Source organism: Amycolatopsis camponoti, from assembly GCF_902497555.1.
In the GTDB taxonomy this organism is placed as follows: domain Bacteria; phylum Actinomycetota; class Actinomycetes; order Mycobacteriales; family Pseudonocardiaceae; genus Amycolatopsis; species Amycolatopsis camponoti.
In genome coordinates, this window is sequence record NZ_CABVGP010000002.1 from 697,507 (window position 1) to 755,177 (window position 57,671).

General features: G+C 71.3%; 46 protein-coding genes, 2 tRNA genes and 1 pseudogene (2 of these 49 only partly in view). 28 read left to right on the forward strand and 21 right to left on the reverse strand.

Translation table 11 applies throughout. The features are described 5' to 3' along the window. Positions 1-618: the 3' portion of a Gfo/Idh/MocA family protein gene (locus tag AA23TX_RS23810; protein WP_155545087.1), read on the forward strand. The gene continues 525 nt to the left of window position 1, outside the view; the window shows 618 of its 1,143 coding nt (coding positions 526-1,143); the start codon falls outside the window, past its left edge; the stop codon is at positions 616-618. Between the two features lie 40 nt (positions 619-658). Here AA23TX_RS23810 and AA23TX_RS23815 read toward each other — a convergent pair whose 3' ends face one another. After that, positions 659-1,867: a PQQ-dependent sugar dehydrogenase gene (locus AA23TX_RS23815; protein WP_155545088.1), complete on the reverse strand. Its 1,209-nt coding sequence runs from the start codon at positions 1,865-1,867 to the stop codon at positions 659-661. 65 nt (positions 1,868-1,932) lie between these two features. Between AA23TX_RS23815 and AA23TX_RS23820 the strand changes: the two genes are divergently transcribed. Together AA23TX_RS23820 and AA23TX_RS23825 are read left to right on the forward strand one after the other, a co-directional pair. Then, positions 1,933-2,841: a 2-hydroxyacid dehydrogenase gene (locus AA23TX_RS23820; protein ID WP_196425499.1), complete on the forward strand. Its 909-nt coding sequence runs from the start codon at positions 1,933-1,935 to the stop codon at positions 2,839-2,841. A 37-nt stretch (positions 2,842-2,878) separates the two neighbouring features. Continuing rightward, positions 2,879-3,454: a DoxX family membrane protein gene (locus tag AA23TX_RS23825; RefSeq protein WP_155545090.1), complete on the forward strand. Its 576-nt coding sequence runs from the start codon at positions 2,879-2,881 to the stop codon at positions 3,452-3,454. Between the two features lie 277 nt (positions 3,455-3,731). On the opposite strand, the gene ilvD is transcribed toward AA23TX_RS23825, so the two are convergent. Next, positions 3,732-5,576 (reverse strand): dihydroxy-acid dehydratase, encoded by a 1,845-nt coding sequence (gene ilvD, locus AA23TX_RS23830; protein WP_155545091.1) that lies wholly within the window; start codon positions 5,574-5,576, stop codon positions 3,732-3,734. 92 nt (positions 5,577-5,668) lie between these two features. Beyond that, positions 5,669-6,118, reverse strand: a complete 450-nt coding sequence (locus AA23TX_RS23835) for a PH domain-containing protein (protein ID WP_196425500.1) — start codon at positions 6,116-6,118, stop codon at positions 5,669-5,671. A 335-nt stretch (positions 6,119-6,453) separates the two neighbouring features. Between AA23TX_RS23835 and AA23TX_RS23840 the strand changes: the two genes are divergently transcribed. From AA23TX_RS23840 to AA23TX_RS23855, 4 genes are all read left to right on the forward strand, one after another. Continuing rightward, the gene (locus AA23TX_RS23840; protein WP_196425501.1) at positions 6,454-8,337 is read left to right on the forward strand and encodes an acetolactate synthase large subunit; all 1,884 of its coding nucleotides are present in this window, start codon (positions 6,454-6,456) and stop codon (positions 8,335-8,337) included. 1 nt (position 8,338) lies between these two features. Next, positions 8,339-8,845 carry an acetolactate synthase small subunit gene (gene ilvN / locus AA23TX_RS23845; protein ID WP_086842284.1) on the forward strand — a complete coding sequence of 169 codons (507 nt, stop codon included), beginning with the start codon at positions 8,339-8,341 and terminating at the stop codon, positions 8,843-8,845. A gap of 32 nt (positions 8,846-8,877) precedes the next feature. Further along, positions 8,878-9,891: a ketol-acid reductoisomerase gene (gene ilvC / locus AA23TX_RS23850; RefSeq protein WP_013223583.1), complete on the forward strand. Its 1,014-nt coding sequence runs from the start codon at positions 8,878-8,880 to the stop codon at positions 9,889-9,891. Positions 9,892-9,993: 102 nt separating this feature from the next. Then, positions 9,994-10,272: a DUF397 domain-containing protein gene (locus AA23TX_RS23855; protein ID WP_155545093.1), complete on the forward strand. Its 279-nt coding sequence runs from the start codon at positions 9,994-9,996 to the stop codon at positions 10,270-10,272. On the opposite strand, the gene AA23TX_RS23860 is transcribed toward AA23TX_RS23855, so the two are convergent. From AA23TX_RS23860 to AA23TX_RS23875, 4 genes are all read right to left on the reverse strand, one after another. After that, positions 10,269-11,132: a nuclear transport factor 2 family protein gene (locus AA23TX_RS23860; protein ID WP_155545094.1), complete on the reverse strand. Its 864-nt coding sequence runs from the start codon at positions 11,130-11,132 to the stop codon at positions 10,269-10,271. The two genes, AA23TX_RS23855 and AA23TX_RS23860, sit on opposite strands and share 4 nt — an antisense overlap. Positions 11,133-11,202: 70 nt before the next feature. Next, positions 11,203-12,531 (reverse strand): ankyrin repeat domain-containing protein, encoded by a 1,329-nt coding sequence (locus tag AA23TX_RS23865; protein WP_155545095.1) that lies wholly within the window; start codon positions 12,529-12,531, stop codon positions 11,203-11,205. A 147-nt stretch (positions 12,532-12,678) separates the two neighbouring features. Further along, on the reverse strand, positions 12,679-13,491 hold the full coding sequence (locus AA23TX_RS23870; RefSeq protein ID WP_155545096.1) for a TIGR03620 family F420-dependent LLM class oxidoreductase: 813 nt from the start codon (positions 13,489-13,491) through the stop codon (positions 12,679-12,681). Further along, the gene (locus AA23TX_RS23875; RefSeq protein WP_155545097.1) at positions 13,488-14,387 is read right to left on the reverse strand and encodes a TIGR03620 family F420-dependent LLM class oxidoreductase; all 900 of its coding nucleotides are present in this window, start codon (positions 14,385-14,387) and stop codon (positions 13,488-13,490) included. The genes AA23TX_RS23870 and AA23TX_RS23875 overlap by 4 nt, the downstream gene beginning before the upstream one ends. Positions 14,388-14,474: 87 nt before the next feature. On the opposite strand from AA23TX_RS23875, the gene AA23TX_RS23880 reads away from it, so the two are divergent. The 6 genes and pseudogenes from AA23TX_RS23880 (at position 14,475) to AA23TX_RS23905 (ending at position 24,624) form a co-directional block, all read left to right on the forward strand. Next, the gene (locus AA23TX_RS23880) at positions 14,475-15,038 is read left to right on the forward strand and encodes a TetR/AcrR family transcriptional regulator (RefSeq protein ID WP_155545098.1); all 564 of its coding nucleotides are present in this window, start codon (positions 14,475-14,477) and stop codon (positions 15,036-15,038) included. Between the two features lie 124 nt (positions 15,039-15,162). Further along, positions 15,163-16,760, forward strand: a pseudogene (gene serA, locus AA23TX_RS23885) (phosphoglycerate dehydrogenase). Between the two features lie 236 nt (positions 16,761-16,996). Next, the gene (locus tag AA23TX_RS23890) at positions 16,997-20,356 is read left to right on the forward strand and encodes a S8 family serine peptidase (protein WP_196425502.1); all 3,360 of its coding nucleotides are present in this window, start codon (positions 16,997-16,999) and stop codon (positions 20,354-20,356) included. Between the two features lie 228 nt (positions 20,357-20,584). After that, positions 20,585-21,622, forward strand: coding sequence for a 3-isopropylmalate dehydrogenase (locus AA23TX_RS23895; RefSeq protein WP_155545099.1), 1,038 nt, complete (start codon positions 20,585-20,587; stop codon positions 21,620-21,622). 595 nt (positions 21,623-22,217) lie between these two features. Then, a complete protein-coding gene (cimA, locus tag AA23TX_RS23900) occupies positions 22,218-23,849 on the forward strand; it encodes a citramalate synthase (protein WP_155545100.1) in 1,632 nt (543 codons plus the stop codon). Positions 23,850-23,853: 4 nt separating this feature from the next. After that, positions 23,854-24,624: a fumarylacetoacetate hydrolase family protein gene (locus AA23TX_RS23905; protein ID WP_155545101.1), complete on the forward strand. Its 771-nt coding sequence runs from the start codon at positions 23,854-23,856 to the stop codon at positions 24,622-24,624. Here AA23TX_RS23905 and AA23TX_RS23910 read toward each other — a convergent pair. Further along, entirely contained in the window at positions 24,621-25,871 is a 1,251-nt protein-coding gene (locus AA23TX_RS23910) for an FAD-dependent oxidoreductase (protein ID WP_155545102.1), read from the reverse strand. The genes AA23TX_RS23905 and AA23TX_RS23910 overlap by 4 nt on opposite strands. Before the next feature lie 95 nt (positions 25,872-25,966). Here AA23TX_RS23910 and gltX point away from each other — a divergent pair, with 95 nt between their 5' ends. The 4 genes from gltX to AA23TX_RS23930 all read left to right on the forward strand — a co-directional run bounded on the left by gltX (position 25,967) and on the right by AA23TX_RS23930 (position 28,691). Further along, positions 25,967-27,445 (forward strand): glutamate--tRNA ligase, encoded by a 1,479-nt coding sequence (gene gltX / locus AA23TX_RS23915; RefSeq protein WP_155545103.1) that lies wholly within the window; start codon positions 25,967-25,969, stop codon positions 27,443-27,445. 202 nt (positions 27,446-27,647) lie between these two features. Next, entirely contained in the window at positions 27,648-28,382 is a 735-nt protein-coding gene (locus AA23TX_RS23920) for an HAD family hydrolase (protein ID WP_196425690.1), read from the forward strand. Between the two features lie 59 nt (positions 28,383-28,441). Then, positions 28,442-28,513: transfer RNA gene (locus tag AA23TX_RS23925), tRNA-Gln, on the forward strand. 102 nt (positions 28,514-28,615) lie between these two features. Then, a tRNA-Glu gene (locus AA23TX_RS23930) sits at positions 28,616-28,691 on the forward strand. A 251-nt stretch (positions 28,692-28,942) separates the two neighbouring features. On the opposite strand, the gene AA23TX_RS23935 is transcribed toward AA23TX_RS23930, so the two are convergent. Beyond that, positions 28,943-29,356, reverse strand: a complete 414-nt coding sequence (locus AA23TX_RS23935; RefSeq protein ID WP_155545105.1) for a histone-like nucleoid-structuring protein Lsr2 — start codon at positions 29,354-29,356, stop codon at positions 28,943-28,945. A gap of 964 nt (positions 29,357-30,320) precedes the next feature. Here AA23TX_RS23935 and AA23TX_RS23940 point away from each other — a divergent pair. Next, a complete protein-coding gene (locus AA23TX_RS23940; protein WP_155545106.1) occupies positions 30,321-31,004 on the forward strand; it encodes an HU family DNA-binding protein in 684 nt (227 codons plus the stop codon). 466 nt (positions 31,005-31,470) lie between these two features. Here AA23TX_RS23940 and AA23TX_RS23945 read toward each other — a convergent pair whose 3' ends face one another. From AA23TX_RS23945 to AA23TX_RS23965, 6 genes are all read right to left on the reverse strand, one after another. Beyond that, positions 31,471-31,884, reverse strand: a complete 414-nt coding sequence (locus tag AA23TX_RS23945; protein WP_155545107.1) for a histone-like nucleoid-structuring protein Lsr2 — start codon at positions 31,882-31,884, stop codon at positions 31,471-31,473. A gap of 197 nt (positions 31,885-32,081) precedes the next feature. Further along, entirely contained in the window at positions 32,082-32,243 is a 162-nt protein-coding gene (locus AA23TX_RS49665; protein ID WP_196425503.1) for a hypothetical protein, read from the reverse strand. Positions 32,244-32,545: 302 nt separating this feature from the next. Then, positions 32,546-33,223: an HU family DNA-binding protein gene (locus tag AA23TX_RS23950; protein WP_155545108.1), complete on the reverse strand. Its 678-nt coding sequence runs from the start codon at positions 33,221-33,223 to the stop codon at positions 32,546-32,548. Positions 33,224-33,621: 398 nt separating this feature from the next. After that, on the reverse strand, positions 33,622-34,248 hold the full coding sequence (locus tag AA23TX_RS23955; RefSeq protein ID WP_155545109.1) for a nucleotidyl cyclase domain-containing protein: 627 nt from the start codon (positions 34,246-34,248) through the stop codon (positions 33,622-33,624). Beyond that, positions 34,249-34,839: a sigma-70 family RNA polymerase sigma factor gene (locus tag AA23TX_RS23960; protein ID WP_155547255.1), complete on the reverse strand. Its 591-nt coding sequence runs from the start codon at positions 34,837-34,839 to the stop codon at positions 34,249-34,251. Positions 34,840-34,994: 155 nt separating this feature from the next. Then, positions 34,995-35,495, reverse strand: a complete 501-nt coding sequence (locus AA23TX_RS23965; protein ID WP_230862685.1) for an RNA polymerase sigma factor — start codon at positions 35,493-35,495, stop codon at positions 34,995-34,997. 332 nt (positions 35,496-35,827) lie between these two features. Between AA23TX_RS23965 and AA23TX_RS23970 the strand changes: the two genes are divergently transcribed. The 4 genes from AA23TX_RS23970 to AA23TX_RS23985 are packed head-to-tail and all read left to right on the forward strand — an operon-like array spanning position 35,828 to position 43,146. Beyond that, complete coding sequence (locus tag AA23TX_RS23970; protein WP_155545111.1) at positions 35,828-37,570, forward strand: ATP-binding protein; 1,743 nt, start codon at positions 35,828-35,830, stop codon at positions 37,568-37,570. Between the two features lie 35 nt (positions 37,571-37,605). Then, positions 37,606-38,766, forward strand: a complete 1,161-nt coding sequence (locus tag AA23TX_RS23975) for an exonuclease SbcCD subunit D (RefSeq protein ID WP_155545112.1) — start codon at positions 37,606-37,608, stop codon at positions 38,764-38,766. A gap of 1 nt (position 38,767) precedes the next feature. Beyond that, on the forward strand, positions 38,768-42,172 hold the full coding sequence (locus AA23TX_RS23980; protein WP_155545113.1) for an AAA family ATPase: 3,405 nt from the start codon (positions 38,768-38,770) through the stop codon (positions 42,170-42,172). Further along, entirely contained in the window at positions 42,169-43,146 is a 978-nt protein-coding gene (locus AA23TX_RS23985) for a hypothetical protein (protein WP_155545114.1), read from the forward strand. Before AA23TX_RS23980 ends, AA23TX_RS23985 begins: the two co-directional genes overlap by 4 nt. 261 nt (positions 43,147-43,407) lie before the next feature. On the opposite strand, the gene AA23TX_RS23990 is transcribed toward AA23TX_RS23985, so the two are convergent. After that, entirely contained in the window at positions 43,408-43,899 is a 492-nt protein-coding gene (locus tag AA23TX_RS23990) for a hypothetical protein (protein ID WP_155545115.1), read from the reverse strand. A 163-nt stretch (positions 43,900-44,062) separates the two neighbouring features. Here AA23TX_RS23990 and AA23TX_RS23995 point away from each other — a divergent pair, with 163 nt between their 5' ends. Then, positions 44,063-46,117, forward strand: coding sequence for a glycoside hydrolase family 3 C-terminal domain-containing protein (locus tag AA23TX_RS23995; protein ID WP_155545116.1), 2,055 nt, complete (start codon positions 44,063-44,065; stop codon positions 46,115-46,117). A 225-nt stretch (positions 46,118-46,342) separates the two neighbouring features. Here AA23TX_RS23995 and AA23TX_RS24000 read toward each other — a convergent pair whose 3' ends face one another. Both AA23TX_RS24000 and AA23TX_RS24005 read right to left on the reverse strand, forming a co-directional pair. Beyond that, positions 46,343-46,921, reverse strand: a complete 579-nt coding sequence (locus AA23TX_RS24000; protein WP_155545117.1) for a hypothetical protein — start codon at positions 46,919-46,921, stop codon at positions 46,343-46,345. Positions 46,922-46,973: 52 nt separating this feature from the next. Further along, positions 46,974-47,225 (reverse strand): hypothetical protein, encoded by a 252-nt coding sequence (locus AA23TX_RS24005; protein ID WP_155545118.1) that lies wholly within the window; start codon positions 47,223-47,225, stop codon positions 46,974-46,976. 99 nt (positions 47,226-47,324) lie between these two features. On the opposite strand from AA23TX_RS24005, the gene AA23TX_RS24010 reads away from it, so the two are divergent. Next, positions 47,325-47,639, forward strand: coding sequence for a nuclear transport factor 2-like protein (locus AA23TX_RS24010; protein ID WP_155545119.1), 315 nt, complete (start codon positions 47,325-47,327; stop codon positions 47,637-47,639). Between the two features lie 21 nt (positions 47,640-47,660). Here the strand turns inward: AA23TX_RS24010 and AA23TX_RS24015 are convergent, their stop codons facing one another. Beyond that, on the reverse strand, positions 47,661-48,362 hold the full coding sequence (locus AA23TX_RS24015; RefSeq protein WP_051183801.1) for an IclR family transcriptional regulator: 702 nt from the start codon (positions 48,360-48,362) through the stop codon (positions 47,661-47,663). Positions 48,363-48,505: 143 nt separating this feature from the next. On the opposite strand from AA23TX_RS24015, the gene leuC reads away from it, so the two are divergent. From leuC to AA23TX_RS24035, 4 genes are all read left to right on the forward strand, one after another. Next, positions 48,506-49,939 (forward strand): 3-isopropylmalate dehydratase large subunit, encoded by a 1,434-nt coding sequence (leuC, locus tag AA23TX_RS24020; protein WP_155545120.1) that lies wholly within the window; start codon positions 48,506-48,508, stop codon positions 49,937-49,939. Between the two features lie 33 nt (positions 49,940-49,972). Continuing rightward, the gene (leuD, locus tag AA23TX_RS24025) at positions 49,973-50,575 is read left to right on the forward strand and encodes a 3-isopropylmalate dehydratase small subunit (RefSeq protein ID WP_155545121.1); all 603 of its coding nucleotides are present in this window, start codon (positions 49,973-49,975) and stop codon (positions 50,573-50,575) included. Positions 50,576-50,815: 240 nt separating this feature from the next. Next, complete coding sequence (locus tag AA23TX_RS24030; protein WP_155545122.1) at positions 50,816-51,547, forward strand: HU family DNA-binding protein; 732 nt, start codon at positions 50,816-50,818, stop codon at positions 51,545-51,547. A gap of 625 nt (positions 51,548-52,172) precedes the next feature. Next, the gene (locus tag AA23TX_RS24035) at positions 52,173-55,028 is read left to right on the forward strand and encodes an AfsR/SARP family transcriptional regulator (protein WP_230862686.1); all 2,856 of its coding nucleotides are present in this window, start codon (positions 52,173-52,175) and stop codon (positions 55,026-55,028) included. A gap of 391 nt (positions 55,029-55,419) precedes the next feature. Here the strand turns inward: AA23TX_RS24035 and AA23TX_RS24040 are convergent, their stop codons facing one another. Further along, a complete protein-coding gene (locus AA23TX_RS24040) occupies positions 55,420-56,373 on the reverse strand; it encodes an NUDIX hydrolase (protein ID WP_155545123.1) in 954 nt (317 codons plus the stop codon). Then, positions 56,370-57,671, reverse strand: partial view of an RNA degradosome polyphosphate kinase gene (locus tag AA23TX_RS24045; protein WP_196425504.1) — the 3' portion only. 1,074 nt of this gene lie beyond the right edge of the window; 1,302 of the gene's 2,376 nt are visible here — the last part of the coding sequence; the start codon falls outside the window, past its right edge; the stop codon is at positions 56,370-56,372. Before AA23TX_RS24045 ends, AA23TX_RS24040 begins: the two co-directional genes overlap by 4 nt.

Consider the following 57,671-nt stretch of genomic DNA (forward strand, 5'->3'; position numbering starts at 1 on the left):
GACTGGCAGGAGGCGCAGCGGCCGAGCTGGAACTACCGCGCCGAGGACGGCGGCGGGATCGTGCTCGACATGTTCTGCCACTGGAACTACGTGCTGGAGAACCTCTTCGGCGCGGTCCGTGCCGTGACCGCGAAAGCGACCACGCACATCCCGCGCCGCTGGGACGAGCAGGGCGAGCCGTACGCGGCGACGGCCGACGACGCCGCGTACGGCATCTTCGAACTCGAGTCGGGGGCCATCGCGCAGATCAACTCGTCGTGGTCCACGCGGGTCTTCCGGGACGAGCTGGTCGAGTTCCAGGTCGACGGCACCGAGGGCAGCGCCGTCGCCGGCCTGCGGCGCTGTCGCGTCCAGCACCGCTCGGCGACGCCGAAGCCCGTGTGGAACCCCGACCTGCCGGCCACCGAGCCCTTCCGCGAGCAGTGGCAGGAGGTGCCGGACAACGCCGAGTTCGACAACGGCTTCAAGGCGCAGTGGGAGGAGTTCGTCCGGGACGTCGTCGCCGGGCGGCAGCACCGCTACGACTTCTTCTCCGCCGCGCGCGGGCTGCAGCTCGCGGAGGCCGGGTTGACGTCGTCGGCGGAGGGACGACGGATCGAGCTGAAGCCGCTGACGTGAACCGGTCCCGGCGCGGCGACCCGGAAGCGCCGCCGCCGGGTCAGTCCTTGCTGTTGCCGCCGCCGGCCATCGTCGGCGTGATCAGCACGACGCGGTCGTCGCTCGAGACCGGCGTGCCGCCGTCCTTGTTGACCGTGCCCGCCAACGCGAGCTGCGGGTTGATCATGCTCATCCCGGCGAGCCGCCCGAATGTCTCCGGCGGCTTGCCGGTCTTCCCGTCCAGGACGACCAAGGGTTTCCCGGTGACCGCGCCGTCTTTCGACACGGGAACGTCCTGCAGGTTGCCCGCCAGCGACGCGCCGACCGCGACGTAGCCGCTCGCGTCGACGAAGTCCGCGCAGCCCGCGACGCCCGGCTTGTCCGGCCACGTCCACGCCGGCGTCGCCAGCGGCTGCCCGGCCTGCACCCGGTAGAGGGTGTCCTTGTCGGCGAGCCGGTCGGTGACCCAGACGCGGCCACCGTCGGCGGACGCGCACAGCCCGCCCGGGGCGTGCAGCCCGGCCGCCACGGTCAAGGAGCCGTTCGGGTTGCCCGCCGCGGCCTTGCCGGACGTGTCGATCCGCAGCACCTTCCCGGCGAGGGAGTTCGGGTCGGCCGCGGCGTTGGGGTCGCCCGCGTCGCCGGTGGCGACCAGCAGCGCGCCGCGGTTGTCGGCGCTGATCGCGCCGCGGTTGCCGGTCGCGCCCTTCGGGATCCCGGTGAGCACCGGCTTGGCGGCCTGGCCCTTGGCGAAGCGCACGACGCGGTTGTCCGTCGCCGTGGTCACATACGCGAACACGAGCTGGTCCTCGACGTACGACGGCGACAGCGCGAGGCCCGTCAGGCCGCCGTCGCCGGCCGCCTGGACGTCGAGCTTCGCGAAGTCCGTGGCGTCCTTGCCCGCCGTCGCCAGCATGACGCGGCCGCTCTTGCGCTCGCCGGCCAGCGCGCTCGGCGTCGAGCCGTCACCCGGCAGGCCGGCCACCGCGGCGACGGTGTCCAGGCAGGTCGCGATCACCGCCGGGTCGAAGTCCTTGCAGCCCTGCGGCGGCGGCACGGGAGTGGGCGACTGGCCGGGCCGCGCCTGCTTGCCGTCGCCGCCGGAATCCGAGCCGGGCCCCTGGACCTCGGGCGGCGATTCGGGGCTGGGCACGGGCGCGGGGCTGAAGGTCTGGCCCGCCGCGGTGTCGTCGAACCGCGCGCACCCGGCGGGCAGCAGGACGCCGCAGGCGAGGATCGCCAGCAGGGCCGAGCGGTACCGGGTGCGCATGATCGCCCAGCCTAGGGCCCGGTGCGTGAACCATGGGTGAGTACTCCTGGATTACGTTGGGGATCATGACGCTGACCGTGCTGGTGCCCGACGACGAGGGCCTGACCGTGCTCGCCGAGGTGCCGCGGGTGCTGCCCGTGCGCCATCAGTGGGGCGAGCAGGTGCCGCCCGAGGCCGCGAAAGCCGAGGTGCTCATCCCCGGCAAGCACCCGCCGGGTGACGAGCTGTGGCGCACGCTGCCGAACCTGAAGCTGATCCAGCTGCTCTCCGCGGGCGCCGAGGACTGGGTCGGCAAGGTGCCCGACGGCGTCCTGCTCTCGACCTGCCGGGGCGCGCACGGCGGGAGCACCGCCGAGTGGGTCGTCGCGGCGCTGCTGTCGATGTACCGGAAGCTGGACGTCTTCGGCACGGCCCAGCGCGAAGGCCGGTGGGAGCGGCAAAGCACCGACACGCTGCAGGGCAAGCGCGTGCTCGTCATCGGCGCCGGTGACCTGGGGCAGCACCTGCGGCGGCGGCTCGAGCCGTTCGACGCGCGCTGCACGATGGTCGGGATGACCGCGCGCGACGGCGTGCACGGCGTGCGGGAGCTGCCCGCGCTGCTCGGCCTGCACGACGTCGTCGTGCTGATGGTGCCGCTGACCTCGCGCACCCGCGGGATGGTCGACGCGGAGTTCCTCGCCGAGATGCGGGACGGCGCGGTGCTGGTCAACGTCGCCCGCGGCGCCGTCGTGGACACCGACGCCCTGGTCGCCGAACTGACCACGGGCCGGCTGCGCGCCGCGCTCGACGTCACCGATCCCGAGCCGCCGCCGCCCGGGCACCCGCTGTGGACGGTGCCGGGGCTGCTGCTGACCCCGCACGTCGGCGGGGCCGTGCGCGGCGTGCGGGGCCGGTCCTACGCCGTCGCCGCGGCCGAGATCGCGCGGTACGCCGGCGGGGAGCTGCCGGACAACCTCGTGCACGGGGAGTACTGAGCTCGCCAGGCCCGCGCCGATCCCCTACCCTTCGCGCGTGAGCAGTGGAGACGACTTTTCGCAGCAGCCCACCAGCCTCCTCTCGGACGTCGAGGACGACGGACCCGACGACACCCCGCGCCAGGGAGGGCTGGGCCTCGGCCTGCTGATCCTGCGGCTGGCGCTCGGCGTGACCATGGGTGCGCACGGCCTGCAGCACCTGTTCGGGCTGTTCGGCGGGCCCGGCATCGGCGGGTTCGCGCGGATGCTGGAGACGTTCGGCTACCACAAGCAGACGACGTTGCTGTCCTGGATCACGGGGATCGCCGAGGTCGGCGGCGGGGTGCTGGTGATCGTCGGGCTGTTCACGCCGCTCGCGGCGGCGGCCCTGCTCGGGGTGGCGGCGAACGCCGTGTACGCGAAGTTCCACGGTGGGTTCTTCGAGGGGCAGGGGCAGGGTTTCGAGTTCGAGCTGCTTCTGGGGGCTTCGGCGTTGAGCCTGCTGTTCACCGGCTCGGGGCCGATTTCGCTGGAGCGGAACACGCCTTGGCGGAAGCGGCCGTTGCCACTGGGGCTGGTGACGCTGCTGCTGGCCGCCGCGGCGGCTGTGGTGGTCATCGTTTTGACGCGGTAGTTGCGGAAATCGGCCAGGCCGCTCCGAGTGCTGGAGCAGTTGGCCGCGGCTCCGACGAAGTCGTCCCGGTTTCCGGGGGAGCCGCCGGGGGATCCAGGCGCGGCCTGTGGACAGCTTCGCGGCGCGGGGCGGGCCTGTGGACAACCCGCCCTTGCCGACCGGGAATTGTCGGTGGCTGCCGGTAGCGTTGAAACCGGGGGTCCCCCTCACGGCGGGGCCCCTGGACGCCGAAAAGGCCGCCCGACAAACGGGACGGCCTTCGCGGCTTGAGCCAGGCTTACTTGTTCACGTCGCGGACCGCGCCGGTGTCCGCCGACGTCGCCATTCGCGCATACGCGCGCAATGCCGCCGTCACCGGGCGCTGGCGGTCCTTCGGCTGCCACGGCCGCTCCGATGCCTCCATCTTCGACCGCCGCTCGGCCAGGATCTCCGGGTCCACCAGCAGCTCCAGCCGGCGCTCGTGGATGTCCAGCAGGATCCGGTCGCCGTTCTCCACCAGGGCGATCAGGCCGCCTGCCGCCGCCTCCGGGGAGATGTGGCCCACCGAAATGCCCGATGATCCGCCCGAAAACCGGCCGTCCGTGATCAGGGCGCACTTCTTGCCGAGGCCGGATCCCTTGAGGAACGCCGTCGGGTGCAGCATCTCCTGCATGCCCGGGCCGCCCGCCGGACCTTCGTAGCGGATCACCAGCACCTCGCCCGGCTGGATCTCCTTCTTGAGGATCGCCGACACGGCCTCCTCCTGGCTCTCCAGCACCCGCGCCGGGCCCTCGAAGTGCCACAGGTCCTCGTCGATGCCCGCCGCCTTGATCACCGCGCCGTTCTCGGCGAGGTTGCCGCGCAGGATCGCCAGGCCGCCGTCCTTCGTGTACGCGTGCTCGACGTCGCGGATGCACCCTCCCGCCGCGTCCGTGTCCAGCGAAGACCACCGGTTCGAGGTCGAGAACGCCTGCGTCGTGCGGACTCCGCCCGGTGCCGCGTGGAACAGCTCGACGGCCACATCAGAGGGCGAAGCGGCGCGGATGTCCCACTCGCCGAGCCAGGAGTCCAAGTCCTTCGAGTGCACCGATCGGACGTCGGTGTTCAGCAGTCCGCCGCGGTACAGCTCGCCGAGGATCGCCGGGATTCCACCGGCCCGGTGGACGTCTTCCATGTGGTAGTCGGAGTTCGGCGCCACCTTCGACAGGCACGGCACGCGGCGGCCGATCGCGTCGATGTCGGCGATCGTGAAGTCGACCTCGCCCTCCTGGGCGGCGGCAAGGATGTGCAGCACCGTGTTGGTCGAGCCGCCCATCGCCATGTCGAGGGCCATCGCGTTCTCGAACGCCTCGCGAGTGGCGATCGAGCGCGGCAGGGCCGACTCGTCGTCGTTTTCGTACCAGCGCTTGCACAGCTCGACGACCGTGCGCCCGGCCTCCTCGAACAGCGCGCGGCGCGCGGCGTGCGTCGCCAGCGTGGAACCGTTGCCCGGCAGGGAGAGGCCCAGCGCCTCGGTGAGGCAGTTCATCGAGTTCGCGGTGAACATGCCGGAGCACGAGCCGCAGGTCGGGCAGGCCGAGCGCTCGACGATGTCGAGCCCGTCCTCGTCGACCTCGGGGCTGGCCGACGCGGCGATCGCCGTGATCAGGTCGGTCGGCGCCTGCGCGACACCGCCCACGACGACGGCCTTGCCGGCCTCCATCGGCCCGCCGGAGACGAACACCACCGGGATGTTCAGCCGCATCGCGGCGTTCAGCATGCCCGGGGTGATCTTGTCGCAGTTGGAGATGCAGACGAGGGCGTCGGCCTGGTGCGCGTTGACCATGTACTCGACCGAGTCGGCGATGATCTCGCGCGAGGGCAGCGAGTAGAGCATGCCGGAGTGGCCCATCGCGATGCCGTCGTCGACGGCGATCGTGTGGAACTCGCGCGCGACGCCGCCGGCTTCCTTGACCGCGCCGGCGACGATCTCGCCGAGGTCCTTGAGGTGCACGTGGCCGGGCACGAACTGGGTGTAGGAGTTGGCGATCGCCACGATCGGCTTGCCGAAGTCGCTGTCGGTCATGCCGGTGGCGCGCCAGAGCGAGCGGGCGCCGGCGGCGTTGCGGCCGTGGGTGGTGGTCCGGGAACGGAGAGGCGGCACGGCGAACTCCCAGGTCGGATGAGGGCCAGGCGGAGGTCCGGGACGCTCCGGCGAAACTGGTCCTACCAATTTAGCCCACGGGTGCCCGGGGGTTACTCGCTGGGCGACGTCTCGGGCTTGGCCGGCTTGACGTCGTCGGCGCTCAGCAGGCCGCTCGGGTCGGCGACGAGACCCTCGCTGACCAGCGAAAGCACCGGCAGGTGCCGGGTCCGCACGGTCGGCAGTGGCACCTTCGTGTCGTCCTCGAGCACGGCCTGGACGCGCGACTTCTTGGTGATCGCCAAGCCCTTCAGCGCCGACCACGGCACGTCGCGGTGGCCGAACATCGTGCGGACCGCCAGCCCCGAGCGCGTCGCGACCGTGCGGGTCCGGATCACGAACACCGCGAGCGCGATCGGGAAGATGTAGAGCCATTGCAGGTACGGGATCTCGCCGAGCGCGATCGGCGTCACGCAGATCGTCAGGAGGGCGATCGCCATGAACGACGTGCGGGGGATCCGGAAGACGGCCTTCCGGCCTTCGTCCTGCTCTTTTTCGGCCACCTCGAAATGGTGCACCGCCCCGCGGACCGGCCCGGACCCGGGTCGGACGCCAGTGATGTGCGCCGCCCACGTGTCCACGATGCGGACACGCCATCCCGCAGAGTTGACACCTGAGAGACCTTCGGACTAGCGTCAGCGTCGTGACACCGCTGACCGGCCTCGTACTTCCCAAGCGCGTCGACGCTTAGGGAAGACTTTCCGCTGCGTCGACGCGCGAACCCTCGTGCGACCTTACGGTCGGCGAGGGTTTTTTGTTGCCCACGGGAAGAGATTCCCCGCCCCACCGCACAAAACCGACCCGAACGAGTGACACCGAGACCCACGAGGCAGAACCGATGACCAGTGCCACGTCGCGCAGCGACGCGAAACCCGGGCCGACGCCCGGAACGCCCGGAGCACGTCCGAAGCCGGCGCCCCCGGCGGGAACCCCGGTGCGCGTCACCGGCGCGCAGTCCCTCGTGCGCTCGCTCGAGGCGGTCGGCGCCGAGGTGGTCTTCGGCATTCCGGGCGGCACCATCCTGCCCGCCTACGACCCGCTGCTGGACTCGACGAAGGTCCGCCACATCCTGGTCCGCCACGAGCAGGGCGCGGGCCACGCCGCCACCGGCTACGCGCAGGCCACCGGCAAGGTCGGCGTCTGCATGGCGACCTCGGGCCCGGGCGCGACCAACCTCGTCACCCCGCTGGCCGACGCGAACATGGACTCCGTCCCGGTCGTCGCCATCACCGGGCAGCAGTCCCGGGCGCTGATCGGCACCGACGCGTTCCAGGAAGCCGACATCTGCGGCATCACCATGCCGATCACCAAGCACAACTTCCTCGTCACGGACCCCGCGGAGATCCCGCGGACCATCGCCGAGGCGTTCCACCTGGCTTCGACGGGACGGCCCGGCCCGGTCCTGGTGGACATCCCCAAGGACGTGCTGCAGGAGATGACCTCGTTCTCCTGGCCGACCGAGCTGCGGCTCCCGGGTTACCGCCCGACGCTGCGCCCGCACGGCAAGCAGGTCCGCGAAGCCGCGAAGCTCATCGCGAAGTCGCGCCGCCCGGTGCTCTACGTCGGCGGCGGCGTCATCAAGGCGGACGCGCACGAGCAGCTGAAGCAGCTCGCCGAGCAGACCGGCATCCCGGTCGTCACGACGCTGATGGCGCGTGGCGCGTTCCCGGACTCGCACCCGCAGCACCTCGGCATGCCGGGCATGCACGGCTCGGTCGCCGCGGTCGCCTCGATGCAGCGCTCCGACCTCCTGATCGCGCTCGGCGCCCGGTTCGACGACCGGGTCACCGGCCAGCTGGAGTCGTTCGCGCCGGACGCCGCGATCGTGCACGCCGACATCGACCCGGCCGAGATCTCCAAGAACCGCAAGGCCGACGTGCCGATCGTGGGAGACTGCAAGGAGATCATCGGCGAGCTGATCACCGCGGTGACCACGGAGTTCGAGCACGGCGGCAAGCCCGACCTGACCGACTGGTGGACGCTGCTCGACGACTGGCGCAAGACCTACCCGGCCGGCTACGAGTGGCCCGACGACGGTTCGCTGTCGCCGCAGTACGTCATCGAGCGGATCGGCGAGCTCGTCGGCCCGGACGCGGTGTATGCCGCCGGTGTCGGCCAGCACCAGATGTGGGCCGCGCAGTTCGTCAAGTACGAGAACCCGCGCACCTGGATCAACTCCGGCGGTCTCGGCACCATGGGCTACGCGGTGCCCGCCGCGATGGGCGCGCAGTTCGGCGTCCCCGGCACGCCGGTGTGGGCGATCGACGGCGACGGCTGCTTCCAGATGACCAACCAGGAGCTGGCCACCTGCGCCATCGAGGGTGCGCCGATCAAGGTCGCCGTCATCAACAACGGCAACCTGGGCATGGTCCGGCAGTGGCAGAACCTCTTCTACTCGGAGCGGTACTCCAACACCGACCTCGGCACGCACAAGCACCGGATCCCGGACTTCGTGCTGCTGGCCGAGGCCCTGGGTTGTGCTGGCCTGCGCTGCGAGACGAAGGAAGACGTCGACGCCACCATCCGCCGGGCCATGGAGATCAACGACCGTCCCGTCGTGATCGACTTCGTGGTGGGGAAGGATGCCCAGGTGTGGCCGATGGTCGCCGCGGGCACCGGCAACGACGAGATCATGGCGGTCCGGGGCATCCGGCCGCTGTTCGACGACGACGAGGTTTCGGTGGAGACCACGGAAGCCGCCGCGGAAGGTGGCGAGCACTGAGATGACCGTCCACACGCTGAGTGTCCTGGTCGAGAACAAGCCCGGTGTGCTCGCGCGCGTTTCCGGCCTGTTCTCCCGCCGCGGTTTCAACATCGAGTCCCTCGCCGTCGGGCCCACGGAGAACCCCGAGGTGTCCCGCATGACGATCGTGGTCGCTGTCGAAGAGCTACCGCTCGAGCAGGTGACCAAACAGCTCAACAAGCTGGTCAACGTGATCAAGATCGTCGAGCTGGAGCAGTCGACCGCCGTGCAGCGCGAACTGCTGCTCGTGAAGGTTCGCGCCGACAACACCGTGCGCAGCCAGGTCCTCGAAACCGTCCAGCTCTTCCGCGCCAAGGTGGTGGACGTCTCCCCGGAGGCACTCACCGTCGAGGCCACCGGGACGTCCGACAAGATCGGTGCGCTGCTGCGGATGCTGGAGCCGTATGGCATCCGCGAGCTGGTGCAGTCAGGCATGGTCGCGGTGGGGCGGGGCGCCCGTTCCATCACCGCCACATCACCGCGTTAACGAAGTAAGTCAGGAAAGGAAGCAGTACCCCCATGGCAGTGGAAATCTTCTACGACGACGACGCCGACCTCTCGATCATCCAGGGGCGCAAGGTCGCTGTCATCGGCTACGGCAGCCAGGGCCACGCCCACTCGCTGAGCCTGCGCGACTCCGGCGTCGACGTCCGCATCGGCCTGCCCGAGGGGTCCAAGTCGCGGGCGAAGGCCGAGGAGCAGGGCCTGCGCGTGCTCACCCCGGCCGAGGCGTCGGCCGAGGCCGACCTGATCATGATCCTCGCTCCGGACACGAAGCAGCGCTTCATCTACGAGCAGGACATCGCGCCGAACCTCAAGGACGGCGACGCGATCTTCTTCGGGCACGGCTTCAACATCCGCTACGACCTGATCAAGCCGCCGGCCAACGTCGACGTCGCGATGGTCGCCCCCAAGGGCCCGGGCCACCTGGTCCGCCGTCAGTTCGTCGACGGCAAGGGCGTCCCCGCGCTCATCGCGGTCGAGCAAGACGCCTCCGGCAACGCCCAGGCGCTCGCCCTCTCCTACGCGGCCGCCATCGGTGGTGCCCGCGCCGGCGTCATCAAGACGACGTTCACCGAGGAGACCGAGACTGACCTCTTCGGCGAGCAGGCCGTGCTCTGCGGTGGCGCGTCCGCGCTGGTGCAGACCGGTTTCGAGGTGCTCACCGAGGCCGGCTACGCCCCGGAGATCGCCTACTTCGAGGTGCTGCACGAGCTGAAGCTGATCGTCGACCTCATGTACGAGGGCGGCATCGCGCGCCAGCGCTACTCGATCTCCGACACCGCCGAGTACGGCGACCTGACCCGCGGCCCGCGCGTCATCTCGCCGGCGGTCAAGGAAGAGATGAAGAAGATCCTCGGCGAGATCCAGGACGGCACGTTCGCCCGTGAATGGGTCGCCGAGGACGAGGCCGGCCGGCCGAACTTCACCAAGCTCGAGGAGCAGGGCAACCAGCACCCGATCGAGGCGACCGGCAAGAAGCTGCGCGACCTCATGTCGTGGGTGGACCGGCCGATCACCGAGACCGCCTGACGCTTTTCGCAACACAGTCTCATCTCGCAAGACGCTGAAGGGGACGCCCGCTCGGGGCGTCCCCTTCAGTGCGTTCGGTGGTCGTTTCGCTACGCTTGCGACATGAGTGAGCAGCCGGTCGACGACAAGGCGCACATCCGGCACCACCTCGACTTCACGAAGGCCGAGTGGATCCGGGCCGAGCCGGAGGGCGTCACCCTCGACGACTGCGTCGAGTACGCCTTCATCGAGCACACCGACGGCGTCACCTACACCGCGATGCGGCAGTCGTCGAAGCCCGACGGCGTGATCCTCGTCTTCACGCCGGGGGAGTGGGACGCGTTCGTCAAGGGCGTCCGCGACGGCGAGTTCGACCTGCCCGAGGATCTCGCCGAGGCCTAGAGCTTCGCCGCCAGCGCGGGGATCGTGCCGAGGTCGCCGGCGATGCCGAGGTGGTCACCGTAGTCGCGGGACTCGACGACCAGGCCGTCGCGCACGCGCATCGAGAAGATGTTGGCGATCCGCACCGGCTTCCCGGCGTATTCGCCCTGGTAGGCGAACTCGCCGATCAGCACCTCCGGATCGGTGCCCCGGTAGGTGACGAGGTCGGCGACCGCGAAGCCCGGGTTCATCGCCTTGCCCGCCTGGAAGTGCTCGCGGATCTCGTCGCGCGTCCGGATCACCGCGGAGCCCGGCAGGAACGGGTGCGTGACGTGGGTTTCTTCCGCGTACAGCTCGGGCAGCTCGTCCCAGCGCCCGCCCGCGACTCCGAAGACGAGCCGTTCGAGCACTGTGTCCGCGCTTTCCGGCGTGACGGCGGACAGCTCGCGCGGCGGCGCCTGCTCGTAAGCCCCGGCCAGCTGGCCGACGCCGTCGCGGATTGCGGCGAGCCGCAGGTAGTCGTGGTAGTCGCGGGAATGGACGATCAGGCCGTCCCGGATGCGCAGCACCTGGATGTTGGCCGTCGTAGTCGTCCGGCCGGTTTCGACGGACTCGGCGTCGTAGTCGTATTCGGCGACGATCACCTCGGGGTCCGTGGTCTCGTGGACGACCACGTTCTTGCGCTTGAGCCGGACCGCCCCGGCGAGGACACCGGTGAACCGCTCGTGGACGGCGGCGCGGCCGTCCAGGCGCGTCGGGCGTGGCACGGCCTGGGGATGCTCGACGACGGTGTCTTCGGCGTAGAGCGCGGACAGCTCGCCGAACCGTCCTTCGCTGATGCCGTCGGACAGGGCGGCGAAGACGTCGCGGGGGTTGGTCATGGATTCTCCCAGTAGGCAAAACGGAGTCTGTAGTCCGTCTTTGACGATACGGACTCCAGACTCCGGTTGTCTACAGGGAACGCAGGAGGTCGCGGGCGGCCGGCTGCTCGCACACCTCGGCCCACTTCTCCGGGGTGCTGCCGAAGAGCGCGTCGCGGGCCTCGAGGTCGGCGCCGTTCTCGACGAGGACGCGGACCGCCTCCAGGTGCCCGGACTGCGCGGCGAGGTGCAGGGCCGTGACGCCTTCGCCGTGGTTCGGGCCGCCGAAGGTACCGAGGTGGTTCACGTCGGCGCCGAGGTCGAGGAGCGTGCGGATCGCGGCGCCGCGCCCGGTCGCCGCCGCCCAGGTCAGGGCCGTGCCGCGGTAGACGTCGGCGTCCACGGCGGCGCCCCGCTCGACGAGCGTGCGCAGCGCCCGCGTGCGGTCGTTGCGCGCCGCCCACGACAGGGCTTCGTTCTTGGCCTCGACGGGGTCGTCGGCCGGGTGCCAGGCCGGGAAACCGCTGTGCGGGCGGTAGAAGCCCCGGTGTGCGCCGGCCGCGGGGTGACCCGGGCGCAGGAGCTCGTCGAGCAGGTCCGCGTCGCCGAGCCCGGCCGCGACGCGCAGGTTGCCGGGTGCCCGGCTGTGGAGCGCGAGCTTCTCCGCGGCCTCGCGGTGACCCCAGAACAGCGCGACGACCAGGGGGGTGCCGCCGTCGCCGCGGGCGGAGACGTCGACCGGTGCGCCCGCGTCGAGCAGCAGGTCGAGCAGGAGCGGGAGGTTGCTGTACGCGGCCTGGTGCAGCGGCGTCCAGCCGTGGACGTTGCCGCGGGCCGGATCGGCGCCGTGGTCGAGGAGGATCTTGCTGAGCCGCTCGTCGCAGGTGGCGCCGGCCATGCCGAGCAGGTCGTTGCCGTTGGTGCCGCGGGCGGTGACGAGCCCGGGGAACTCGCCGAGGAGCCTTTTCAGGGCTTCGGGGTCTCGTGCTTCGACCGCGCGGTACGCCCGCGCGAACGGCTCTCCACTGTCCACAAGGGACTTGACGTGGTCGCGGAGTGTGCGCCAGGAAACGAAACCGTGCTCGCGGGCGACGACCACGAGTGCGCCGTCCCGGTTCAGTGGCTGTCCCCAGCGCTCGAACGGCTCTTGCGCACCGGGGGTGTCGTCCTCGGCGGACGCGAGCAGGCCGAGCGCGCGTTCGGCGTAGTAGTGGACGTCCTGGTGGTACGGGTGCTGCAGCGTTTCGCCGTGTTCCGTGACGCGCCGGACGTACGCCTGGAGCTTCGGCCAGCTCGGGAAACCGTGGTCGCGGGCGATCCGGAACTGCGCTTCGGAGAGCTTGACGCCTTCGGCGCGGGCGAGGTCCTTCGCGCGTTTGCGGAGCTGGTCCAGGCTGGGTTCGGCGGGCAGCGTGCCCATGGTGCCTCCTTTCCTCGAGCGCCCGTGGTCCGCCGGCACCGGGCAGGAAAGAAGGTGCGGAGCTGGTGGTGCGGTGCTGCGGGGGTGGGCTCGGCCCTTTCCGCGGACGGGACGCGGCCCTCACCGCGTCCCGCCAGCGTACCTCGATCACGGCAGGAGATCGGCCAGCCTGCGGTAGGAATCCGGGGTGCGGGCCAGTACCTGGACGCAGACGTGGTCGGCGCCCGCGTCGAGGTGGGCCCGGATCCGGTCGGCCACCGCCGGTTCGCCGGTCGCGACGACGGCGTCGACCAGGCGGTCGCTGCCGCCGTCGGCCAGGTCCTCCTCCGTGAAGCCGAGCCGGCGCAGGTTCACCTGGTGGTGCGGCGCCTGCCGGACGTAGAGATCCACGTGCTCCCGGGCCACCGAAGGGGAATCGTCCAGGACCACGGCCTGTTCGACCGCCAGGTACTTGTCCGGCCCGAGCCGTTCCCGGGCCGACGCCGTGTGCTCCGGCGGGACGAAGTACGGGTGGGCACCGTCGGTGCGCTCGGCCGCCAGGTCCAGCAGCTTCGGGCCCAGCGCCGCGAGGACCCGGCGGGGTCGCGGGGACGGCTGCGGCAACCCCGGCAGCTCGGCCGCGTCCATCCCGTCGAGGTACTCGCGCAGGGCCGTCAGCGGTCGCGCGCCCGGCCGGTGCCCGCCGAGGCCCGCGATGAACCGGCCCGGGTAGGCCTCGCCCAACGCGCGGATGGCGCCTTCCGCCGCGAGTGGAGAGCGCTGGTCGAACCGCGCGACCCCGGTGGCGACGGTCAGCTTCGACGTCGCCGCGAGCAGCAACCCCGCCTGCGTGAACGCCTCCCGGCCGGCGTACTCGCCGAACCAAATCGCGTCGAAGCCGAGTTCCTCCACTTCGGCGGCTGTTTCGCGCAGCTCGGTGATCGGGGCGCCGTCGAAGAACCGCCAGATCCCCACGCTCATCGGAGCACCTCCGGGGCCAGGTCGAGCAGGACGTCCACAGTGGACTCGGAGGTGACCGCCGACGGGGTCAGCAGCACGTGGTCCGCGCCCGCGTCGAGCAGCTCGTCCAGGCGCTTCGCGATGGTGCCGGCGTCACCCCACAGGACGAGGTCGTCGACGAAGCGGTCGCTCGGCCCGGCGATGTCGGAATCGGTGTAGCCGAGCCGTTTCCAGCCCGCGAGGTAGACCGTGACGGAGTACTCGCGCGACTGCGCGACGCGGCGCCGCACGCTCTCGCGGGCGTCCTCGCGGCTGCCGAGCAGCACGGTCTGCTGCGGGATCAGCAGCTTGTCCGGCCCGAGGATTTCCCGCGCGTACGGCGTGTGCGAGACCGGCTGGGCGAACGGGTGCGCGCCGTCGGCGTGGTCGCGCGACAGCTCCAGCATCCGCGGCCCGACGGCGGCCAGCACGCGCGGAAACGCCACCGGCGAGGGGCTTTCGGCCGCTGCGGTGTCCATTTCGGACAGATAGTCCCGCATCCGGTCGATCGGCCGGTAGTCCTCGCCGAGCTTCGCGGCCTGGAACGCGTGCCCGACGCCGATGCCGAGCACGAACCGGCCCGGGTGGGCCCGGGCGAGCGTCGCCCCGCCCTTGTGCGCGGTCGTCCCGCGCCGCAGCCAGGTGTTCGCGATGCCGGTGCCGAGCACGACGTCCGGCACCGAAGCGAGCAGGTCGCCGAAGTGGGCGAACACCTCGCGGGAGCCGGGTCCTTCGCCGCTCCACACCGAGCGGTAGCCGGCGCCGGCGAGACGGCGGGTGGCCGCGCGCTCGACGTCCGGGGGTGGTTGCAGGGGCGCGCTCGGCAGCCAGGCGCCGATCGCGCCGAGCCGGGCCCGCGTGTCTTCGACCAGGGTCATCCTCGTTCCCTCCAGTAATATGAGGCTGCCTCCGGTTAATATACGGAGGCAGCCTCCGATTGGCTACCCGGTAGGGTCGGAAGGGCGATGACCGAAGTGAAGCCGATGCGCGCGGACGCCCGCCGCAACTACGAGCGCCTCCTGGAAGAGGCGCAGCACGCCTTCGCCGAGCACGGCGTCGAGGCGTCGCTGGAAGACATCGCGCGCCGCGCCGGGGTCGGCATCGGCACGCTCTACCGGCACTTCCCGACGCGGGAGGCCCTGCTCGAGACGCTGCTGCGGGCCCGGTTCGACGCCCAGGCCGAGCGCGCGCGTGAACTGCTCACCGATCCCGGGCCCCTGGCCGCGCTGCAGACCTGGCTGGCCGGGCTCGGCGACGCCACCGGCACGTTCCGCGGCCTGGTGGAACTGACCGCCGACGCGCTCAGCGACGAATCATCCCGTTTGTACGCGTCGTGCCACGCCATGCGTGAGGCCGGTTCCCATCTGGTGGAACGCGCGAAACGCGAAGGCGAGCTTCGCGCCGACGTCACGACGAACGAGCTCCTTCTCTTGCTGCACGCGGCATCCTGGGCGGGTGGGCACCTGCCGGGCCCGGGAGGCATGCAGCGCCTCCTGGCTCTTGTTTTCGAGGGATTACGAGCGAGTTAACACCGTGAGAAGCCAGCAGGTGGCCCAGCGGGTTAAACTCCGCCTCGACCGGGGCACAACGGCGTGCTGAGACCCTTATGTCGACCCAAAGCGTCCTGGAAGACCAGATAGTGGGAGCCGCATCGTGAGCAAGCCCAACAAGCCCGTCGTTCTCATCGCGGAGAAGCTCGCCCCCTCCGTGCTGAGTGTCTTCGGTGACGAGGTGGAGGTCCGGCACGTCGACGGCACGGACCGGTCCGCGCTGCTCGAGGCGGTGAAGAGCGCCGACGCGCTGCTCGTGCGCTCCGCGACGAAGGTCGACGCCGAGGTCTTCGGCGCCACGACGCAGCTCAAGGTCGTCGCCCGCGCCGGCGTCGGCCTCGACAACGTCGAGGTCCCCGCCGCCACCGAGCGCGGCGTCCTGGTCGTCAACGCGCCGACGTCGAACATCGTGTCCGCCGCCGAACACGCCGTGGCGCTGCTGCTGGCCGTCGCGCGCCGGGTCCCGGCCGCCAGCCAGAGCCTGCGCGCCGGCGAGTGGAAGCGCAGCTCGTTCTCCGGTGTGGAGCTGCAGGGCAAGACCATCGGCGTGGTCGGCCTCGGCAAGATCGGCCAGCTGTTCGCCCAGCGCCTCGCCGCCTTCGACACGCACATCATCGCCTACGACCCCTACGTTTCGGCCGCGCGCGCGGGCCAGCTCGGCATCGAGCTCGTCACCCTCGACGAGCTGCTGTCGCGCGCCGACGCCATCTCCATCCACCTGCCGAAGACCCCGGAGACCAAGGGGCTCATCGACGCCGAGGCGCTGAAGAAGACCAAGCCGGGCGTCATCATCGTGAACGCCGCCCGCGGCGGGCTGATCGTCGAGCAGGACCTGGCCGACGCGCTGCGCTCGGGCCACGTCGGCGGCGCCGGCATCGACGTCTTCGTCACCGAGCCGACCACGTCCAGCCCGCTGTTCGAGCTGGACAACGTCGTCGTGACGCCGCACCTGGGCGCGTCGACGGCCGAGGCGCAGGACCGCGCGGGCACCGACGTCGCGAAGTCCACGCTGCTGGCGCTGCGCGGCGACTTCGTGCCGGACGCGGTGAACGTCTCCGGCGGCGGCGCGGTGGGCGAGCACGTCCGCCCGTACCTGTCGCTGACGCAGAAGCTCGGCCAGCTGCTCACCGCCCTGAACCCGACGGCGCCGGCATCGGTGACCGTGCAGGTCAAGGGCGAGATCTCAGTGAGGACACCGGGGTGCTGCAGCTGGCGGCGCTGCGCGGGGTGTTCACCGGCGTGGTCGAGGACCAGGTCACGTTCGTCAACGCGCCGCAGCTGGCGGAGAAGCTGGGCGTGCAGGTCGAGCTGGAGATCGAGACGGAGAGCCCGAAGTTCCGCAGCCTGGTCACGGTGCGCGCGGTGCACGCCGACGGCGCGGTGCTGACCGTGTCCGGTTCGGTCACCGGCAAGGACGAGGTCGAGAAGCTGGTCGAGGTCAACGGCCGCGGCTTCGACCTGCGGGCCGAGGGCACGGTCCTGCTGGTGGAGTACGGCGACCGCCCGGGTGTCATGGGCCGCGTCGGGACGCTGCTCGGCGAGGCCGGCATCAACATCGAGGCCGCGCAGATCAGCCAGACGACCGACGGCTCCGACGCGGTGATGCTGCTGCGCGTCGACCGCCACATCGACGCCCACCTGCTGGAGCCGATCGGCGCTTCGGTCGGGGCGCACACGATCCGCGCCGTCGACTTCAACTGACGCGAAGCACCACAAAGGCCCCCTCGCCGTTCGCGGTGAGGGGGCCTTTGCGCGCAATCACATCTGGATAACGGAGTCCTTTGCCTACGTAAGTAGGTGTTTTGGGGCATTAGGTTCTCTCCGCGAGGTCGAACCACGCGCCGTCGAGGGCACGGCGCGGTCGCCGTGCTTCACCGTCGGGGGTGCTAGGAGCGGCTGGCAGGTTCGGGTCCAGACCTCGAGTAAGGGGCCGACTCATGAGCAGATCCCGCTTACCCGCTCGCGTCACGACGGCGTTGTTCGCCGTCGTGCTGGCGGCCGCGCTCGGGGCGCCGGTCGCGAGCGCCGCTGACGCACCTCTGGCCGACGGAGTGGCGCCCGCGAAGATCGGCACGAACCTGCAGGGCAAGGTCGCGCCGCGGCTGGGTGCCGCGCAGGGCCGCGTCACCGCGTTCGTCGAGCTGGCCAAGAAGCCCGCCGTCGACGCGTTCACCGCCGCGCAGCCGCAGGGCAAGGACCAGGCCAAGCGCGCCGCCAAGGCCGCCAAGGCCGACACCGCCGCCGCCGTGGACTCGGTCCTCGGGCAGCTGCGGTCCGCCGACGCCAAGCCGCAGGTCGTCACCCGGACCGCCAACGCCGTCCCCGGCGTGGTCGTCACGGCCGACGCCGCCAAGCTGCGCGAGGTCGCCAAGCGCGCGGACGTCGTTTCGGTGCGCGCGGTCGTGCCGAAGACCCGCACCAACGCCAGCGCCGAGCAGCTGACCAACACGCTCGCCGCGTGGCAGCAGACCGGCAAGTTCGGCGACGGCGTCCGCGTCGGCGTGATCGACGACGGCATCGACTACACCCACGCCGACTTCGGCGGCCCCGGCACGCCGGCCGCGTACAAGAGCGTCGACAGCACCAAGCCGACCCCGCTCTTCCCGAGCGCCAAGGTCGTCGGCGGCACCGACCTCGTCGGCAACGACTACGACGCCGCGACGCCCGGCAAGACCACCCCGGCGCCGGACCCGAACCCGCTGGCCTGCGGTGAGCACGGCACGCACGTCGCCGGCACCATCGGCGGCTTCGGCGTCACCGCCGACGGCAAGACCTTCAAGGGCGACTACAAGAAGCTGGACGCCAAGAAGGTCGACGCGATGCAGATCGGCCCGGGCACGGCGCCGAAGTCGCTCCTCTACGCCATCAAGGTCTTCGGCTGCGCGGGCTCGACGAACGTCACCTCGCAGGCGCTGGACTGGGCGCTCGACCCGGACGGCGACGGCGACTTCACCGACCACCTCGACATCGTCAACCTGTCGCTGGGCTCCGACTTCGGCGCGCCGGACGACCCGGACTCGCTGTTCGTGCGCAAGCTCGCCGCGAACAACGTGCTCCCGGTGATCTCGGCGGGCAACGGCGGCGACATCAACGACATCGCCGGCTCGCCGGGCAACACGCCCGAGGCGCTCACCGTTGCCAGCACCCGCGACGCGGGCGTCCTGCGCGACGCCGCCGAGGCCACCGCGCCGACCGCGGCCAAGGGCCAGAAGACCGGGCAGTACAGCCAGAACTACACCGGCTACGACACGCTGAACCTGACCGCGCCGGTCGTGGCGCTGTCCGCGGCGAACAACGCGGGCTGCGCGCCGTACTCCGCGGCGGACAAGGCGAAGGCCGCCGGCAAGTTCGTCTGGCTGGAGTGGGACGACAACGACTCGACCCGCGCCTGCGGTTCGGCGGCCCGGGCGAACAACGCCCAGGCGGCCGGGGCGAAGGGTGCGCTGCTGTCGTCCACTTTGGAGCACTTCAGCGCCGGCATCGCGGGCAACGCGGCGATCCCGGTGTTCCAGTTCACCGGTTCCGCGACGAAGACGCTGCGCGCGGCGCTGACCGCGGGCACGCTGCAGGTCCGGCTCTACGGCGCCGGGCGCGCCTCGATCCAGACCTACGACAAGACCATCGTGGACACCCCGAGCTCGTTCACCTCGCGCGGCACCCGCGGCCCGGCGCTCAAGCCGGACGTCGCCGCGCCGGGTGACACGATCACCTCGGCGTTCCGCGGCAGCGGCAACGGCCGGACCGTGCTCTCGGGCACGTCGATGGCCGCCCCGCACACCGCGGGCATCACCGCGCTCGTCCGCCAGTCCCACCCGGACTGGTCGGTCGAGGAGGTCAAGGCCTCGGTCGTCGACACCGCCGGCCACGACGTCGGCGACGGCGCGGGCCACACCTACGCGCCGCAGCGCGTCGGCAGCGGCCGGATCGACGCCAAGGCGGCGCTGGACAACCAGGTGCTCGCCTACGTCCAGGACGACCCGGGCGCGGTCAGCGTCAGCTTCGGCACGGTCGAGGCCTCCGGGCCGGTGACGCTGTCGAAGACGATCAAGCTGGTGAACAAGGGTGTCACGCCCGCCGAGTACACCGTGGGCTACCAGGCGGTCAACGCGCTGCCGGGTGTCGAGTACACAGTGGACAAGCAGTCGGTGAAGCTGACCCCGCGCGGCACCGCCAAGGTCAAGGTGACGCTCAAGATCACCGACCCGAAGGCGCTGCGCAAGGTCATGGACCCGACCATGCAGGCCACCCAGGCCGGCCTGGCGCGGCAGTTCGTCGCCGACGCTTCGGGCCGCGTCGCCTTCACGCCCACCAGCGGGGCCAAGGTGCCGCTGCGGGTTTCGGTCTACGCCGCGCCCAAGCCGGTGTCGACGATTTCGACGCCGCAGTCGGTGAAGTTCGGGGCCGACGCGACCCAGGGTGTGCTGAACCTGAGCGGCAAGGGTGTCGACCAGGGCTCCGGCGCGCAGCGCTACCGCTCGCTGATCAGCGTGCTCGAGCTGCAGGCGGAGTCCCCGCAGCTGCCCGAGTGCGACGCGGACGTGGTCACCGACTGCACGGTGAACAAGACCGCTAAGGGCGGCGACCTCCGCTACATCGGCGCGGCGTCCACCGCGCCGCTGGCGAAGGAGCAGGGTGAGCCGGAGAACGCGATCCTCGCGTTCGGCCTGTCCACCTGGGGCGACTGGGCGAACATCGGCAGCAACACCTCGCCGTTCGTCGACATCGACACCACCGGGGACGGGACGCCGGACTTCGAGACCTACGTGACCAAGGCGACGGCCACGGACGTCCTGCTGGCCGTCACGGTCGCGCTGACCCCGGGCTTCCCGCAGGTCGACGTGCAGGCCGTCAACGGCCAGCTCGGCGACGTCGACACGAACGTGTTCGACACGAACGTGATCACGCTGCCGGTTTCCCTGGCGGCGCTGGGCATCGACGCGGGTGCCGACAGCCACCGCATCTCCTACACGGTGGGTGTGAGCGGTTTCTACGTCGCGCCGGGCACGACGAACGGGCTGATCGACTACGTCGGCACGCCGCTGTCGTTCGACGCGCTCGCGCCGGGCTACTCGGTGCAGGGCGGCGGCGACGCCGCGCTGGGCTACGTCGCGAAGCCGGGAACGGCGCTGGTCGTGAACCGGAACGCCGCCTCGGCCGCGGCCGACGGGGCGCTCGGGCTGCTCGCCATCGAGCACCACAACGCCGCGGGCAACCGGGCGAACGTGGTCAAGGTGGACGCCGCCCAGGGTGCCCGGCCGGGCAACGACCGTCAGCCGATCGGGGCTGGTCACCGCTAGTCCGGGACAAGATCGATCTGTGCAGGAACCGGGGCGTCTCCGGCGGGTTTCCGCCGGGGGCGCCCCGCTCTTGTTAACCCGATCGGGTGTCTCACCCTGCGGGAGGATGCGGCATAAGGGTGGTGCGGCTACGGCCGTTTGTCTACGGCCGGTAACCTTCCGGCTGCTGGCGTTTTGTTGCGGTGGGCCATCGGTGCATCCGGTGGCCTCGTCGACGGAGGTGTGTGGATGCGGCTCGCGGTGATCCCAGGAGACGGGATCGGGCCCGAGGTGGTCTCCGAGGCGTTGAAGGTGCTCGGCGAGGTAGTACCTACGGCGGAGATCACGAACTACGACCTCGGCGCCGCGCGGTGGCACGCGACGGGTGAGCTGCTCCCGGAGTCGGTGCTGGGCGAACTGCGCCAGCACGACGCGATCCTGCTGGGCGCGGTCGGCGACCCGTCGGTGCCGAGCGGCATCCTCGAGCGCGGCCTGCTGCTGCGCCTGCGGTTCGAAATGGACCACCACGTCAACCTGCGCCCGGCGCGGCTGTACCCGGGTGTCCGGGGACCGCTGGCCGACGCGGGCGACGTCGACATGGTCGTCGTGCGAGAGGGGACCGAGGGCCCGTACGCGGGTACCGGCGGCCTGATCCGCAAGGACACCGAGCACGAGATCGCGACGGAGGTCAGCGTCAACACGGCGTTCGGCGTCCGCCGTGTCGTCGCCGACGCGTTCAACCGCGCCGAGCTCCGCCCGCGCAAGCACCTGACGCTGGTGCACAAGACCAACGTGCTGTCGTTCGCCGGCTCGCTGTGGTCGCGGATCGTCGAAGAGGTCTCGCTGGAGCACCCGGACGTGACGGTCGCTTATTCGCACGTGGACGCGGCGACCATCCACCTGGTGACCGATCCGTCCCGGTTCGACGTGATCGTGACGGACAACCTGTTCGGCGACATCATCACCGACCTCGCGGCGGCGGTGACGGGCGGAATCGGCCTGGCGGCGAGCGGCAACCTGGACATGACCCGCCGCAACCCGAGCATGTTCGAGCCGGTCCACGGCTCGGCGCCGGACATCGCGGGCCAGGGCCTGGCCGACCCGACGGCGGCGGTCCTTTCGGTGGCGCTGCTGCTGGACCACCTGGGCCAGAAGGAAGCGGCCCGGCGGATCGAGGCGTCGGTGGCGTTCGATCTGGCGACGCGGGACCAGGCATCGCCGGGTGCGACGACGGCTGTCGGGGACCGGTTGGCGGCGCTGGTTTCTTCCAACGTGCGCACGGGCTGAGGTTTCGGCTTCGGGAGAGCCCCGCACCCTGGTGGTGCGGGGTTTTTTCGTGGCTGGGGTTTTGCGGGTTTGTGCGCGAGGGTTCGTGCGCGGAGGTTCGTGCGCGGGGGTTGTCCACAGCGGCGGCGTGATGTGGACAGCCGAGCTGGTGGGTGGCTTTTTTGCCGGTTCCGTCGGGAGGCGTCGATAGACTGGACCTGGGTCAGCCCCCAGGGAGCGGCGGGGTTTGGCGGCGGCGGGGTTTGGCGGCGGTGAGCATGGCAAAGTGCACCGACCGACCGACCGACCGGCTTGGCGCCGGTCGTGGCGGTGAGGCGCGGGTGGGCGTCTCGAACAAGTCATGCACACCCACACGCCTCGAACGAAGTCCTGCCAAGGGCGTGCGCCCGGCGTTCCCGGATGGTGGGAGCTTGACCCAAGTTGTGGACTTCCCCGGAAACCCTGTGGCATGATGCGACCGTGACCAGCTTCGCGATCATTATCATCGAGCGCGCCGGACGGTAGCTCCACAAGAGCACCCGGCGCGCAACCTCTCGCACCCATGCGGGAGGTTTTTTTGTTGCCTCGAAACGCCCGAACTCGCTAGGAGAAGACCGTGACCCGCCAGGAGCCCGCCGATACCCCCCTCGGCGATGCCTTCCACCTCTACGACACGACCCTGCGCGACGGTGCGCAGCGTGAGGGCATCTCCTACTCCGTCCAGGACAAGCTGGCCGTCGCGCGGCTGCTGGACGAGCTGGGCGTCGGGTTCATCGAAGGCGGCTGGCCGGGGGCGCTCCCCAAGGACACGGAATTCTTCTCCCGCGCCGCGAAAGGCGAGCTGAAGCTGAACCACGCGGCCCTGGTCGCGTTCGGGGCCACGCGCAAGGCCGGCACCACCGCCGAGGCCGATCCGCAGGTCCGGGCCCTCCTCGAGAGTGAAGCCCCGGTCGTCACGCTCGTCGCCAAGTCCGATCTGCGCCACATCGAACGCGCCCTGCGCGTGGACGTCGACGAAGCCTGCGCGATGGTCAAGGACACCGTCGCCTTCCTCGTCAAGGAAGGCCGGCGCGTCTTCCTCGACGCCGAGCACTTCTTCGACGGCTACGCCTACTCTCCCGAAACCTCCCTCAAGGTGCTCGACGCCGCCGCGCACGCGGGCGCCGACGTCCTCGTCCTCTGCGACACCAACGGCGGTCAGCTGCCGCTCGGGCTCGCCGAGACCGTCAGGACCATCAAGGAAAAGACCGGGTTCCGCCTCGGAATCCACTGTCAGGACGACACTTCCTGCGCCGTGGCGAACTCCGTCGCCGCGGTGCAGGCCGGCGTGACGCACGTCCAGTGCACCGCCAACGGTTACGGGGAGCGGGCCGGCAACGCCGACCTCTTCGCCGTGACGGGAAACCTCGTGACCAAGCTCGGGATGGAGGTCCTCCCGACCGGAGGCGCCGCCGAGCTCACCCGGGTCTCCCATGCCCTTGCCGAAATCGCGAACCTCGCCCCCTACTCCCACCAGGCTTACGTAGGGGCGTCGGCTTTTGCCCACAAGGCAGGGCTGCACGCGAGCGCGATCAAGGTGGATCCGTTGTTGTACAACCACATCGATCCGTCTTCCGTCGGCAACGACATGCGGGTGCTGGTCACCGAGATGGCCGGCCGGGCCAGCCTCGAGCTCAAGGGACGTGAGCTCGGGGTCGACCTCGCCGGCCGGCCCGAAGCGCTGACGAGCGCCATCACGAAGGTCAAGCGCCTCGAAGCGGAAGGCTGGTCGTTCGAAGCGGCCGACGCCTCCCTCGAACTCCTGCTCCGCCAGGAGGCCGACGTCCCCGCCGAGGCGCCGTTCGAGCTCGAGTCCTACCGCGTGGTCCTCGACCACCGCCCGGACGGCGAGGTGATGGCCGAGGCCACGGTCAAGGTGCACGTCGGCGGCCAGCGCGTCATCGCCACCGCCGAGGGCATCGGCCCGGTGCACGCGCTCGACGCCGCGCTGCGGAAGGCGCTCTCCCCGCACCTGTCCTGGTTGGACAGTGTGGACCTGGCCGACTACAAGGTCCGCATCCTCCAGGGCCACCCGGGCACCGACGCCGTGACGCGCGTGCTGGTCGAGAGCACCGACGGCGAACGCGAGTGGACCACCGTCGGCGTGCACGGCAACATCGTCGAGGCCAGCTGGCTGGCCCTCTGCGACGCGCTCGTCCACAAGAGCACCACCGTGGCCCCGGTCACGGAAACGGCGGACGTAGACTGACCGAGTGCGCCTAGCCCGTATTGCTCATCCCGGTGGAGTCGCGTTCGCTTCGGTCGAAGGGGACGGTGACGACGCCCAGGTCCTGGAGATCGCCGAGCACCCGTTCGGCCAGCCCAACTTCACCGGCAAGCGGTGGCCGCTGGCCGACGTCCGGCTGCTCGCGCCGATCCTGCCGTCCAAGGTGATCGCCGTCGGCCGCAACTACGCCAAGCACGCGGCCGAGTTCGGCAACGAGGTGCCCAGCGCCCCGATGCTGTTCCTCAAGCCGTCGACCACGGTCGTCGGCCCGAACGCGGCGATCCGCCGTCCGTCCGGCATCGGCCGCGTCGACTTCGAGGGCGAGCTGGCCATCGTCATCGGCCAGCCGGTGAAGAACGTGCCCGCCGCCCGCGCCGCGAGTGCGATCCTCGGCTACACCGTGGCCAACGACGTCAGCGCGCGCGACCTGCAGAAGGCTGACGGCCAGTGGGGCCGCGCCAAGGGCTTCGACACGTTCTGCCCGCTCGGGCCGTGGATCGAGACGTCGCTCGACGCGTCCGACCTGTCGCTCAAGGCCGAGGTCGACGGCGAACTCAAGCAGGACGGCCGCACGTCCGACCTCGTCCACAAGATCCCCGAGCTGGTCGAGTTCGTCTCCGGCGTCATGACGCTGCTGCCCGGCGACGTGATCCTCACCGGCACGCCCGAGGGCGTCGGCCCGATCGAGGGCGGCCAGAGCGTCTCGATCACCATCGAAGGCATCGGCACCCTGACCAACCCGGTCGAGAACATCTAGTCCCGCGCCACCGGGTCCATCGGCCGCCGGGCGAACGCCGGAGCGTGCTCCGGCCGCAGCCCGAGGCCGAGGAGCCGGGCCGGGAAGTACGACAGCCGCGGGAACCGCGCGAACGCCTTGATCATCGCCATCGGCGGGCCGTTGCGCTTGCCGGTCATCACCCCGCGCACCACGGTCCGGTGCATCAGGCGCTGCAGCCCCTGCACCATCAGCGTCGGCGCCAGCCGCCGCGAACGCACCTTCGCCAGGTCCACCGGCGACGGGCGGCCGCGCCGCAGCGGCTCGGCCAGCAGCGTCGCCGCCGCGACCGCGTCCTGCACCGCCAGGTTGATGCCGACCCCGCCGATCGGCGACATCGCGTGCGCGGCGTCGCCGATGCAGAGCAGGCCGTCGGTGTGCCACCTGCGCAGCAGGTTGAGCCGCACGTCGAGGAACTTGACGTCGTCCATCGTCTTCAGCTCGTCCACGCGGTCGTGGAATTCGGGGCAGATCTGCGTCACGTTCTCCCGGAACGCCTCGATGCCGTGGTCGCGCAGGTCTTCGCCCTTCGGCGCGAGGTAGGCGACCTGGTAGAAGTCCGGCCGGGGGAGCGGCACCGCGAACCGGCGGTCCCGCATCTTCGGCAGCAGCATGTTTCCGGCCTCGCCGTCGCCGCGGGAAAGCCGGAACCACCAGACGTCGAACGGGCAGTCGTACTCGCGGGGCACCAGACCGGCCTCACGCCGGGCCAGCGACCAGCGTCCGTCGGCCGCGATCACCAGGTCGGCGCGGATCTCACCGGTCTCGCCCGCCACTGTGCGGTAGGTGACGCCGGCGACGCGCCCGTGCTCCCGGACCAGGCCGGTGCACTCGGTCTCCATCCGCTGGACGAACGTCGGCTCCTTGCGTGCGCTCTCGGCGAGCAGGTCGAGGAAGTCCCACTGCGGCACCATCGCGATGTACGGGTGGGAGACCTTCAGCCGGGTGAAGTCGGCCAGCTTCATCAGCGTGCCGTCCTCCTCGGGGAAGCCCGCGGCGGTCAGCTCGCTGTGCGGCAGCGCGTGGAACTTCTCGCCGAGGCCCAGCTCGTCGAGCAGCGTGAGCGTGGACGGGTGGACCGTGTCCCCGCGGAAGTCGCGCAGGAAGTCCGCGTGCTTCTCCAGCACCGTCACCTCGACGCCGGCCCGTGCCAGCAGGAGTCCCGTGACCATCCCGGCCGGCCCGCCACCGATGACGACGCAGCCCGTGCGCTCGGTCATCTCCACCATCTCCCCATCTATTCATCGCTTGTTGAATAAGTTGAGGATGCACCCGGCCGGTCCCCGGCGTCAAGCGATGTGGCGACGGATACGCTGATCGGGCTATGAGTGAGACATCGGTGGTACGCGCGCGCTTCTGTCCTTCGCCGACCGGCACCCCGCACGTCGGGCTGATCCGCACGGCGCTGTTCAACTGGGCCTTCGCCCGGCACAACCAGGGGCAGCTGGTCTTCCGGATCGAAGACACCGACGCCGCCCGCGACTCGCAGGAGTCCTACGAGCAGCTCCTCGACGGGCTGCGCTGGCTCGGCATCGACTGGGACGAGGGCCCCGAGGCCGGCGGCGAGTACGGGCCGTACCGCCAGAGCGAGCGGCGGGCGATCTACGCCGACGTCGCCGCGAAGCTCCTCGAAGCGGGGGAGCTGTACGAGGCGTTCTCCACCAACGAGGAGGTCGAGGCGCGGCGCAAGGCGGCCGGCCTGGACCCGAAGCTGGGCTACGACAACTTCGACCGCGACCTCACCGACGAGCAGCGCGCCGCGTACCGCGCCGAGGGACGCGCGCCGGTGCTGCGCCTGCGCATGCCCGCGAAGGACCTCGCGTGGACCGACCTGGTCCGCGGTGACATCAGCTTCCCGGCGGGCACGATCCCGGACCCGGTGCTGGTGCGCGCCAACGGCGAGCCGCTCTACACGCTGACCAACCCGGTCGACGACGCGCTGATGAAGATCACGCACGTCCTGCGCGGCGAGGACCTGCTGCCCTCGACGCCCCGCCAGATCGCGCTCTACGAGGCGCTGGGGCGCGTCGGCGTGGCGGAGTTCACGCCGGAGTTCGGCCATTTGCCGTACGTCATGGGCGAGGGCAACAAGAAACTGTCCAAACGCGACCCTTCGTCGAACCTCTTCAACTACCGCGACCGCGGCTTCATCCGCGAGGGCCTGCTCAACTACCTGGCCCTGCTCGGCTGGTCGATCGCCGACGACCGCGACGTCTTCAGCGTCGAGGAAATGATCGCCGCCTTCGACGTCACCAAGGTCAGCGCCAACCCGGCGCGCTTCGACCTCAAGAAGGCCGAAGCGATCAACGGCACCCACGTGCGGGCCTTGCCCGCGGCCGAGTTCGTGAACCGCGTCACGCCCTATCTGGTCACCGCGGGTGTCCTTCCGGAATCGCCGAGCGAGGACCAGCTGGCCCGGTTGACCGCGATCGCGCCGTTGGTCCAGGAACGCGTCACGGTGCTTTCGGACGCGCCCGCGATGGTGCGTTTCCTCTTCGTTGCCGAAGACGACTTCGCGCCCGAAGAGGACGCGGCGGCGAAAAACCTCGGCGAAGCCGCGCAGCCGGTGCTGGCCGCGGCGGTCGCCGCGCTCGAAGCGCTGCCATCGTGGGAGACCGAGGCCATCGAGCAGGCGCTCAAGGACGCCCTTGTGGACGGTCTGGGTCTCAAGCCCCGCAAGGCTTTCGCGCCGGTTCGCGTCGCCGTGACCGGCCGGACCGTTTCCCCGCCGCTGTACGAGTCGATGGAGCTGCTCGGCCGCGATGTCTCTTTGGGACGTCTTCGCCGGGCAATGGTCGGATAACCTAAAGAAGACGGTTCGCCAACTGGGAGTAGAGCGACTGCGCCGGAACAGGCGAGCGGCAATCACCTCTTTGGCAGCGTCGCGAACGCTGCCGTTGCCCTAGCCTCACTGGGTGGATTTCGCTTTGGCACCCCGGACCCCGTCGCGAACCGTCCCCGCCGAGGCGGCGCCCGAGCCCTGGGCGCCGCCGGCGCTGCGGCTGGTGTGCCTCGACATCGACGACACCCTGATCGACTGCACCGCCGCGATCCGCCGGAGCCTCCACATCCTCACCGGCCGGGGCGACCTGTGGCCGTTGTGGGACCTGATCACCGAGGAGCACGTCGCCCTCGTCGTCGCCGGCGAAATCGACTACACGACGATGCACCAGCGGCGCACCGACTGCTTCCTCGCGGAGATCGGCATCCTCGCCGACGACGAGCAGGTGAGCTCGTTCGAACGTCGCCGAAGAGAGCTGCTCGACCACTCGTGGCAGCTGTTCGGCGACGTCCTCGACTGCTTGGAATGGCTGCGCGCCGCGGGCTTGCTGCTCGCCGCCGTGACCAATGCTTCGGGTGTCCACCAGCGCAAGAAAATCGCCGACCTGGGGCTCGCGCCGTTCTTCGACCACGTCGCCATCGCCGGCGAGCTCGGGGTGGCGAAACCCGATCCGGTGATGTTCCACACGGTCTGCCTCGGCCTGGGCTGCGCACCTGCCCAGGCCGTTCACGTCGGGGACAAACTCGACACGGACGCGATCGGCGCCCGCGACGCCGGCCTGGGCGCGGTGTGGCTCGACCGCGACGACATCGGCGAGCGCGCGCCCGAGGGCGTCCACCGGGTGGCGGGCCTGGCCGAGCTGCCTGAGCTGCTGGTTTCGGAGTACGCGACGATCGGCGTCCCCGCCCAGCGCGGAAGTGGCACCCCCGCGTTCACCGTCCGGAACGGCGTGCTCTAGTATTTCTTCTCGTGCGGTGCTGAGCCGGACCGGTTCTTCAGGTCGGCAAAGTACCTCACTGGGGTATGGTGTAATTGGCAGCACGACTGGTTCTGGTCCAGTTAGTCTAGGTTCGAGTCCTGGTACCCCAGCTGCGGAGAGTGACCCCCCTGCAGAGCGAGAAATCGCCTCTGGTAAGTTCTCTCCAGCAAGAAAAACAGAAAAGCCCCTGGGAGACCAGGGAAAGATCCTAAGCCCCCGTCGTCTAGCGGCCTAGGACGCCGGCCTCTCACGCCGGTAGCGTGGGTTCGAATCCCATCGGGGGTACCAGCAGTAACCGAGCCCGTCTGACCCAGGTCAGGCGGGCTTTTTGGTGTGCTCGCGATCCTCTCCGCGGTCCGAGCGGCTCTCCGGCGTCGAGTGTCCCGGGGTGGTCGTTCAGGCAGCGAGCGGGCTCAGGAGCCCGTCCGGCCGGGCGAACCGGGGAGTGGCCGTCGGCGACGAAGGTGAGTCGTCCGCGCCGCCGACGGGCCGGATGGAATGACCTCGGTGGTCTCCCCAGTGAGCTGCCGTCGCCACGGTTACTTCTTGGCGGCGGCGACCTTCTTGCGCGGCGCGCGCTTGCGCGGAGCCGGTGCGGGGGCCGCGGCCTCGGCCGCCTGAGCGGCTTCGTAGGCGGCGATCACCTCGGAAGAGAGACGGCCGCGCTCGGACACCTCGTAGCCATTCGCGTTCGCCCAGGCACGGATCTGCTGGTTGCGCTCGCGGTCGCTCGTGCTGGTCGTGGTCGACTGACCGGTCGCGACGCGCACCTTGCGGCCCCCGGTGCGCCGGGCGGCCGCGATGTAGCGGGCCAGCTCGTCGCGCAGGGCGGCGGCGTTTTCGTCGGAAAGGTCGATTTCGTACATGACGCCGTCGAGGGTGAACGGGACGGTGTGGGCGGCGGGGGTACCGTCGATGTCGTCGAGCATCTCGACGAGGACCTTCTGGGCCATTCCTGCTCCTTGAAACGGTATATACCAGTTGAGTGGCGGCGGTGACCGAGCACACGAATGTCGTGCTCTTCCGCGGAGTATATCCATACCGGCCGGTTTGCGGAGATATCTCCGTACCGGTATCGAATACGGCGAGCCCCGCTGAAGCCCCGCTGGAGAATTGTCCGGCGCGGTGGTGAACCGGTATTCGGCCGCGCCGGCCACCTCGTCGGCGTTCGCGCTTCCGATGCCGTGACCGTGGTTCCCGTCCCGCCCCGGTGAGTCCACATCGGACCTCGAGGGGACCGGTGTCGACCGTGGAGACACTCTCACCCGCGCGGGGCGAGCGGCAGGGCCGCGGGTCGGACCGGATCGACACGGCTCATCGGTTCTCCTCGGCGGGACGGTGGGGCCGGACGGCGGGTGCGGGACCGCCTCGGCGGGATGCCGGCAGACCTCGCTCGGCAGAGTGCCGCCGCGAGCGGTGCCGCACCGACCGGCAGCGACGCCGGGACGGGCACGAGTGGCCCTGGCCGGTCACGACGCACCGCCGCTGCCGCTCGGCCGCGGCCGCACTGGCTTCCGCCACGCACAAAGGCTTCACGTCCACCACGCTGATCAGCTTCGCCCGGGCGAACAGCGGACTCGGCTGCCGCGAACGACCGCACGGCCGGCGTTCGCGTCCCGCGCCGGGGGCTTCGCCTTCGTTGACCCGCTTGGGTTTCTCGCGAGTCCAGCTCGAACAACTGAGCGACTGGCGGCTTGTCCTATATGGACAAGATGCGCGTCTTCGCGATGAATTCGCAGGTCAGCGGCCATCGCGTTCTTTTCCGTGCCGAAGGAGCGGGCCCGGAGGGCGAGACTTCCCCGGCGACACAACGGAGTTCTCGGCCACCCCTGTTTGGATTTTCGGCCGTCCTGGTAATACTCTGTGTGACGTCGGCCGAGATGGGCCTGACTGTTGGTTCCACTATGGAGGACTGGAATGACGAACAAGGCCCAGCTGATCGAGGCGCTGTCGGAGCGTCTGGGCGACGACAAGAAGGTGGCTGCGCAGGCCGTTGACGGTCTGGTGGACATCATCATCCGGACGGTCAACAAGGGCGAGAAGGTCAACATCACCGGTTTCGGTGTCTTCGAGAAGCGCGCTCGCGCCGCTCGGACCGCGCGCAACCCGCGTACCGGTGAGGCCGTGAAGGTCAAGAAGACCAACGTTCCCGCGTTCCGCGCCGGGACCACGTTCAAGGACGTCATCTCCGGTTCGAAGAAGCTGCCGAAGGCGACCCCGGTCAAGCGCGCCACCGCCACGGCGACCCGTGCGACCGCGACGAAGGCCGCTGCCGCCGCTCCGGCCAAGGCGACCACGACCCGCACCACGCGTGCGGCTGCCGCGAAGCCGGCCACCACCACGCGCGCGACGACCACGCGGACCCGCGCCACCGCGGCGAAGCCGGCCGCGAAGGCCACCGCCACCAAGGCGGCCCCGAAGACCGCGGCCAAGGCTCCGGCCCGGGCCACCGCGGCGAAGGCCACCACCGCGGCCAAGGCCACCACCACCCGCGCCAAGGCCGCCGCGAAGCCGGCTGCCGCCAAGCCGGCCGCTGCGGCGAAGAAGCCCGCCGCTGCCAAGGCTCCCGCCAAGCGCACCTCGGCCGCGAAGAAGAAGTAGCAGCACCCAGCTCGACCGGAAGGGCCCCGCACCAGCAGGTGCGGGGCCCTTCGGCGTTTGCGCGGGGACGACGCACCGCACCCTGGATTCCGGCTGGTACTGATCGCTGGGGGCGGGCGACCGGAAGGCTGCGTAGCGTCAAGAACACCGGTGAGGCTTCTGCCTTCGGCTGCGAGGGCGGAACCGCTGACGCGTGCACTTCGCCGGCTCGCGCCTCCTGCAGAACCGGTGCGAGGCACTCGGCAACGACCAGAGGAAGAGCCGCTTTCACTCGGGGCGCATCACCCGGTGCGGGCGAACCCGCCTGCTTGCCGAGGCTCAATACCGAATCAACGCCCCGCTGATTCACGTTCGCGGGTCAGCGACTCACGTCGGGGGGCGGAAAGGGCCTCCACCGGCGGCGAGGACGGTGTGTCCCCGCCGCCGACGGGCCGCGTGCGATCTCTCCCCGGTGATCTGCCCGCCGTCACTTGCGGGCGGCGGCGACCTTCTTGCGCGGGGCGCGCTTGCGCGGCGCCGCCACCGGAGCTTCGGCCTCGGCCACCTGGGCCTGCTCGAAGGCCGTGATCACCTCGGAGGAAAGGCGGCCGCGCTCGGAGACCTCGTAGCCGTTCGCGTTCGCCCAGGCGCGGATCTGCTGGTTGCGCTCGCGGTCGCTGGTGCTGGTCGTGGTCGACTGGCCCGTCGCGACGCGGACCTTGCGGCCACCGACGCGCCGGGCAGCCGCGATGAAGCGGGCGAGCTCGTCGCGCAGGGCGGTGGCATTGCCGTCCGAAAGGTCGATCTCGTAGGTGACGCCGTCGAGGCCGAATTGAACGGTCTGGGCGGCGGGGGAGCCGTCGATGTCGTCCAGGATCTCGACGAGGACTTTCTGGGCCACGGGAATGCTCCTCAAGCTGGATGTGCGTCCGGGGAACGTGACGTGTGACAAGCTGCACAATGACCGACGTTCTCCCGTGGAGTGTATCCACCCGGGGATCGGTACGGCAATTTCCCCGCCGCTTCCCGCGATTCCGCAGTCCTGATAGGACGCTCCGCGCTGGTTCCACTCTGGAGGTCCGGCCCGGTGATTCCGGCTTACTCGGAACCCGCATCGCCTTCGTGGCCGGACGGATCCGTCTCCTCGTCGGCGGAGTCCGCGAGGTCCGCTTTCGCGGCCGCCTCCTTGGCCTCGTTGATGAGCTGCCGCGAGTGGGCGAGCTCCGCGTCGGGGTCTTCCCGCTTCTCGTTGGCCGCCATCACCACTCCTCGCCTGGGGTCTTCGGGCAATTCCTTTCTTACGGCTACCCGCCGGAGCGGGCGGGCAACCGTCGGGGCGGCGATCGTTTCCGCGGTGAGGGTATTCCGGAATCCGGCGGCTTTGATTCCTGCGGCAGCCCACCCGCCCAGGTGGTCCGTAGGGCCGGCCGGGACCGGTTCCGCGTTCTCCGGCCCGCCACCGCACTCCGGCGCGCGGTGAACGCCGTTCCCCTGCCGGCCCGGGAACGCCGAAGGGCCCCGCACCGGTGTGGTGCGGGGCCCTTCGGAGAGAAGCTCGTGAACTACTTCTTCTTGGCAGCCGACGTGCGCTTGGCCGGGGCCTTGGCGGCGGCCGGCTTCTTCGCGGCGGCGGTCTTGGTCGCGGCCGGCTTGGCGGCGGCCTTCGCCCGCGTGGTGGTCGCCTTCGCCGTGGTGGCCTTGGCCGCCGTGGCGCGAGCCGGGGCCTTGGCCGCGGTCTTCGGGGCCGCCTTGGTGGCGGTGGCCTTGGTGGCCGGCTTCGCGGCGGCGGCGCGGGTCCGCGTGGCCGTGGCGCGAGCGGTGGCCGGCTTGGCCGCGGCCGCACGGGTCGAGGTGGCCCGCGTGCTGGTGGCCTTGGCCGGGGCGGAAGCCTTGGCGGTGGTCGCGCGGGTGGTCGTCGACGCGGCGGTGGCGCGCTTGACCGGGGCGGCCTTGGCCAGCTTCTTGGAGCCCGAGATGACGTCCTTGAACGTCGTGCCGGCGCGGAAGGCGGGGACGTTGGTCTTCTTGACCTTCACGGCCTCACCGGTACGCGGGTTGCGGGCGGTGCGAGCGGCGCGAGCGCGCTTCTCGAACACCCCGAAGCCGGTGATGTTGACCTTTTCGCCCTTGTTGACCGTCCGGATGATGATGTCCACCAGACCGTCAACGGCCTGCGAAGCCACCTTCTTGTCGCCCAGACGCTCCGACAGCGCCTCGATCAGCTGGGCCTTGTTCGTCATTCCAGTCCTCCATAGTGGAACTAGTCACGGCCCATCTCGGCCGACACTGCACACGGTATTACCAATACCGCACAAAATCCAACCGGAGGTCGAAATATTTCCTTGCGAGGGCGCTGGTTCCGCCTCTCGAAGGACCTCTGTGAGAGGCGCACCGGAATGGGAACCGAACCTCGACCATGGCCTTGAGCAGGCAAAACACTATAGCAAGGCCGTCCACAGTGGTCGTCCATATAGGACCGGAGCCCTCTCGGAAGACTTTTTTCGCGACACGCCGGGCCGGGGCCTCCCGGCGTGTGGCCGGGGCCACCCGGAGCCCGATCCCGCGCAGCGGCGGGAGTTCCCGGACCCGCCGGCGGGGTCGCCGGGGCACCCGCCGAAGGCCCGCCGACGCCCCCGGTTCAGGGTTGCCCTGGCGCCGACGGGGATCTTGCCGCGGAGCCCGGCAGAGCCAGCCAGCCGATCGCGTAGGTCTCCTTCACCGCAACCTCGATCGGCCGGAACTCGGCGGCACCGATCGCCGGTGACTGCCGGACCACTTCGTCGTGGAACCAGGCGGAAGTGATCACGGCGAGCGGGACGGGCGACGACGCCAATGCGGCCTTCACCTGCGCAGCTTCCAGGAGACGGAAGGCATGGTTGATGGACGGGCCCGTAACGCCGTACTCGTCGTGGACGACCTCTCCGGCGTGCAGAGCCATCCTCAGCCGGAGCCGTTCCTCGGGCCAGTGCAGGGCATTGTGGCGTTGCAGCCCGTGCACCAGTGCGCGGGGCAGCGAAGCCGCGGTGGGCCCTTTGGGAATCTCGGGAGGAACGAGGACCAGCACGCCGTCGCCGCAGTCGAGGCGTCGGCAGTCCTTCCACGGCAGGCCGGAGTCCGCGAATGCCCGGCGCAGTGCCTGATACAGCGCGTGGCGCAGGACCAGCCGGTGCGTGCTCGTCCGGCGGATGTCTCCGTACCCGGCGACATCGACTGCGACGATCGTTCGGTGGACTGCCTGGCCAGGCCCGGGATCGCGTTTGCCCACTCAGATCACCTCCTCCGCGGCCAGGACCTTTCTCAGCCGCGCGAGGGCGCGGTGCTGGGCGACGCGGACGGCACCGGGGGTCGACCCCACGGCGTCCGCGGTCTCCTCCGCCGACAGGCCCACGACCACCCGCAGCACCACGATCTCCCGCTGCTTGTCCGGCAGCACCTGCAACAACTGGGACATCCGCTCGTTCAGCTCACCTTGCAGCGCCCGCTGCTCGGGACCGACCCCGCCCTCGACTTCGTCGGGGATCTCGGCCACCGGCTCGGCCCGGTTGCGCGCCGCGGCGCGATGCGCGTCGGCCACCTTGTGCTGGGCGATCCCGTAGACGAAGGCCAGGAACGGACGGCCTTGATCGCGGTACGAAGGCAATGCCGTTAGCACCGCGAGACACACCTCCTGCGCGACATCGTCCGCGGATGCGAACGAATGTTCCCGCCTGCCGACGCGGGCGCGGCAGTACCGCACCACCAACGGGCGGATGGCCGCGAGCAGCAGTTCCACTGCCTGGGGATCCCCGTCGACCGCCGCGGCGACCGGCTCGTCCGGTCCGTCGAGGATGGTGATCGAGCCGACGGCGACCGACATCGCGCCCGGGCGCAGGGCAACGGCCTGCCGCACCACCTTCCGCCGGAAAGCTTCCGTGCGCACCTCGTTGTCCAGGTCGGGGGCGAAAACCCTGTCGAGGTAGCCGTCCGCGATGGCCATGCGCCGGTCGAGTTCGTCTTCGGGGCGTCGGCTGATCATCGGTCCCTCCCTTCGAGATTCGCCAGCAACCGTCTGCGTCCTCGCGAGACCCGCTGCTTGGCCGCGGAAACCGAGATGTCCAAGATCTCGGCGATGGTGTCCATCGAGTGGCCGGCCACGCTCAGGGTCACCGCGTGGGCTTGGTCTTCGGGCAGCGCACCGATCGCGCGCAGTGTCTCCACCGCCTCCAGGTGCAGGTCGGGTGCACCCCAGGTCGTCTGGCACAAACGGTCGCCGAGCTGCCCGATGTCCCTGTCGTCGAACCGCTGCCGGTGTCGCCGCGCGCTCATCACCATCTGCCGCACCGTCCGGTAGAGCCACGGCCGCTCGTTCCGGACCGGATCCCGACCGGGGTCTTTCAGGGGACGCACGACCAGTTCGGCGACCGCGTCGTCCGCGAACGCCCGTGCGTCGGGGACGGAGGCGCCCAGCTTCACAGCGAACCTGGCCAGCTCGACGTAGTAGCGCTTGCGGAGGCTCATCGCGTGCTGGGCCAAGGCAAGGTCCGCTTCACAGGGGCCGTCCGTCACGCCGGATCCGGATGTTCGGGCGCCGGTGGGGTGCCGAAAGAAGACTCGGTGCACCATGCGGTGTCGGACATCTGTTCGGCCGGTCTGCTCACCGTGGACTCCTTCGTCACTCCCATGTCGGTAAGTGACGGAAAAGGCCTGCGGTGACCAAAGATCTTCCCCGTGGGGTGAACTCACTCGTTCGGCCCAGCGTGACGTCTCGGGCACCCTGCACGCGCAACGCCGTGTTGGGCGCGGGACTGTCGGTCCGGCGAGCTAGTCTGCGGCCGGAGGAAGCGCCGGGTGAGACAGGGAGAACCGTGGACCAGGACACGCTCACCACCGTGGTCGGCCGGGTGGCCGGCACCGAGGATTCGACGCCGCTGCAGTTCCACGTGGCCATCGATCCCGAGGCCTACCTGCAGCTCGACGACGTCGTCGTGACCCGGCGGGAACTCCCCGGCCTGGGCGAAGTCACGTCCTTCGGGGTCGTGACGCAGGTGAGCGCGCGGCACGAGGGCGCCAGCTTCGGCAGCGACGTCTTCCTGATCTCCGACGGTGTCCTGCCCGCGCAGGTGCAGGAGATCGCCGAGATCGCCACCACCCGCGTCGAGCCCGAGTGCTACGTGCCGCCGCGGCCGGGGGCCCTCGTCCAGCGCGCCGTGGGGGAGGATCGCGCGCAGGCGCTGTACTTCGACAACATGACCCGCCAGGTGGCGGTCGGGCTGGGGCGGGACGGCGAACCCGTCTACCTCAACATGGACTTCCTCGACGGCACCCGCGGCGCGCACGTCAGCATCAGCGGCGTCTCCGGCGTCGCCACCAAGACGTCGTTCGCGTTGTTCCTGCTGCACTCGATCTTCCGCGGCGGTGCCCTGCCGAACGCCCACAACGCCAAGGCCCTCGTCTTCTCGGTCAAGGGCGAGGACCTGCTGTTCCTCGACACCCCGAACGTCCACCTCGACGAGAAGCTCAAGGCCGAGTACGCCAAGCTCGGCCTGCCCGCGGAGCCCTTCGCGTCCGTCGGCTTCTACGCGCCGCCGACGCCGTCGGACACGACGGGGAAGCCTTACGTCACCGGGCGGACCTCGGGCGTCGGCGCCTTCTGGTGGACCATCGCGGAGTTCTGCGCCAAGGACCTGCTGCCCTACGTCTTCGCCGACGCCGAGGACGAGCGCAACCAGTACACGATGGTCATCCACCAGGTCGCGAACCGGCTGCGGCTCGACAGCACCCCGGCGGGCAAGGACGGTGCCGCCAACGTCGACGGCGTCCTGTGCCGCACCTACGCCGAGCTCGTCGACGTCATCTGCGAGCGCGTCACCGACGAGGAAACCCGCGCGAGCTGGGCGGGTGCGGTCACCGGCGCGGGCACGGTCAACGCCTTCATCCGGCGCCTGCGCTCGAGCCAGCGCGCGCTCAACGGCCTGATCCGCGGCGATCTCACCGACCACTCCGCGCGCTCGTTGTCCACGGAGAACCAGCAGGTGACCGTGGTGGACATCCACAACCTCGTCGAGCGCGCGCAGCGGTTCGTCGTCGGTGTCACGCTCGCCGCGGAGACCGCGCGCAAGGAAGCCGCCGGCCCGGGCGGGCTCCTGTTCACCATGCTGGACGAGCTGAACAAGTACGCGCCGCGCGAAGGCAGCAGCCCCATCAAGGAGGTGCTGCTGGACATCGCCGAGCGCGGCCGCTCCCTCGGCGTCATCCTGATCGGCGCGCAGCAGACGGCCAGCGAGGTCGAGCGCCGCATCGTCAGCAACAGCTCGGTGCGGATCGTCGGGCGCCTCGACGCCGCCGAGGCTTCACGGCCCGAATACGGCTTCCTCCCGGCCAGCCAGCGGGTCCGCGCGACGCTCGCCACGCCCGGCACGATGTTCGTGAGCCAGCCGGAGATCCCGGTGCCGATCGCCGTCGGCTTCCCGTTCCCGGCCTGGGCCACGCGGCTTTCCGAGGCCGGGAAGGTGCCGTCGACCACCGCTTCCTCGAAGAAGTCCGATCCCTTCGCCGGTTTGCCGACGGGCGGCAGCGACCCGTTCGGCGACGACCCGCCGCCGTTCTGAGCCCGCCGCCCGCTACCTGAACGGAAGGACGAAGTGTGAAGTTCCTGCACACCTCCGACTGGCACGTCGGCAAGACGCTCAAGGGCCGCAACCGCCTGGACGAGCAGCGGGCCGTGCTCGGCGAGATCGTCCGGACCGCGCGCGACGAGGCGTTCGACGCGATCCTGGTCGCGGGCGACCTCTACGAGACGTCGGCGCCGTCGGCCGCCGCGCAGGAGCTCGTGGTCCAGGCCCTGATGGCGTTGCGCGACACCGGCGCCGAGGTCATCGCGATCGCCGGGAACCACGACCACGCGGCGACCTTCGAGGCGTACCGGCCGCTCCTGCGGAAAGCGGGCATCCACCTCACCGGGAACCCGCGGCCGGTCGCGGACGGCGGGGTCGTGTCGTTCGACGCCCGCTCGACCGGCGAGCGCGTCAACGTCGCCGTGCTGCCCTTCCTTTCCCAGCGCTACGCGGTCCGCGCCGCCGAGCTGCTCGCCGGCACCCCGGCGGACAACGTCGGCGAATACGACCAGCGCGTGCGCGACATCCTGGAACACCTCAAGTCCGGGTTCTCGGCCGGCGCGGTGAACCTCGTCATGGCGCACCTGACGGTGACCGGCGGGACAATGGGCGGCGGCGAGCGCGCGGCGCAGTCCATCTTCGAGTACCACGTGCCCGCCACGGCATTCGGCGCCGATCCGCACTACGTGGCGCTGGGCCACCTGCACCGGCGCCAGTCCCTGCCCGCCGCCTGTCCGGTGCACTACAGCGGCTCGCCGTTCGCCGTGGACTTCGGCGAGCAGGACAACAAGAGCGTCATCCTGGCCGTGGAGGTGACGCCGACGACGCCGGCGAAGATCACCGAAATCCCGATGACCGCGGGACGGCGGCTGCGGACCGTCCACGGCACGGTGGCGGAGCTGACCGGCCGCGCCGAGGAGTTCGGCGAGGACTACCTCCGCGTCTACGTCCGCGAAGCGACCAGGGCCGGGCTGCGCGAGGAGATCCAGGAAGCCCTGCCGAACGCACTGGAGATCCGCATCGACCCGGAGTTCGCCGCCCCGGTGACGACGGCGGGCGGCGACCGCGCGATCGCGGACCGTTCGCCGGGGGAGCTGTTCGCCTCCTACTGCGAAGAGCGGACGGTCGAGGACAAGCGCGTCCAGTCGCTCTTCGCGCGGCTGCACGACGAAGAGACGAGCGGGGTGTGACATGCGGCCTGTGCTGCTGGAGATGACCGGCTTCGCGTCGTTCCGCGACAAGACCGAAGTCAGCTTCGAGGACACGGACTACTTCGCGCTCGTCGGGCCGACCGGCGCCGGCAAGAGCACCGTGATCGACGCGCTCACCTTCGCCCTGTACGGCTCTGTCGCGCGCTGGGACCATGAAGGGCTCGTCGCGCCCGCGCTCGCCCCGACGGCGAACCGGGCCACCGTGCGGCTGGTGTTCGACGCGGGTGGCGCGCGCTACCACGTCGTGCGCGAAGTCCGGCGCAGCGGCGGGAAGAAACCCACGGTCAGCGTGAAGAACGTCCGCCTGGAACGGCTCGCCGACCCGGCCGCGCTCGGCGGGCCGGAGGACGACGCCGACCCGGTCGCCGCGGACTCCGAGGTCACCCCGGCCGTCGAACGCCTGCTCGGGTTGACGTTCAAGCACTTCTGCACGTGCGTCGCGCTGCCCCAGGGCGACTTCGCGGAGTTCCTGCACGCCAAGGCCGCCGACCGGCAGAAGATCCTCATCAAGCTGCTGGGCCTGGAGGTCTACGAACGGATCGGCCGCCGCGCCGGCGTCACCGCGGAGCAGCAGAAGCAGCGCGCCGCCGTCCTCGCCGAACAGCTCGGCAGCTATGCCGACGCGACCGAAGAAGCCGTCGAAGAGCTTTCCGCGCGGATGACGGCACTCGCGGACCTCGACGCGCGGGTGAGCGCGGCCCTGCCGGGTTTGTCCGACGCCACCCGCGTCCACGACGAAGCGCGGCAGCTGGTCGCGACGCTCACGCGGGAGCTGGGTGTCCTCGACGCGCTGGAACGCCCGGACGGCGTCGAAGACCTCGAAACCCGGCGCCGCGCCGCGGCGGACGCGGCCACGACGGCCCGGGCGGGATTGGACAAGGCCGAGACGGCGGACGAAGCGGCCCGCGCCGCCCTCGCCGCCGCGCCCGCCCGCGGGGAGCTGGAACGGATCCGCGCCGCGCGTACCGAGGTCGCCGAGGCCGAGAAGGCCCTCCCGCGCCTGGAAGAGGCGGCGACCGCGGCAGCGGCGGCGAAAGCGGCCGCCACCGAGGCGGCCGCCGAAGCCGTGGCCGCGGTCGACGCGGCCCGCAAGACCCGGGACACGACCGCGCGTGCCGCCGAGGACGCCGCCGCCGAAGCCGCGCGGGCCCGGCAGGACCGCGACCGGCTGGCCGGGCTGCGCACGCCCGCGGATCTCGGGGACCTGTCGGCGGATTCGGCGCGCGTGGCGAAACGCCTCGCCGGTGCCGACGCGCGGCTGCGCGCGGCCGAGGCCGCGGACGCCCAAGCGCGCGAGGCGCTGGGCGCGCAGCCGGACGTCGCTCCGCTGGCCTCGGCCCGGTCCGACGCCCGCACGCTCTACGCGTTGTGCGAGGCGCAACGGAAGGCCGCGCCCGAGCAGGCCGCGCGCCGGAAGGAGCTCGAAGCCGCGCGGGCGTCCTTCGCGACCGCCGACGTCGAACTCGTCGCGGCGAAGACCGCGCTGGGCGAAGCCGAACGCACCGGGCAGGCCCTGGTGCTGCGGGCCGGCCTCGTCGCCGGGCACGCGTGCCCGGTGTGCGAGCAGGAAGTCACGACGGTGCCGGACGCGGGCGGGCACGCCCACCTGGCCGAGGCCCGCAAACGCGTCGAGCACGCCGAACGCGAGCGCGCGGCCGCCGAAGCCGTCGTGCGCAAGCTGGAGCGGGCCGTGGACCGCGACGCCGACGCGGCCGTGTCCGCGGCCGCGCAGGCGGAAGAACTGCGTGCGGTGCTCGCCGAGGTCGACGGGCCACCGGAGTCGCCGGTGCTGCGGCGCCCGGTCGAGGCCGCCTTTTCCGAGCAGGACTTCGCGGATCTCGTCACCGCCGTGCGGGAACGCGGGGAGTGGCTGTCGGCGACGATCGACGGCCGCACCCGCGTCGCCGAAGCCGCGCGCGCCGCGGACGCGGAACTCGCCGCGGCCCGCGCCGAACGCGCGGCGGCGCGGAACGACGCCGACGTCGTCGAAAAGTCGTTCGCGGCGGCCAGGGACGCACTGCGGGCGGCGCGGGATCCGCTGGTGGAGCTGGGGGCGCCCGCGATCGACGGCGATGACGTGCCGGCGGGCTGGCAGCGTCTCACCGCGTGGGCGGCCGCCACGCTGGAAGAACGCCGGGCGGCGCTGGCTTCGCGCGAAGCGGCCGCCGAAGCCGCGGGCAAGGAAGCCGTCGTCGCCGGCGAGGACTTCAAGACCGCCGAGCGGGAAGCGGAGCAGCGCCGCACCCGCGCGGTCGACGCGGGACTGGCCGAGCAGGCGGCGAGCACCGAGCTGGCGAACACGCGGCGCCGGCACGGCGAACTGGCCGCCACCCTGGAGGGCGCGCCCTCGGCCGAGGTGGTGGCCGAGCAGCTCGAGAAGGTCGCCGAACTCGAACGAGCCGCGAAAACGGCCGACGCGGACCTGCGGACCGCCCGCGCGACAGCGAAACAAGCCGCGGAAGCCCAGGCTCGGATCGCCGGCCAGGTCGACGCCGAACGGCAGCGGCTGTCCCGGGCGCGCGACCCCTTGGTGGGGCTCGGCGCCCCGCCGATCGACGGCGAGAGCCTCCTCGGCGCGTGGACCGCGCTCACGGACTGGGCGGCCGGGCAGGCGAAGCAGCACCGCGAGCGAGTGGCCACGGCCGCGACCGCCGAGGGCGAAGCCGCCGAAGCGTTGCGAGTGGCCGAACGCGCGGTCGTCGACGACGTCACCGCGCTCGGCGTCTCCCTGGACGAAACCGGCGCGGTGCGCGACCGCGTCCCGGTGGCCGTCGCGGCGGCCCGGGCGCGGGCCGAGGGCGACCACACGGAGATGAAGCGGCGCGTGGCGCGCGTGGCGGGCCTGCACGGCGACATCGCGGCCGCGGAGTCCGAAGCGCAGGTCGCGCGGCTGCTCGCGGATCTCCTGCGCTCGGACAAGTTCCCGCGCTGGCTGATCGCCGGCGCGCTCGACACGCTCGTCGCCGAAGCGTCGGCGTCGCTGCTGGAGCTGTCCGGCGGCCAGTTCGAGCTGACCCACGACAAGGGCGACTTCCTGGTGGTGGACCACAACGAGGCCGACGCCCGCCGCCCGGTCAAGACGCTGTCCGGCGGGGAGACGTTCCAGGCGTCGCTCTCGCTGGCGCTCGCGCTGTCGTCCCAGCTCGGCGCGATGGCCGCCGAGGGCGCGACCAAGCTCGAGTCGATCTTCCTCGACGAGGGGTTCGGGACCCTGGACGAGGCCACCCTCGACGTCGTGGCGTCCACATTGGAGAACCTGTCGGCCACCGGCTCCCGGATGGTCGGGGTGATCACGCACGTGCCGGCGCTCGCCGAGCGCGTGCCGGTGCGGTTCCTGGTCACCCGTGACGGCACCGGCTCGCACATCAGCAGGGAGGGCGCATGACGGCCGTGGCCGGCATGAACTTCAGCGTCGACTCGTGGGACCCGGGCTACGGCAGCTCGATGGAGGCCGAGGAGCTGGCGCGCTCCGGCGCCGAGGTCGAGCTGGAAGTCGAGGTGCCGGTCTCGGAGTGGACCCCCATCGACCCGTCCCCGGTGTCGCCGCCCGAGGCGGTGCTGTTCGTCGACGGCGTCCGCCGCATCGACGCCCGGGTGTGGATCGACGACCCGGCGGGCATGAACTCGGCGTCCATCGGCCTTTGCGCGTCGTACGCGGCAGGGGTGGTGTGCTGCTGCTCGGGGCGCGCCCACGTCGTCGCGACCGACGTCCGGCGAGGGGTGTTCACGGTGGCTTCGGAGGCGGGTGACATCCCGACGTCGGCGGGGGTCTACCGCGCGTTCCGCGCCGCGGCCAAGGAGGACAAGCCGCTGCCGGTGGTGCTCTCGTCGGCGTTGCAGGAGCAGCTGGCCGAGGCCGAGCTCGACACGGCGGCCGAGGCGCGCCGGGCGATCGCCGGCCACGTCGGCAGCGACCTGCTGGTGGTGGACGGCCCGTTGAGCGGCCGCACGCACCTGCCCCGGGCGGTGGGGTTCATCAAGAGCCACCAGACGACGTACCTGCCGGGCGACCTCAACGCGATGGTCGGCAGGCTGGGCCCGCACCAGCGCACCCCGGTGTTCCTGATGGGCACGACGTGGGTCCGGCATTCGTGGTACCTGCGTTTGCCCTCGGTGGGCGGCCCACCGTGGTCGGGAGTGGTGCGCGTCGAGGCGGCGCCCCACCTGGGGCGCGAAGAGGTGGCTGGGCTGGCGAACCTGACGCAGTCGGTGCTGGGACGGTTCGCGTCGGTGGAGTACAAGGACTCGCGGGCGCCGCAAAACCTCTATCCCATCGCGGGGCTGGAGCGGGACCTGCGGCATCGGCTGGGGGATCAGCAGTTCGTTTACCGGGCGCTGAGGGTGGCCGCGGTTCGCTGAGACCCGGTCGGACCCCCGCCCTTCCCTGGGGGGCGTGCCCTTGGCCAGTCTATCGGCGCCCCCGGACGAAACCCGGTCCGAAGACCCGCGGCGGCGCCGGTTGTCCACAACCGCGGAGCGGTGTTGACAACTCGAATCCTCCGCCGCGCATAGACCGGCCCGGCGGTCCACACCGCCGGGCCGGAATCCGCCCTCTGGGGGTGGGCGGCCCCGGGACGGCGGCCTGGGGACCGCCCGACCCGAGGTGTCCTTTGTGGATGGTCAGCTCAGCGAGCCGTCCCCCGTCTGGGGCGCCCCCGCCGGCTTGACCGCGACCTGCGGCTTCGCCGGCTTCACCGGCTTGGTCGACGTCGTCGGCGGCTTCGGCTTCGTGGTGGCCGGCGGCTTCGGCTTCGCTGTCGACGACGGCGGCGGGGTGCCCACGATGGTGAACGTCTGGGTCGCCTTGCGGCCGTCCGTGCACGTGAACGTCGCGCTGTACTTGCCCGGCGTCGTGATCGCCGTCGTGTGGCCGCCGACGCGGCCGAAGTTGCCGCCTTCGGACCACACCAGCGGTGCTGCGAACCCCTTCGACGTCACCGCCGTGGCCGGGGTGCAGCCCCCGCTGGCCGCGTACGTTTCCGCGTCGACCCGGCCGCCCGGCTCGGCCTGCTGGGTCAGGCCCCAGCTGACCTCGGCGGCTTCGGCCGGGAGCGCCACCGTCAGCGTCGCCGCCCCCGCGGCCGTTAGTCCGATCAGTGTTTTCTTCAGCATGATCCGTCCCCTCTCCTGCGTGTCCCCTCCACGCTTGAGCCGCGAAAACGGTTGAGCCACGGAAATGTTCAAGTACGTGAACGACTATCGAGTCTATGTTTCCTGGTCACGTATGCGTTAGCTTGTCCGCCGTTGATCCCGTTCAGTGACGAGGGAGACCGCGATGCGCAACGGCCCACTGATCATGGCCGCCGTACTGGGACTGTCGATCGCGGCCCCCGCCACCGCGGATGCCCAGCCCTGGCGCGACGCCCGTCAGTCGCCCGACCGTCGCGCCGCGGAGCTCGTCGCCGCGATGACCCTCGACGAGAAGATCTCGCAGCTGCACCTGCAGCCCGACGCCGAGCACCAGCGGTTCGTGCCGCCCATCCCACGCCTGGGCGTGCCCGGCTTCCGGATCGCCAACGGCCCGGCCGGCATGGGCCCGGCCGACGACAAACCGCAGAAGCCGGCCACCGCGCTGCCGGCCACCATGGCGCTGGCGTCGACCTTCGACACCGGCCTCGCGCGCCGCTACGGCCGCCTCATCGGCGACGAAACCCGCGTGCTCGCCCACAACGTGTCCGAAGGCCCCGACATCAACATCGCCCGCGTCCCGCGCAACGGCCGGACGTTCGAGGGCATGGGGGAGGACCCGGTGCTGGTCGGGGACATCGGCGCCGCCGACATCCGCGGCATCCAGGAGAACGGCACCATCGCCGAGGTCAAGCACTACGCGGCGAACAACCAGGAGACGCAGCGCCAGAGCGTCGACGAGCACATCGACGAGCGCACCCTCAACGAGATCTACCTGCCGCACTTCGAACAGGCGGTCACCGAAGGCCACGCGGGCTCCATCATGTGCGCCTACCCGAAGATCAACGGCGTGTTCACGTGCGAGAACCCCGCGCTGCTGCAGGACAAGCTGCGCGACGACTGGGGGTTCAAGGGATTCGTCCAGTCCGACTGGGGCGCCGCGCACAGCACCGTCGGGTCGGCGAACGCGAGCATGAACCTCGAAATGATCGACGGCACCTGGTACGGCGAGAAGATGAAGCAGGCCGTCCTCGCCGGGCAGGTCAGCGAGCAGCGCGTCGGCGAGCTGCTGCTGCCGCGGTTCCGGACGATGTTCGCGTTCGGCCAGTTCGACCACCCGCCGACGCTGACGCCACTGCCGACCGCGCGGCACGACGCCGCCGCGAAGGAGTTCGCCGAGCGCGGCATGGTGCTGCTGCGCAACGAGCACGCCCAGCTCCCGCTCGACGACCGCGCGGTGCGGTCGATCGCGCTGATCGGGCCGTTCGCGACCAAGGCCAAGACCGGTGGTGGCGGCAGCTCCGCCGTCATCCCGACGTCCACAGTGGACCCGTTGCCGGGGCTGCGGCAGCGGGTTCCGGGAGCGACGGTGACCCTCGACGACGGCAGCGACCCGGCGCGCGCGGCTTCCGCGGCGAGCGCCGCCGACGTCAGCGTCGTGATGGTCGGCGACAACGAGGCCGAGGGCAAGGACCGGCCCAGCCTGGCGCTCGACGGCAACCAGGACGCCCTCGTCGCGGCGGTCGCGGCGGCGAACCCGCACACCGTGGTCGTGGTGAAGAGCGGCGGGCCGGTGCTCATGCCGTGGGCGTCGTCGGTGCCCGCGATCCTGCAGGCGTGGTACCCGGGCCAGCAGGACGGCGCCGCGGTGGCGGGCGTGCTGTTCGGCGACGTCGACCCGTCGGCGAAGCTGCCGGTCACGTTCCCCGCGACGGACGCCGACACCCCGGCGAACACGGCGGCGCAGTTCCCGGGCGTCAACGGCGTCGCGACGTACTCGGAGGGCCTGCAGGTCGGCTACCGGTGGTTCGACGCCCAGGGCAAGACGCCGCTGTTCCCGTTCGGGCACGGCCTGTCGTACACGACGTTCGCGTTCTCCGGGCTGTCGGTGCGCAACACCGGCGACGGCGCGACGGCGACGTTCACGGTGCGGAACACGGGCAAGCGCGCCGGCGCCGAGGTGGCGCAGCTGTACCTGGGCTTTCCGGCGGCTGCGGGCGAGCCGCCGCGGCAGCTGAAGGGGTTCTCGCGGGTGGAGCTGGCACCCGGCCAGGCTCGCCGGGTGACGATCGACCTGGACGTGCGCGACTTTTCGGTGTGGGACACGGGCCGCCACGCGTGGCGGCCGGTGCGGGGCGGGTTCACGGTCCAGGTGGGCGACTCGTCGCGCTCTCTGCCGCTGCGGGTGCCGCTCACGCGGTGACGGTCACGGCCTCGCGGAGTTGTCCACAGCCCCGGCGTGATGTGGATCAGCGCGGCCGGACCGCGGCTTCGCCGGGCTTTTCGTCGGCGGGACTCGATACGCTGGAAGCGGGCAGGCCCCCAGGGAGGGCGGGGTCTGGTGTGGGGGCGGGCCTGATGTGGGTGGGGTCTGGTGTGGGGGCGGGCCTGATGCGGGTGGGGTCTGGTGTGGGGCCCGGCAGCCGCTTCAGGCCTTGCAGCCCGGGGTGACCGCCGCGGCGGTCACCAGCTCGCGGGACTCCACCAGCGGCGCGACCGGGTCGTACGTGCCGTCGACGTCCTGCTGGGCCTGCTCCAGCGCCTTCACCGCCGGATCCTGCGAAGCGATGTCGCCCGGCTTCGCGCGGTCCAGCGCCGTCTTCGCGTCTCGGGCGCGGTCGCGGGCCGTCGCATACTTTTCGGCGAACGCCTTCCGGACCGTCTCGGCCAGCGGCACCGGGGCCGGCGGGAGCGCCGCCAGCCGGTCGACGACCTCGCCCGCGCGGTCCGCGATGCCGCCCAGCTGCTCGCTCAACGCCTGTTGCGATTCCTGGACCGAGTGCGGCTGGGACGTCGACGGCGCCGCCTCCTCGTTGGTGCGCTTCCGGTAGCCGTGGATGGCGGAGCAGAAGCCGTCCAGCCAGGCGCGCGTCGCCGGGTCGACGGCCGGCGCGGTGGTGAGCGTCGCCGGGGCCGTCACCGTCACGGTCGGCGCGGTCGGGGCCGGCGGCTCCGTACACGCGGTCAGCAGCAGGCAGGCGCCGAGCAGTCCCAAGACGATCTTCATGGCTTCCCCTCACGCTCTGCGGGTACACGCGCGAGCCGGCCCGGCGGTTGCCTCAGGCCGCGGCGAGCGTCCCGCCCAGCGCGAGCCTGCCATCGTCGGTCAGTTCCGCGCGAGTCCACTGCCCGACGGTCACGACCGGCCCCCGCGCCGGCCGGATCAGCCCGGCCCGCGCCAGCTCGTGCGCCGTCGCCTGGTCGCAGCACGGCAACCCGTCGACCCGCAGGTCCGGCTCGCAGCTGCAGGTCAGCTCGGCCCGCCCCGCGCCGACGGCCCGCAGCATCGCCAGTGCCCTTCTGTTCAGCATGGTCTTCCCCCTCCGTGGAGCTGTCCTGAAGGAGACGTGACCGCCGTCACCGAATACGCGGCTTTCGCGAGGTTCCCCCGAACGGTGCACCATGAGCCCATGACGGATTCGATCGGCGACCCGGCGGTGCGCGCGTTCATCGACGCGCTGAACGCGGGCGACCGCACAGCGTTCCGGGCCGCGCTCACCCCGGACGCGACGATGTCGGACGACGGCACGGACCGCGATCTGGCGGACTGGACGGAAAAAGAGATCTTCTCCAGCCAGGGCCGGCTCGAGGTGGAAGCCGCGGAGGACGAGGGCCGGAAGTTCGTCGCGAACTACTCGAACTCGACGTGGGGCGCGATGCGGACGCGGTGGGCGTTCACCGTTCGCGACGGTAAGGTGGCGCGCTTCGAAACGGGTCAGGCTTAGCCACCGGCGCGGTTCCCGGCCCTAGAGCCGTTCCTGCAACGCGTCCGCCGCCGCGAGCAGGTCCGCCGCCCAGCGCGCGCCCGGCTTGCGGCCGATGCGCTCGATCGGGCCCGACACCGACACCGCCGCCACGACCGTGCCCGCCGAATCGCGGACCGGCGCCGAAATGCTGGCCACGCCCGGCTCGCGTTCGGCCACGCTCTGCGCCCAGCCGCGCCGGCGCACTTCCAGCAGCGTCCGCTCGCCGAAGACCGCGTCGGCCAGGATCGTGCGCTGCGTGTGCGGATCCGCCCACGCCGCCAGCACCTTCGCGCCCGAGCCCGCCGTCATCGGCAGCCGCGAGCCCACCGGGACCGTGTCGCGCAGCCCGCTCGGCGGCTCGGCCGTCGCGACGCACACGCGCTGCACGCCGTCGCGGCGGTAGAGCTGCACGCTTTCCCCGGTGACGTCCCGCAGCTTCGGCAGCACCACGCCGGCCGCGTCGAGCAGCGGGTCCGTCGAGCCGCCGGCCAGCTCGGCCAGCGCCGTACCGGGACGCCAGCGGCCGTCGGGACCCCGGCGCAGCAGCCGATGCACCTCGAGGCCGACCGCGAGCCGGTGCGCGGTGGCCCGGGGCAGGCCCGTCCGCGTGCACAGTTCCGCCAGGCCGCAGGGGTCGTCCGCGACCGCCTGCAGGACGGCCACTGCTTTGTCCAGTACTCCGATACCGCTATGCTGTCCCACGACCCGATACTAGCGTCCCGCACTTTGGGAAGTCCAGCATCTGGGAAAACCCTGAACTCGAGCTGCGCTCCTCCTTCGCGGCTCGCATTCGCCCCCGCGGTGCGCGCCCGAGTTCCGACGTCGAACCGTGGAAGGAGCCGGAGATGACCAGCCCGACCGGCAAGGCCCGCACACTGGCGGAGAAGGTGTGGGAAAGCCACCTCGTGCGCCGAGGGGAAGGCGCCGAACCGGACCTGCTCTACATCGACCTCCACCTGCTGCACGAAGTGACCAGCCCGCAGGCCTTCGACGGCCTCCGCCTGGCCGGGCGGCCGCTGCGCCGCCCCGACCTCACCATCGCGACCGAGGACCACAACGTCCCGACCGTCGACATCGAGCTCCCCATCGCCGATCCGGTCTCGCGCACGCAGGTCGACACCCTTCGCCGCAACTGCAAGGAGTTCGGTGTCCGGCTGCACCCGATGGGTGACGCCGAGCAAGGCATCGTGCACGTCATCGGCCCGCAGCTCGGCCTGACCCAGCCCGGCATGACCGTGGTCTGCGGCGACAGCCACACCTCGACGCACGGCGCGTTCGGCGCCATCGCCTTCGGCATCGGCACGTCCGAGGTCGAGCACGTCATGGCCACGCAGACGCTTCCGCTGCGCCCGTTCAAGACCATGGCGATCACGGTCGACGGCGAGCTGCGCCCCGGCGTCACGGCGAAGGACATCATCCTCGCGGTGATCGCCAAGATCGGTACCGGCGGCGGCCAGGGCTACATCCTCGAGTACCGCGGCAAGGCCATCGAGGCCCTGTCGATGGAAGCCCGGATGACCGTCTGCAACATGTCGATCGAGGCCGGCGCCCGCGCCGGGATGATCGCTCCGGACGAGACGACGTTCGCGTACCTGAAGGGCCGTCCGCACGCGCCGAGCGGCGCCGACTGGGACGCGGCGGTCGAGAACTGGCGGCAGCTGCGCACCGACGACGGCGCCGAGTTCGACGCCGAGGTCCACCTCGACGCGGGCGAGCTGACGCCGTTCGTGACCTGGGGCACCAACCCCGGCCAGGGCCTCCCGCTGGGCGCCGAGGTGCCCGACCCGGAGCAGATCCCGGACGAGAACGACCGCATCGCCGCTGAAAAGGCCCTGTCCTATATGGACCTGAAGCCCGGGACGCCGCTGCGGGAGATCTCGGTGGACACCGTCTTCCTCGGCTCCTGCACCAACGGCCGGATCGAGGACCTGCGGGCCGCGGCCGAGGTGCTGCGCGGGCGGAAGGTGGCGGACTCGGTCCGCATGCTGGTGGTTCCCGGCTCCATGCGGGTCCGCAAGGCCGCCGAGGAGGAGGGCCTCGACGAGGTCTTCACCGCCGCGGGCGCGGAGTGGCGCCAGGCCGGCTGCTCGATGTGCCTGGGCATGAACCCGGACCAGCTGAAGCCGGGCGAGCGCAGCGCGTCGACGTCGAACCGCAACTTCGAGGGCCGGCAGGGCAAGGGCGGCCGGACGCACCTGGTGTCGCCGCTGGTCGCCGCCGCGACGGCCGTGCGAGGCACGCTGTCGTCGCCGGAAGACCTGCTGACCGCCGCCCGCTGACCTGCTGCCGACCTCCTGAGAGGAGCTCCCACCATGGAACCGTTCACCCAGCACACCGGCGTCGGCGTCCCGCTGCGCCGGTCCAACGTGGACACCGACCAGATCATCCCGGCGGTCTACCTCAAGCGGGTGACCCGGACCGGCTTCGAGGACGGGCTGTTCGCCGCGTGGCGCGGTGACCAGGACTTCATCCTCAACACCGAGCCGTTCAAGAGCGGCAGCGTGCTGGTCGCCGGCCCGGACTTCGGCACCGGCTCGTCCCGCGAGCACGCCGTCTGGGCGCTGATGGACTACGGCTTCCGGGCCGTCATCTCCGCCCGGTTCGCCGACATCTTCCGCGGCAACTCCGGCAAGGGCGGCCTGGTGGCCGCGCAGTGCGAGCAGCACGACGTCGAGCTGCTCTGGAAGCTGCTCGAAAACGAGCCCGGCACCGAGGTCACGGTCGACCTCGAGACCAAGACCGTGCGGGCCAAGGACTTCACCGCGCCCTTCCAGATCGACGACTACGTCCGCTGGCGGTTGCTCGAAGGTCTCGACGACATCGCTCTGACGTTGCGCCATGCCGGTGAGATCGACGGCTTCGAGGCGGCCCGCCCGTCCTGGAAGCCGACGACAACGCCGGTGGCCGCGGGCTAGTTCTTCTTCGGGGCGGGATTCCTTGCTTCCCAAGGGATCCCGCCCGTCTCGACCGGCTTTCGACACGACACCAGACGGACCTCCGGCGGCCCTTTCGAGGCCGCATCGCGAGGCGGAACCCGTCCCCCGGCAAGGGAAGGATTCCGCGTCCCGTCTGGAATTTGTGCTGCCTTGGTAATACCGTGTCGCTAGTCGGCCCTCCGCGGCCGTGGACGAAGACTTCCTTCTTGGAGGACTGGAATGGCCAACAAGGCCCAGCTGATCGAGGCGCTGACGGAGCGCCTGGGCGACAAGAAGGCCGCTTCCGAGGCGGTCGACGGTCTGGTCGACATCATCATCCGGACGGTCAACAAAGGCGAAAAGGTCAACATCACCGGCTTCGGGGTGTTCGAGAAGCGCGCCCGCGCGGCGCGGACGGCCCGGAACCCGCGGACCGGCGAGGCCGTGCGGGTGAAGAAGACCAACGTGCCCGCGTTCCGCGCGGGAACCACCTTCAAGGACGTCATTTCCGGCGCGAAGAAGCTGGCCAAGGCCGCGCCGGTCAAGCGCGCGACGGCAGGTACGCGCGCATCGACGACGACGCGGGCGACGACGCCCCGCGCGGCGGCGGCGAAGCCGGCTGCCGCTCGGGCGACGGCAACGCGGACCCGCGCGACGGCGGCCAAGCCGGCGACGACAACGCGCGCGACGGCGTCGAAGGCAGCCCCGAAGACGACCACGACCCGGGCGAAGGCGGCTCCCGCCCGCTCGACCGCGGCGAAGCCGGCGGCCGCGAAGCCGACGACGGCGGCGAAGGCCACGACGGCCCGGAGGACGACGGCCGCGAAGTCCACGACGGCGGCGAAGACGACAACGGCGGCGAAGCCGGCGACGGCCCGGAAGACGCCTGCTGCCAAGGCGCCTGCCGCTGCCACCAAGACGACGGCCGCCAAGGCGCCGGCCCGGCGCACCTCGACGGCGAAGAAGAGCTGACCGCCCGAAATTGTCGGACCCCTGCGGTAACGTGAAATCGGGGGTCCCCTGGGGGGTTACCCCTGCTGGGCGTGCGACTTTTCCGGGCAGGGCCCCGTGCGGTGCGCGGGGCCCTGCCGCGTTTCCGGGCCCGGTGGGGAGAAGCGATCCGGCGCGGACGGCCGGAATCCCGGGGAGCCGGGTCGCACTCGCTTACTCGCGGGGATCGGGAGTCGCTTCGCGCTTCCGAAGGTCAGCAAGCACGTCCCGAAAGCTCGTGTACGCAGAGGCTCGGCTGGCCCGCCCAGAAAGTCGGCTCGCGTGCCCGGGAGGTCGGCTGCGCGTACGCAGGCGGTCGGCTTGCGTACCCGGAGAGTCGGCTCGCGCCACCCGGGAAAGTTGCCTCTTGTGCCCGGGAGTTCGGCCCACCTCTCGGGAGTCGGCTCGAGCGTTCGGAGGGGCGCTCGCCAACCGACTGCCCAGGTACGCCAACCGACCCTTCGGGTACGCGGACCGACTGGTGACCGTTCGGCTCGCGCCGGCGTTACCCACTGCCAAGATCGGCCGTCCGAACGGGACCCGTGCACCACCCGCTCGGAGCACCCGATCACCCCGGGACCGGTTCCGCCCAATTTCGCAAAGTTGCTTGAGCGCCCGGCCGAGTGATGCCACGCTGCCCTCCTCGGGGTCCGCGTCCGGCGGTGCCCCGCGGCGTGCGAACCTGGGGGCGACCACCATCGACATCCGGCTACTCGGCCCGTTCCAGGTGATCGCCGGCGGTTCGCCGGTCGTGCTGACCAGTTCCCGGCAGCGCGCGCTGCTCGCGACACTGGCCTTGTCCGCGGGCCGCCTGGTGTCGATCGACGCGCTCGCGCGCGGCGTCTGGGGCGAGGAGCCGCCCGCGCACATCCGCGGCAGCCTGCAGACCTACGTCATGCGGCTGCGCCGGCTGTGCGGCGAAGAAACCGTCGTCACCGAACCGGACGGGTACCGGCTGGTCGTCGACCCGTCCCGGGTGGACGCCCTGCGCTTCCTCCGCACCCTCGACCAGGCCGCCGCCGCGACGGAACCCGCCCGTCGCCGGGGCCTGCTCACCGCCGCGCTCGCCGCCTGGGGCGGGGCGCCCCTCGAGGGCGTCGGTTCCCCCGCGCTGGCCGCGGAATGGGGCCCGCTGCTGACCGAGCGGTACCTCTTCGCCGTCGAGCAGCGCATCGACCTCGACGCCGGGCTCGTCCCCGATGCCCGGCTCGTCGCCGAGCTGACCGACCTCGTCGCCCAGCACCCGCTGCGGGAGTCGTTGTGGGAACGGCTGGTGCGCGTCCTGGCCCGGTCCGGCCGCCGCGCCGAAGCGCTGGCCCGCTACGCCGGGCTTCGCGCGCTGCTGGCCGACGAGCTGGGCGTCGAGCCGGGGGAGGACCTGCGCCGCCTGCACGCCGAACTGCTCACCGCCGACACCGAGCCGGCAGTGCACACTGTGCCGCGGCAGCTGCCCTTCGACGTCCCCGGGTTCACCGGCCGCGGTCCCGAACTCGCCGAACTGGACCGCCTTCCGCCCGGCGGCGCGTCCGGCATCGTCGTCATCGAAGGCACCGCCGGCGTCGGGAAGACGTCGCTGGCCGTGCACTGGTCGCACCGCGTCCGCGACCGCTTCTCCGGCGGTCAGCTGTTCCTCGACCTGCGCGGCCACTCCGCGGACACGCCCGTCACCCCGGAGGCCGCCCTGGCCGGCTTCCTCCGCGCCCTCGGCGAGCCGGCCGAGACGCTGCCTTCCACAGTGGAGGAACGCTCGGCGCTCCTGCGCAGCAGGCTGGCCGGCAGCCGCACGCTCATGCTGCTCGACAACGCCCGCGACGCCGACCAGGTCCGGCCGCTGCTGCCCGGCCCCGGCAACCTCGTCGTCGTGACCAGCCGCAACCAGCTGCGCGGCATCGTCGCGCGCGACGGTGCCCGCCGGATCGCCCTGCGCTCGTTCGACGACCAGGACGCGACGGCGTTGCTCGCCGGCAGCGTCGGACCGCAGCGCCTCGCCGCCGAACCCGACGCCGTCGCCGAGCTCGTCCAGCTCTGCGGCCGTCTCCCGCTCGCGCTGGCGCTGGCCGGGGAACGCGCGTCGCGGTTTTCCGGCGTCTCGCTCGCGGGGATCGTCGAGGAGCTGCGCGACCAGCGGCTGCGGCTCGACACCCTGCGCGACCCGCAGGACGCCGGCACCGACCTGCGGGCCGCGTTCTCGTGGTCGTACAAGGCGTTGCGCCCGGCCGCCGCGCGCTTCTTCCGGCTGCTGGGCCTGCACCCCGGCCACGGCTTCAGCCTGTCGTCGGCCGCCGCGCTGGCCGGGGCGGACCTGCGGGAGGCCCGCGAGCTCGCCGACCAGCTCGCCGCCGCGCACCTGCTCAACCAGCCCAGCACCGACCGCTACCAGTTCCACGACCTCCTGCGCGTCTACGCCGCCGAGCTGGTCGAAACCGAGACGACGGCGGCCGAACGCGCGGCCGCGCGGCGCGGGCTCCTCGACTGGTACCTCGCGAGCGTCGCCGAGGGGACCAAGCTCGTCCGTCCCGACCTGCTCACCGACGACATCACGCTCGGCGCCGCGCCGGTGCCCGCCGTCCGGTTCACCCAGCACGAACAGACGATCGCCTGGTACACGACCGAGCGCACCGCCCTCACCGCGCTCGTCGGCGTCGCCGCCGAAAACGGCTTCACCGCCCACGCGTGGAAGCTCGCCTGGCTGCTGCGAGGGTTCTTCGCCGAACGCCACGACCGCGACGACTGGATCACGACCGCGCGGACGGCCGTCGCGGCCACGCGCGACGCGGGCGACAACACCGGCCTGCAGTACAGCGCGAACAACCTCGGCTCGGCCTACCTGCGCACCCTCCAGCCCGACAAGGCGCTGGAAGCCTTGGAGGAGGCGCGCGCGGCATCCGAAGCGGGCGACGGCACGGCACTGGCGGTGGCGATCCTCTCCAACCTGTCCGGCGCGTACTACGTCCGGGCCGAGTACGCCGAAGCCGAGCGCTACGCCCTCCAGGCGGTTCGTCTCGCGCGCGACCACGGCCAGCGGACGTTCGTGCCGCACGCGCTGCTCAACGTGAGCGCGAGCCGCATCGGCCTGCGCAACTACGACAACGCCGCCGAAGCCGCGCAGGCGGCGCACCAGGCGTTCGCCGACCTGGGCGACCGTTACCACGCGGCGCTGGCGCTGGGAAACGTCGCCGAAGCACTCGAAGGCGCCGGGCGGCAGGACGAAGCGGAGAAGGCGGGCCTGGAAGCGCTCACCGAGCTGAAGGAGCTGAACGCCGACTACGGCACGATCGACGTCCGGATCACGCTCGGCCGCCTGAAGCTCCGCACCGGCCGGGACGCGGAGGCGCGGGAGCATTGGGCCGAGGCGCTGACCGTCTGCCAGCGCCTCGGCGACCCGCGCATCCCGGAGATCCGGGCCCTGCTGGCGACGGTGCCGACAGACGGGCCCCCGTCCCGGGATGCGCCGTACCCCTAGCCCGGCGCAGCCCAGCGGGACCCGGATCCAGTACACCAAGATCGACTGTCACGGCGCTGTCTTGCGGCGGCGGCGACGGTGCGGGGGAGGTGAGGGTGCTGCATCTGCCCGGGAGCCGATGCCTGGAGTCAGCTCGGCCCCCGCCCTCCCTCGGCAGGGTTCCGGCAAAGTCGCGGTGGCTTGCTCACCCGCAGCCCGCCAAGACACTGCGGCCACACCAGCGCCGCCGAAACCGGCCCCGTCGGCTCCGCCCCCGACTTTTGGCGGGCCCCCGCCCTCCCTTGGGGGGCGTGCCCTTGTCCAGCGTATCGGGGGTGGCCGACGCGAAGCCGGGAAAAGCCGCCGCCAAGCGATGGCTGTCCACATCACCGCCGGTGTGTGGACAACCGGCTCAGGAGCGGGTCGGGGAAGGGGCCGGCAGCGCGCTCGGGTGGTAGTCGGCCGCCAGCAAGACCGGGCCCTCCTCCGCCGTCGGTGGTCGGAACGACAGGACCCAGAACGAGCCCTTCTTGCTCGGGACCACGCCGCCGCGGGCGGCCGGGAGCTCCACTCCGTCGCGGTCGGCCAGGGCGCTGACCAGGTCCGGGATCACTCCGCCCTGGCTGCACACCACCGGCGTCCCGCCGTCGCCCGCGACCGCCAGCAGTCGCGCCAGGCCCAGTACCGGGTCCGGCCAGTAGCCCTCTTCCGACAGCAGCGGCTCGTGCCGCACCTCGATTCCGGTGTCCTCGGCGATGCCGTGCACCGTCTGCACGCACCTCAGCCGCGGCGCCGCCAGCACGCGGTCCGGACCGTACAACGCCAGCACGCGCCGCAACGCCGATGCCTGCCGCAGCCCCGCCTCCGACAACGGCCGCAGGTCGTCGTCACCCGTCCAGTCGTCGCGCTTGCCCGCCTTCGCGTGCCGCACCAGCACCAGCGTCGTCAGGCCCACCGGCACCTCGCAGAAAGCGCGCAGCACCCGCACGTCCTCCGGCCGCGTCAGCAGCTTCTCCGCCGCTGTCGGGTCGAGCCAGCGCAGCTCGTCGACCTCGTCGTTCACGGCGAACGCGCCGGACACCGCTTCGGCGCTGAAGTAGTCGACCGTCTTCGGGACCGTGCCGGAGCCGGTGCGCGCCGGCACCGGGTACGCCGTCCGGGTCAGGTAGCGGCCGAGGACCGCCTCGAACCCCGTCTCTTCACGCACTTCGCGCACGGCGGCTTCGGCGGTCGTCTCGCCGGGGTCGAGCTTTCCCTTGGGCAACGACCAGTCGTCGTACCGCGGGCGGTGGACCAAGGCGACTTCGGTCGCCTTTCCGGCGCCGCGCCACAGCACCGCGCCGGCCGCCCGTACCTCCTGGGTCATCCGGCGGCCCCGTGCAGCTTCGCCAGCTCCAGCTGGTGGTCACGCACGCGCGAGCCGTCCGCCGGGAACGGCGACCACTCGCCGCTCGCGGTCAGCACCCAGCACCGCGTCGCCGGGTCCAGCGCCGAGTCGAAGATGTTGTCGAGCTGCGCGGTGAGCTTCGGGTCCTTGACGCGCACCAGCGCCTCGATCCGCCGGTCCAGGTTGCGGTGCATCATGTCCGCGCTGCCGATCCAGTGCGTGCCGCCGGCGCGGAAGTTGAAGATCCGCGAATGCTCCAGGAACCGGCCCAGGATCGACCGGACGTGGATGTTCTCGGAAAGCCCTTCGACACCCGGCTTCAGCGTGCAGATCCCGCGCACCACGATCTCGACCGGCACCCCGGCCTGCGACGCGTGGTAGAGCGCGTCGATGATCTGCTCGTCGACCAGCGAGTTGCACTTGATCCGGATGCCGGCGTGCTGGCCGGCCCGCGCCAGTTCGATCTCTTCGCCGATCGCGCGCACGATGCCGCGGCGGATGCCGTGCGGCGACGTGAGGATCGTCCGGTAGGTGTCCTGCCGCGAGTAGCCGGTGAGGACGTTGAACAGGTCGGTGACGTCGGCGCCGATGCTCGGGTCGGCGGTGAACAGGCCGATGTCCTCGTAGAGCCGCGCGGTCTTCGGGTTGTAGTTGCCGGTGCCGATGTGGCAGTAGCGCCGGATGGTCGAGCCCTCCTGGCGCACGATCATCGACACCTTGCAGTGCGTCTTCAGCCCGACCAGGCCGTACACGACGTGCACGCCCGCGCGCTCCAGCGTCCGCGCCCAGGTGATGTTCGCCTGCTCGTCGAAGCGCGCCTTGATCTCCACCAGCGCGACGACCTGCTTGCCCGCCTCGGCGGCGTCGATCAGCGCGTCGACGATCGGGGAGTCGCCCGACGTCCGGTAGAGCGTCTGCTTGATCGCGAGGACCTTCGAGTCGGCCGCCGCCTGCTCGATGAACCGCTGCACGCTCGTGGAGAACGAGTCGTACGGGTGGTGGACCAGCACGTCACCCTCGCGCAACGTCGCGAAGACGCTCTTCGGCGTCTCGCGCTCGCCGAACGCGGGGTGCGTCGCCGGGACGAACGGCCGGTCCTTCAGCTCCTTGCGGTCCACACTGGACAGCTGGTGCAGGCAGGTCAGGTCGAGCAGGCCGGGCACCTCGACGACGTCCGCCGGGTCGACGTCCAGCTCGCGCAGCAGCAGTTCGAGCATGTGCTCGCTCATGTCCTGCGCGACCTCGAGGCGCACCGGCGGGCCGAACCGGCGCTGCGC

What these genes read in the sequence shown, in the direction of transcription:
- AA23TX_RS23815 (WP_155545088.1), bottom strand. Translation starts at nt 1,867, where the DNA reads ATGCGCACCCGGTACCGCTCGGCCCTGCTGGCGATCCTCGCCTGCGGC.
- AA23TX_RS23820 (WP_196425499.1), top strand. Translation starts at nt 1,933, where the DNA reads ATGACGCTGACCGTGCTGGTGCCCGACGACGAGGGCCTGACCGTGCTC.
- AA23TX_RS23840 (WP_196425501.1), top strand. Translation starts at nt 6,454, where the DNA reads ATGACCAGTGCCACGTCGCGCAGCGACGCGAAACCCGGGCCGACGCCC.
- ilvN (WP_086842284.1), top strand. Translation starts at nt 8,339, where the DNA reads ATGACCGTCCACACGCTGAGTGTCCTGGTCGAGAACAAGCCCGGTGTG.
- ilvC (WP_013223583.1), top strand. Translation starts at nt 8,878, where the DNA reads ATGGCAGTGGAAATCTTCTACGACGACGACGCCGACCTCTCGATCATC.
- AA23TX_RS23855 (WP_155545093.1), top strand. Translation starts at nt 9,994, where the DNA reads ATGAGTGAGCAGCCGGTCGACGACAAGGCGCACATCCGGCACCACCTC.
- AA23TX_RS23860 (WP_155545094.1), bottom strand. Translation starts at nt 11,132, where the DNA reads ATGACCAACCCCCGCGACGTCTTCGCCGCCCTGTCCGACGGCATCAGC.
- AA23TX_RS23865 (WP_155545095.1), bottom strand. Translation starts at nt 12,531, where the DNA reads ATGGGCACGCTGCCCGCCGAACCCAGCCTGGACCAGCTCCGCAAACGC.
- AA23TX_RS23870 (WP_155545096.1), bottom strand. Translation starts at nt 13,491, where the DNA reads ATGAGCGTGGGGATCTGGCGGTTCTTCGACGGCGCCCCGATCACCGAG.
- AA23TX_RS23875 (WP_155545097.1), bottom strand. Translation starts at nt 14,387, where the DNA reads ATGACCCTGGTCGAAGACACGCGGGCCCGGCTCGGCGCGATCGGCGCC.
- AA23TX_RS23880 (WP_155545098.1), top strand. Translation starts at nt 14,475, where the DNA reads ATGACCGAAGTGAAGCCGATGCGCGCGGACGCCCGCCGCAACTACGAG.
- AA23TX_RS23890 (WP_196425502.1), top strand. Translation starts at nt 16,997, where the DNA reads ATGAGCAGATCCCGCTTACCCGCTCGCGTCACGACGGCGTTGTTCGCC.
- AA23TX_RS23895 (WP_155545099.1), top strand. Translation starts at nt 20,585, where the DNA reads ATGCGGCTCGCGGTGATCCCAGGAGACGGGATCGGGCCCGAGGTGGTC.
- AA23TX_RS23910 (WP_155545102.1), bottom strand. Translation starts at nt 25,871, where the DNA reads ATGGTGGAGATGACCGAGCGCACGGGCTGCGTCGTCATCGGTGGCGGG.
- gltX (WP_155545103.1), top strand. Translation starts at nt 25,967, where the DNA reads ATGAGTGAGACATCGGTGGTACGCGCGCGCTTCTGTCCTTCGCCGACC.
- AA23TX_RS23935 (WP_155545105.1), bottom strand. Translation starts at nt 29,356, where the DNA reads ATGGCCCAGAAGGTCCTCGTCGAGATGCTCGACGACATCGACGGTACC.
- AA23TX_RS23940 (WP_155545106.1), top strand. Translation starts at nt 30,321, where the DNA reads ATGACGAACAAGGCCCAGCTGATCGAGGCGCTGTCGGAGCGTCTGGGC.
- AA23TX_RS49665 (WP_196425503.1), bottom strand. Translation starts at nt 32,243, where the DNA reads ATGGCGGCCAACGAGAAGCGGGAAGACCCCGACGCGGAGCTCGCCCAC.
- AA23TX_RS23950 (WP_155545108.1), bottom strand. Translation starts at nt 33,223, where the DNA reads ATGACGAACAAGGCCCAGCTGATCGAGGCGCTGTCGGAGCGTCTGGGC.
- AA23TX_RS23960 (WP_155547255.1), bottom strand. Translation starts at nt 34,839, where the DNA reads ATGTCGGTCGCCGTCGGCTCGATCACCATCCTCGACGGACCGGACGAG.
- AA23TX_RS23980 (WP_155545113.1), top strand. Translation starts at nt 38,768, where the DNA reads ATGCGGCCTGTGCTGCTGGAGATGACCGGCTTCGCGTCGTTCCGCGAC.
- AA23TX_RS23985 (WP_155545114.1), top strand. Translation starts at nt 42,169, where the DNA reads ATGACGGCCGTGGCCGGCATGAACTTCAGCGTCGACTCGTGGGACCCG.
- AA23TX_RS23990 (WP_155545115.1), bottom strand. Translation starts at nt 43,899, where the DNA reads ATGCTGAAGAAAACACTGATCGGACTAACGGCCGCGGGGGCGGCGACG.
- AA23TX_RS23995 (WP_155545116.1), top strand. Translation starts at nt 44,063, where the DNA reads ATGCGCAACGGCCCACTGATCATGGCCGCCGTACTGGGACTGTCGATC.
- AA23TX_RS24000 (WP_155545117.1), bottom strand. Translation starts at nt 46,921, where the DNA reads ATGAAGATCGTCTTGGGACTGCTCGGCGCCTGCCTGCTGCTGACCGCG.
- AA23TX_RS24005 (WP_155545118.1), bottom strand. Translation starts at nt 47,225, where the DNA reads ATGCTGAACAGAAGGGCACTGGCGATGCTGCGGGCCGTCGGCGCGGGG.
- AA23TX_RS24010 (WP_155545119.1), top strand. Translation starts at nt 47,325, where the DNA reads ATGACGGATTCGATCGGCGACCCGGCGGTGCGCGCGTTCATCGACGCG.
- leuC (WP_155545120.1), top strand. Translation starts at nt 48,506, where the DNA reads ATGACCAGCCCGACCGGCAAGGCCCGCACACTGGCGGAGAAGGTGTGG.
- leuD (WP_155545121.1), top strand. Translation starts at nt 49,973, where the DNA reads ATGGAACCGTTCACCCAGCACACCGGCGTCGGCGTCCCGCTGCGCCGG.
- AA23TX_RS24030 (WP_155545122.1), top strand. Translation starts at nt 50,816, where the DNA reads ATGGCCAACAAGGCCCAGCTGATCGAGGCGCTGACGGAGCGCCTGGGC.
- AA23TX_RS24040 (WP_155545123.1), bottom strand. Translation starts at nt 56,373, where the DNA reads ATGACCCAGGAGGTACGGGCGGCCGGCGCGGTGCTGTGGCGCGGCGCC.